The sequence below is a fragment of the Sphingomonas sp. Xoc002 genome, from assembly GCF_050408055.1.
In the GTDB taxonomy this organism is placed as follows: Bacteria; Pseudomonadota; Alphaproteobacteria; order Sphingomonadales; family Sphingomonadaceae; genus Sphingomonas; species Sphingomonas yabuuchiae.
Map to the genome: position 1 here is coordinate 1,537,501 of NZ_CP191175.1, position 57,671 is coordinate 1,595,171.

Genomic DNA, 57,671 nt, shown 5'->3' on the forward strand with positions numbered 1-57,671 from the left:
TAATGTCTAACCTCGTACCGTGAAACCGGTACAGGGACCCTCTGTGGCGGGTAGTTTGACTGGGGCGGTCGCCTCCTAAAGAGTAACGGAGGCGCGCGAAGGTTGGCTCAGGCCGGTTGGAAACCGGCTGTTAGAGTGCAATGGCATAAGCCAGCCTGACTGCGAGACTGACAAGTCGAGCAGAGACGAAAGTCGGTCATAGTGATCCGGTGGTCCCTCGTGGAAGGGCCATCGCTCAACGGATAAAAGGTACGCCGGGGATAACAGGCTGATAACCCCCAAGAGCTCATATCGACGGGGTTGTTTGGCACCTCGATGTCGGCTCATCACATCCTGGGGCTGGAGCAGGTCCCAAGGGTTTGGCTGTTCGCCAATTAAAGTGGTACGTGAGCTGGGTTCAGAACGTCGCGAGACAGTTTGGTCCCTATCTGCCGTGGGCGTCGAAATTTGAGAGGAGTTGACCCTAGTACGAGAGGACCGGGTTGAACGTACCTCTGGTGTACCTGTCGTCGTGCCAACGGCGCAGCAGGGTAGCTATGTACGGACGGGATAACCGCTGAAAGCATCTAAGCGGGAAGCCTCCCTCAAGATAAGATTTCTCAGGACGGTCGAAGACCACGACCTCGATAGATCGGATGTGGAAGTGCGGTAACGCATGGAGCTAACCGATACTAATTGTCCTATTCGCGCTTGAGAGCTCCACACCCCCACCATCAGCCCTGGGCTACGATGGCAGGGTGCGGTCATAATCCCCAAGCCAGGTGCATCGATTTTATACCCACACTCCCCGAAGCGAGGCCTCCTCTCCTCGGGGACCCCATCAAATACCACTTGATGGGGATTGTTATTCGCGGACTCTATTGCCTGGTGGCCATAGCGTCGGTGTCCCACCCGATCCCATCCCGAACTCGGCCGTGAAACCCGACTGCGCCAATGGTACTACTGCTCAAGCAGTGGAAGAGTAGGGCGTCGCCAGGCATTACAGCCCGCGAATACAAAAACCCATTCACTCGTCTCACCACCTTCCAAAGCGTCGCGGGGTGGAGCAGCCCGGTAGCTCGTCAGGCTCATAACCTGAAGGCCGCAGGTTCAAATCCTGCCCCCGCAACCATACAACCATCAACCAAACCGTCTCAGGATTTCCTGGGGCGGATTTTTTGTGTCTTTTTTCCGCAAGTTAGCCCTCGCTCAGCGGCTCTCATCGCGTCCCAGTCGAGGCCTCTGAATGCCAGGACGTCGATTTGCCTTTGGGGGTATTTTCGTGGGTATCATCCCGGCCTCGGCAGGAGATACCCCCATGGCCCTCAAGGAGCTCGAAGTCCGCTACGCCACCAAGCGGGCAAAAGACTATAAACTCACCGACGGCGAAGGCCTCTATCTTCTCGTCCGCCCCAACGGCTCCAAGCTATGGCGGATGAAGTACCGGTACGGCGGCAAGGAAAAGCTGCTCTCCTTTGGTGCTTATCCCGGCGTGTCGTTGGCAGAGGCGCGGCTGCGCCGCGCCAAGGCCAAAGTGGTGCTGGGCGAGGGGGGTGACCCAGGGGCTGGCAATAAACCCAGGGCGCAGATGACCTTCGAGGAAGCGGCGCGCAAATGGCATGGCCACCGCCTCGACGCGCTCGATGCCGGGCATGCCACCCGGCTGCTGACCCGGCTCGAGCGCGATGCCTTTCCGGTACTCGGCAAGCTTGGATTGTCCGTCATCACGCCGACGGATGTGCTGGCGATGGTGCGGCGGGTCGAGGCGCGCGGCGCGCTCGACGTCAGCCGGCGTTTGAAGCAGCATGTCAGCCAGATCTACCGCTTTGCCATCGCGCATGGCTGGGCCGAGCGTGATCCGGCCGAGCATCTCGGCCAACTGCTCAAGCCCAAACCGCGCACCCGGCATATGCCGCGTATTGGCCGCAGCGAACTACCGGCGCTAATCCGGGCGATTGACGGCTATGACGGCGAGGAGACGCCGCGGCGTCGCGCGGTGACCCGCGCGGCGTTGCTGTTCACGCTGCTCACCTGGGCGCGCACCAATGAGACGCGTCATGCCCGTTGGGCGGAGTTCGAGGATCTCGATGGGGCCTCCCCGGTCTGGCGAGTGCCCGCCGAGCGTATGAAGATGGCGCGTGAGCATGTCGTGCCGCTGGCACCCGCTGTTGTCGCGCTGCTCAACGAGGTGCGGGTCTATAGCTCGGCGCACTATGTTTTTGCCGGCGAGAAGCCCGACCAGCCGATCTCGCAGAATACGATGATCTATGCCTGCTACCGGATGGGCTATCGCGGCCGCCAGACGGTGCATGGTTTTCGTGGGCTGGCCTCGACCTGGGCCAATGAGGCGGAATGCTACCAGCCCGACTGGATCGAAATGGCGCTCGCCCATGTTGAGCGGGACGAGGTGAGGGGGGCGTATAACGCCGCGCTTTACCTTTCCCCGCGCCGGCGCATGCTCGCGGATTGGGCCAGGTTCATCCAGAGCCATCTGAACGCCGTGCCAGCGGTGGATGACGCCTTGGGTCTAGTGGAGAGTGATAGGCAGGGCTGTCTTGAAGCCAGCCCTGCCTGACCGGTTATTCGCCCGACAGATGCGCTGCCGCGGCGCTCTTCGCGGCCTTCACGCCCTTGGGCTTGGCTGCGCTCGCGACCTTGGTGCCCGGCTTGCGGCCGAGGCCGATCTTCTTGGCCATCGCTCGGCGGCTTTCCGAATAGGTCTCGGACACCATCGGATAGTCGGCCTTGAGGTTATAGCGTTCGCGATATTCCTCCGGCGTTAGGCCGTTGGTGGCGAGGTGACGGCGCAGCGTCTTGTAGGGCTTGCCGTCGATCATCGAGAGGATGTGATCCTTGGACGCCAGCGACTTCCGCACCGAGACGGCAGGCGTGTATTCGGTGGTGTCGACGGCGTCTGCTGCCGCCGTCTCGCCGCCGCCAACCAGCTTCAGGATGGCGCTGTGCATGCTGCCCAGAAAGGCCGGGACCTGCTCGGCGTCGATGCGCGTGTTGGGATTGCCCAGCCAGGCAATGGTCAGTTCGGTGGCAAGCTCGACCGCATGCGCGGTGTCGGTGATGGTTTCGTCAGCCATGGTTAATCCAGATGGGAGTGGCAGAAGTGTTCAAATGCTGCGCGGTTCCGAAGAACCGTAAACGGCCATGTCACAGCAACGGCCTTGCAGCAGCAATAAGGACACGGCGTCAAGCGACGATTTGTTCCGATATATGGCCGATGTGTTTCATCACGTCACCATGCAAAATGATGGTGCAGAAATAACGATGCCGCTCAGAGGTGTACATAGAAGAGGTGGGTGTCGACCTTTGCCACCTTGGTCATTGTGTCGCGCCAATACGGCACCATCCAGCCGGCATGATAGTGCGTGGCGCGGCCAACATCGGCGAAGACGTGACCGGCGAGTGCTTCGCTTGCAACATGGCGCGCCGCGGACCAGCCGAAATGTTTCGTGCGCCGCTTGATCGAGCCATCGCAGGTAAACGAGAATTGGCAGCCTGTGGTCCGATCGAAACCCTGGTAGACAACGCCGCAAATGGTGCGCGGAAAGCCAGGCGCTCGCACACGGTTGAGAATGACCTGAATGACGGCGCGCTGCCCCCGCGGGTCGTCACCCACTTCATAGAGGGCAGCGGTAGCCAGGCAGTCGACGGCTTGTGCGCGCTCGGCGGGGCCGCCAAGAAAGCGATAGGGTGCTGCGCGGACGCGCGCAGCAGCTACGATGGGCACGCTGGCGTTCGAGGCGCGGGCCTGCGCTATCGTCATCTTCCTGGGCGGCTTCGTCTCGGGGGCAAAGCTGACGGTATCCAAAAGGCCAGCGGCGATTGCGACGGCTGCCACGACGAAGAGCAGCAGCAACCAGCGCTCTGCGGCAACATCGCGTCGTGCGGGGCGGCGCTTGGCATATAGGGATCGTCGGGATGCCATCACCGACACGCTAGCGCAGCGCGCGGTGCAAGGCAGCGTCGATCACGCTGGTCTCACTCCATAACATACCGTGGCTCGGGCGGCAGCGAATGCTCTCGGAGAGTACGACTCATAGTCCTGTCACTGCAATATCGGCGAACGGTCACAGGCGGACATCCTCGCCTCCGTCGCGTCCAGATGACCAAAGGCGATCGACCGGCGACGGAGAGGCCGAAGGGCTTGCCGATCATAGCCATGTCAGCGGGTCAGCTTCGGCTGAAGCGGTTGGCCATGATCCGCGGCTATTCAAAGCATATCGAAGCTATCTGGCAGTGGCCTGGCCGTGACGGTCTGCTCAAGCTTTCCGATGGTTTAGCGATTGACGCTATTCGGTTGGGGGCGGTCGACGGCATAGCGTCCCGAGCATGGTTAATGCGCTGACAATTTTGGCATTTACGCCGTAAATCGATTGACTAAACTGTCACGCGTATACGAAAAAACGCGATGGAGATGACTCTTGCAAGTCGCCAACGATGGAGATCAGCTCGAAAAGGCCGATGCGCTTCTCAAGGAAGCTTTGACGCTGCTGGATGACCAGGGCTTGTTGGTTGCGGCCGCACATCTTTCCGGCGTTATCGAGATGGTCGAGCAAGCATCAATCGGACGCGGGGATCTCATAGCCTGATGCCAGCACGCGCTCCATCTTCTGCAGACCAAGCTGGGTGAATTGCACGTTTTCATCAATCGATGAGCATGTCTCCATCACGCCTTGGCTGATTAGGTAGCGTATCCACCGCTTCACTACCTGTAGAGAAAGCCCGGTTTCAACTGAGATATTGAGAATTTCAACGACTCTTCCCTCGGCCTCCGCCAGATAAACGCAATTCAATATGTCGCCCAGCGGGCTCATCGCTACATCGCTGCCGAATTCCTGCTGCCGGACTTGGCGCAGTCGTCGCGCCCTTAACGCCATCTCCCACAATCTGGCTGGTGGAAGCTCGCGTCCCTCCTCATTCCAAAAAAGGGTGCTGACGAGGCGGTCAGGATTGTCGAAGCGGGTGACGTAAACGTTGGCCGTAACCGTCGTGCCGTCAGGTCGCGCATATCGTTTTTGCAATCGGACGGGTGCCGCGCGCTTGATCAAGGAAGTAAGCATTGCTTCGCTACGTCCCAAATCGTCAGGGTAGGTGATATCCTTATAGGACATCCCAATCACTTCATCCTCGTCTCGGCGCAGCAGCTCTAGAAAGCCTGCGTCGGCCTCGAGAATGAAGCCATCTGTCGTGGAGACGCAATGCGCCGTTGGCATATCTGATGAGCCCCGCCTGAGAACGTTCCGCTTCTTAACAGAGTGGCACGCCAACTTTTCTTGCGTCAATAAACAATGTTGTATGGCCGGTGACCGTGACGCTAGTCGCGGAACACCAATCTCCATTCATTGCGAAGAGCAGTCGTCGACGTGGTAGAACATCGGGTTGCGTAGCCATTCCTCGACGGTTGAGGCGCGCCAGCCCACGCAGCGCGTGCTGAGCTGAACGTTCTTCGGAAAGGTGCCGTTGGCCATCTTACGGTAGAGCGTGGATCGGCAGAGGCCGGTCTGGTCGAGGACGGTCTTTAGACGCAGGATACGTTCGGCGTTGGTGGACATGGCATTGCTTCGCGGCTCTTGGAAGTGAAGGCGCCAAGATCCCGCTTTTGCATGATCGGTAGTAGGGTCTGAGCGAGGCCCCGGCTGGTCTGTCGAGGGACATTCAGACAGCAGAGTGCTGCCGTCTCCTGCGATGCCGCAGGACCGGGCTCTACGCCGCTGGCGCGGCGCGGCGCCGAGCCGTGTCGTCTCGGCCCATGCGGGTTGCGATCCCTGACGGGTGACGGTGCGGCCTTCGCACCGTCAGCGGACAGCGCGGGGTGCCCCCACGCTGGTGTACGCGCCGGGCGCGTCTGGCGAGGGTGGGCGTCACGGCCCTGTAATCCCGCCGCGGCGTGCTGCAACCGGCTGCGCCGGTCCTCCACGTACGTTTCGGCCCTTCGGGTGCAGCCCACCTCATTCGGCGGGACTGTCGGTCCGCTCCTGCCGCCCACCCCCGCCATACCGGCTGGGCTGCGGTGGTTTTGAAGGAGTGTGGATCATGTCCAGGACCATCGACCAACGTCAGAGCCTTTATGCCGAAGTGACGGCCCGTGTGATTGCCGAACTGGAGGAAGGGCGACTGCCCTGGGTGCAGCCCTGGGACAGCGCAGCCTGTGGCTGCACCATGCCGGCAAACGGGGTGACCGGGCGGCGCTATTCCGGGATTAACGTTCTGATCCTGTGGGCCAGGGTCATCGAGGGCGGGTACAGTTCACAACGCTGGCTGACCTACGCCCAAGCGCAGGCAGCGGGTGGCAATGTCCGCAAGGGCGAGCGCGGCACGACCGTCTGCTATGCCGATCGCTTCGCGCCGAAAGCCAAGGATGACAGCGCCCGCGACGACGAGCGAGAAGCGCGCACCATTGCTTTCCTCAAGCGCTTCACTGTCTTCAACGTTGACCAGTGTGAAGGCCTGCCCGAAGAGCTGACGCAAGCGCCGGAGGTTCGTCCTGAGATCGAAATTCTGCCCGAGGTCGCGGCCCTTATCGACGCCAGCGGCGCGGATGTGCGGATCGGCGGAGACCGGGCCTATTACCATCCGGCTGGCGACTATGTTGCGGTGCCGCCGGTCGCGGCCTTCCGCGAGCCGATCAACTGGTACCGTACCGCGCTGCACGAACTGGGGCATTGGACCGGGCACCCAACGCGCCTGGACCGCGACCAGACGGGCGCATTCGGCACTGCAAATTATGCGCGCGAAGAGCTGGTCGCCGAGATGGCGAGCGCCTTTGCCTGTGCATCGCTGTCGATCAAACCGACGGTGCGGCATGCCGACTACATCGGCTCATGGCTCGAGGTCTTGCGCCGCGACGACAAGGCCATCTTCCGGGCGGCGAGCGCGGCCAGCAAAGCGGCGGACTATCTGCTCGGCTTTGCGGGGCATGAGGGGCAGCCGTCGTGACGCGGGACCTGCAATTCCAGGCGCGCTTGCGCGCCTGGAACGCACTGCCGCCGGGTGACCGTGTGATCTTCGCTAGCGTGCGGATCGACGGGCTGGATTATGACGAAGCGGCGCGGCGTCATGGCTGCACCGCGCAGGACGTCGAGCAGGTCATCGTGCGCGTCCTCGTTGCCCTCATGGAAGCGGAGGATGATGCCCCGCCATGAGGCGAGCGTCGGCATCCCAGGAGTACAAAGGATGTACGCATCCGTAACGGTTCGCTAGGAATACCGTCATGCGCGACGACGTTGCTCATCTCCCGGACAAGAAGCGCCGCGATCTCGACCGGATCGTGGAAGTGCTGTTCGCCGAGTTCGAACAGGCGACGTCGCTGTCGACGCAGAAGTGGCGGCGGCAGGGCCGCATCCTCAAGGTCATCCTCTACGGATCCTACGCGCGCGGCGACTGGGTCGATGACCCCATCGGCGGCTACCAATCCGACTATGACATCCTCGTCGTCGTCAGCGACGAACGGCTGACCGAGCCGGGCGAGTTCTGGGCCAAGGCCGATGACCAGTTCGTCCGCGAAGTGACGATCTCGAAGCGCATCTCCGCGCCGGTCAGCTTCATCGTCCACAGCCTTGCCGACGTGAACAATCAGCTGACCCAAGGGCGGCCGTTCTTCATCGACGCGATCGAGCAGGGCATCGCGCTGTATGAGGTCGAGGACTACCCCTTCGTCACGCCCCAGCCGCTTGATCCGAAAGCGGCGCTGGCCGAGGCTCGGAAGCACTTCGAGCAGTGGTTTCCAAGCGCCACGAAGCGTTTTGAGGGTGCGCGCTTCTACATGGAGAAGGGCTACCTCAATGACGCGGCGTTCGACCTGCATCAAGCCACCGAACGCTTCTACCATTGCCTGTTGCTGACCCTAACGTTGTATAGTCCGAAGTCGCACAAACTGAACTTCCTGCGCAGCCAGGCCGAGCCGCTCGTGCATGAACTCATCGCCGTCTGGCCGCGCGACACCAAGTTTGCGCAGCGCTGTTTCGAGCTGCTGCGGCAGGCCTATGTCAACGCGCGCTACTCGCCGCATTACAAGGTGACGCCGGCCGAACTCGAGTGGCTCGCCGAACGGGTCGAGCTGCTCCAGCAGATCGTCAAAGAGACTTGCGAAAAGCGGCTCGCGCAGGCCTGACATCCATCAGCCTGCGCTCGCATCATCGGCAAAGGCGCGCCGTCCACGCCGCGTCCAGATCAACCGGTAGCGATCGCCATCTTCGTCCCGGAGTCTGCTCGCCACGTCGATAAGCGCGCCGTAGATCAGCGCGCGGTCATCGTCGGTCAGTTCGATGAGGCCGGCCTTGGCGACGAGGCCGCCCAACTCGATCAGCTGGCGGGTGCGTTCGCGGCGTTTCATCTGCCACTCGCGTACGTCATGCCGCGCCCGGCGCAGCTGGAGCCGGGCGCGGAGAACCGCTGTCCGTCGCTGGGCCGCTGTCGTCACGGCGAGCGCCTTGGCGCGAACTGGGTTTCGCGCGAAAGAACGCTGCCCCGCGCGTCCGCTGCGCCTCCTTCACGCTTGCATCTGTCGCCTCCACCGCCAGCAGCAGCGCGCCGGCCAGTTGCTCGATCGGCAGCGCATCGGCGCCGGTCGCAATGACCAGCTCGCCCAGCTGCTCGCGCTTGCGGGTTTTCAGCTGTCTGGCCTTGTCATCGAGCGCCTTGAGCTCGGCGTCATAGTCGCGGGGTTTGCGCATGGGATTATCCTTCCGTTGTGCGGCGAGGATGATCCAGTTATCGGGGCGTTCGATCAGCTACAATGTGCCGGGATAACTTGGGACGAACACGTCCCGAGACAGATGAAATCTTCGAAGGGCGCGCTTATACGTCGTGCCGACGTCGCGTGTTTGGTGTAAATGGATCGCCGCCATGGCGATCTACCATTTCTCCGCCAAGATCATTAGCCGAGCCAACGGCTCCTCGGCGCTGGCGGCCGCGGCCTATCGCTCCGCCTCGCGGCTGCACGATCAGCGCCTCGATCGCCATCACGACTTCTCCAACAAGGCCGGCGTCGTCCATTCCGAAGTGCTGTTGCCTGATGGTGCGCCCGACGCGTGGCGAGACCGGGCGACGCTGTGGAATGCGGTCGAGGCGGTGGAGGTACGCCAGGACGCGCAACTCGCTCGCGAGGTCGAGTTCGCCATCCCGCGCGAGCTCGACCAGGCCGAGGGCATTCGGCTGGCGCGCGACTTCGTCAGCCACGAGTTCGTCGCGCGCGGCATGGTCGCCGATCTCAACGTGCATTGGGACATCGGTGCCGATGGTGAGCCCAAGCCCCATGCCCATGTCATGCTGGCCCTGCGCGAAGTGAACGCGGAGGGCTTTGGCAAGAAGAACCGCGACTGGAACCGCACCGATCTGCTCGAGACCTGGCGCGAGCGCTGGGCGGAGCACGTCAACGCCAGGCTGGCCGAACTGGACATCGACGCACGAGTCGATCACCGCAGCCTCGACGCGCAAGGCATCGACCTCGAGCCCCAGCACAAGATCGGCCCCGCCGCCTCGCGCATGGTCGAGCAGGGGCTCACAAGCGAGCGGCTCGCCGAGCACCACGCCATTGCCCGCGCCAATGGCGAGAAGCTCCTCGCCAACCCGGCCATCGCCTTGGATGCGATCACGCGGACTCAGGCAACCTTCACCACCCGCGACCTGGCGATGTTCGTCCATCGCCACAGCGAGGGAAAGGAGCAGTTCGACCAGGTGATGGCTGCGGTCCGCGCATCCCCGGAACTGGTCAAGCTCGGCAAAGATGGACGGGGCCAGGAGCGCTTCACCAGCCGGGAGATGATCGACACCGAGGCACGGCTCGAACGCGCCACGGTGAAGCTCGAAACCAGTCGTCGCCATGGGCTGAGTGATCAGCATCGCAAGCTGGCGCTCGTGCGTGCCGAGATGCGTGGGCTGACCCTGTCGCCGGAGCAGCGCAGTGCCTTTGACCATGTCACCAGCGGTAGGAGTCTGGGTGTTGTCGTCGGCTACGCCGGGACCGGCAAGTCGGCGATGCTCGGCGTCGCGCGCGAAGCCTGGGAGAGTGCCGGTTATCACGTCCAGGGTCTGACACTCTCGGGTATTGCCGCCGAGAATCTCGAAACTGGCTCGGGCATCGCGTCACGCACCATCGCCAGCCTCGAGCATCAATGGGAGCAGGGGCGTGAACTGCTCAACGACAAGTCGATCCTCGTCATCGACGAGGCGGGCATGATCGGCACGCGTCAACTCGAGCGGGTGATAGCCGAAGCCGAGAAGCGCGGCGCCAAGGTGGTGCTGGTCGGCGACCCCGAACAGCTCCAGGCGATCGAAGCGGGCGCTGCTTTCCGCAGCGTGGCTGAGCGCCATGGCAGTATCGAGATCACCGACATTCGCCGCCAGCGTGAAGATTGGCAGCGCATGGCGACGCGTCAGCTTGCCACCGAGCGCACTGGCGAAGCACTTTCGGCATACCAACAGCATGACGCGATCCATGTCGCCGAGACCCGCGAGGCGGCACGGGTCGATCTGATTGACCGCTGGGATCGGCAGCGCCAAGCCGAGCCTGGTGCCAGCCGTATCATCCTCACCCACACCAATGACGAGGTGGCGCTGCTCAACCAGGCGGCGCGTAGTCGACTGCGGGCGCGCGCAGAACTTGGCGACGATGTCACCCTGCAGGTCGAGAAGGGCGAGCGGCGCTTTGCGGCCGGCGACCGGGTGATGTTCGGACGCAACGAGCGCAGCCTTGGCGTCAAGAACGGCTCGCTGGGGCGGATTGAAAGCGTCACCGCGACCCGCATGGCGGTGATGCTCGACAACGGTACGGCGGTGTCCTTCGACCTCAAGGACTATGCCGCTGTCGATCATGGCTATGCCGCCACCATCCACAAGGCGCAGGGCATGACCGTCGACCGGGTGCATGTGCTGGCGACGCCGGGGCTTGATCGCCATGCCGCCTATGTTGCGCTGTCGCGGCACCGTGACGGTGTCGATCTCCACTATGGCCAAGATGACTTTGCCGATCATGAGCGCCTTGCCGCGACGTTGTCGCGCGAGCGAGGCAAGGACATGGCCTCTGACTATGCGAGAGAGCCTACGGTCCAGGTGTCGCGCGCCTTTGCGGAGCGGCGCAACATCCGCGATCAGCACGACACACCGGCGGCGAAACGTAACATCTTCGATGGCCTGCAGTTGCGCAGGTCGCCTCCAACGCCGTCGCTCGATCCCGTCACGCCGCCCTCGCCGAGCAAGCCTGTCATCGCGGCACAAGCCCGCGCGTCCGAGCTTGGCGATGCCGTGGCCCGCCATGGCCGCATCGTCCAGGCCATGCGGCATGCGCAAAGCATCGGCGCCCCGTACACACCGGAGCAGCGACACGAGCTTCGAACCAGCAGGGCGTTGCTCGACAGTTTTGCCCCGCAAGCTTCGCAGAATCTCGAACGGGCCATGGCGTGTGATCTGCGTCTGATCGGGGAGACCGCACAGGGACGCACAACAGCAGCGATCCGAGCCATGCAGCTCGAAGCCGAGATGCGCGACAATCCCCCCTTGCGCGCCGATGTCTTTGTCCAGCGCTGGCAGGCGCTCGATCGACAGCGGCGTCTGCTAATGCGTGATCATGAGGAGACGCGTGCAAACCGGCTAGCAGACCGGATGATGGGCATGGCCAAGGGTCTGGAGCGCGATCCGCAGGTCGAGTCCATCTTGCGCAATCGCAAGGTGCAGCTGGGTCTTGGCAACAGCACCGGCGCCAGCATCGGCCGGGAGCTCGAGCAGATGATCGGGCGGACCCGCAGCCGTGGAATTGGTATAGGGATGTAGCGTAAGTGATGCGCAGCCCGTTCTGCCCGGAATGCCTGAGTGCGGACCGTCTGCATTTTGTCAAAACTGGTGGAGAGCGGCCTGGCCGCTTTCCGACGCCGAGGTGCGTAAGCTGCCGTTCGTTCAGACGCCGCCCGCAGTCAACTACGCGCCCCAATTTCGGCCATTCGAGAACGATTTAGGCGATCTTAAAAGCCGACCGTCGCTACGCATCACCCTGCGTGACGAGCGCCGTGAACATATAGCCCTCGTTACGAACAGTGCGAATTATTCCCTCCTCCACACCACTCGCCGACAGTTTTCGTCGGATTCTGCTGATCTGGACGTCGACCGAGCGGTCGAAATTGTCGCTGTCGGCCCCGCGGGCGAAATCGAGCAGCTGATCGCGGGTCAGGACCCGCCTGGGATGTTCCACCAGCGCCCGCAACAGACGAAATTCGCCGTCGGTCAGCGGAACGGGTCGGCGTGTTGCATCATAAAGTGTGAAGGCGTCCACATCGAGCGACCACGCCCCGAAGCGCAAGACGTTACGCGCAATCAGGCCGCCGGCCCGGGGGAGGGCCTCCTGGCCTGGAACCGTCCGTAATTCCCGCCGGCGCAACACGGTCCGAATGCGAGCGAGCAGCTCGCGCGGGTTGCATGGTTTCGCCAGATAATCTTCTGCGCCAATCTCAAGGCCGATGATCTTGTCGACATCCGTGCCCACCGCCGACAACATGATCACGGGTGGGGCATCATGATTCTGCAAGGTACGCAAGGCGCTCAGCCCGTCTTCCCCCGGCATCATCACGTCGAGTACGATAAGGTCGGGCCGACTTGCGGCGATCAGGCTTCGCATCTCTTTGGGATTGCGGGCGGTTTCGGTATGAAATCCGTTTTTTGACAGGAAAGACGAAATCAGGGCGCGGATGCCGTCATCGTCGTCGACGATCAGAATCCGGGTGGCGAAATCCATGGCGATGACATTGGCGTGCATCGGGCATCGATGCCATGGGGCTATTGTCGAAAAATGTCGTTTTATTTCACGATCGGGCGCGTATCGGCCTGCGGGCCAAGCGGTAGAAATTTATCGGCAACATGACGATGACACGAGGGCAGTCGGGAAGAGTGTCCAATGGGGGAACAGTCCGACGTCCGGGATATGGGATTGGGCGCAGTCGTTCCATTGCGACACCAGGCTAGACTTTGCGGTGGCAGGATCGAGGCGTGAGACAGCCGAGTAGCAAATGGGCTTGGAGCTTCCGCGCCCCTCCCATTCTGGTCCAGGTGTTCGGGCTGGCCTTCGGGACGCTGGTCGTGGCCCAGATCGTCGCGCTGCTTCTGTCGGTGATCTTCGCTCCCGTCCCACGCCGATATGCCATGGAGGATATTGCCGCGGCCTTGCGGCAGGCCGACGGACCGGGCGGAAGTACGATCTTCGATCGCAACATCCAGTCCGGACCACCCGATTTCTCGGCGCGCGGATGGTTCGTGTCGCCCGGCGCCCGCGCGCGGCTGGCACATATGGTCGGACGACCGATCAACGAAATTGCTTTGGGCTTCTATACGCAATTGCCGGTTGGTGGCACGGTAGAGCCCCTGCCACCCGCGCGCGAACTGCCCGCCGATGCTGCGCAGATTCCGACCGCCGCGCATGACGCAGGCATCGGTGTTCGGACAACACTGGCCGTGGTGGGATCTGGAGGGCCGGATCGAAGCGCACTGCATCCGGCGGCGCTGTTCGTCATGACCGATGACTTGCCCCGGCTGGGTGCTGGCGGGTTGATGACGATCCAGATGCAGGCCCCCGGGGGGATGCCACAAGGCCCCCCGGCCATGCCGGGAGGAGGCTTTCCCGGTGGAACCATGGGGGAGGGGGCAAGCGGTAGTGCCGTTTTCGGTCGAGACCGCGGCGGGTTCGGGCTGCCGCGCGACCGAGCGCCGCTGCCCCGGGGCCAGAGCGAACCGTCGGCCAGTGGTCCATCGACGACACGGTCGGATGGGATGCCGGGACGGCGACCCCATGGCGACGTCATCTGGGGAGAAGCCGTCTCCCGGTCGCCCGCTGCCGAACCACACGTCTATGGTCCGACTGATCGGGCTATGGGTCGGGGCGTGCCTGGGCAGGGCGGATCGCCGGACAATCGCGACGGCATGTTGAACGAAGCGGGCGCGGGCAGGCTGCCGGAGGGGAGGGGGGGCATAGCCGACCGCCAGCGTGCACCGAATACCATGGTTCCGTTCGATCCCTGGCCTAACCAATCCATTTCCCGTTGGCCCAAGGCGCCGGAGACGCCGTCCAAGGCCGTCCGTATTGCTCCGCTGGGCGAGGCGGCGGCGGGCCGATCGGAGGAGGCCATCGCCCCATCGCTCTCGTTACCCTTACGCGGCGGGACCAAGGTCGTTCCGCAGATCGAAGCGCCTATCGACACGACGCCCCTGGAGGCCACCACCCGTCGTCCCACCACCCCTGGGTCCGATATGCCGATCGGCACACCGGTGCCGATCGAGCGTCTTTCAAGGGGCGTGGAAAGCTGGTCGCCCACACCCTTTGTCGAGGGTGATTTCATTGCCGCGATACGCCAGGCCGATGGTCGCTGGATGACGGTGGCGCCGCGCGCGGAGGGCTTCCCGAACAGCTGGCAGCGTCGGCTGGCCCTGTGGTTCCTGCTGTCGTTGCTGATCGTCGCACCCATCGCCTGGGCTTTTGCCCGGCGCATCGTGGGTCCGCTCAACGCCTTTGCCCGCACGGCGGACATGCTGGGTCGCGATCCCGGGGCGGCGGTCTTGCCGCTCGACGGACCGGCGGAGATCGGACGCGCCGCGCACGCCTTCAATCAGATGCAAAGCCGTCTGCGCAGCTTCGTCGATGACCGTACCGCGATGATCGGCGCGATCAGTCACGACCTGCGAACGCCGCTGACCCGGCTGCGTTTCCGGATCGAGGATGTTCCCGACGATCAGCGTGACGATCTGCTGGACGAGGTGATCGAGATGGAGGAGATGATATCGTCGGTCCTGGCCTTCATGCGGGACGCCTCGATTCCCAATGCGCGCGAACGCCGTGATCTGGCCGAGCTGGTCGAAGACGTCGTCGAGGATGCCGCCCTGATCGGCGACGTCCGAACCGTGGGCGTCGAGCCGGCGATCGTCGACATCGACGCGCTGGGCATGCGACGGGTTCTCAACAATCTGATGACGAACGCGCTCAAATATGGCGGCGGCCGAGCCAGGGTCGCTTTGCACGTCGAAGACGATCAGGTGATGGCCGATATCATCGATCAGGGCCCAGGAATCCCGCCCGCCGAGGTGGAGCGCGCATTCGAGCCATTCTATCGAACTGCCTCGGCCCAGGCGTCGGGCCGCGAGGGTAGCGGACTGGGTCTGGCGGTCTGCCGATCGATCGCGCGCGCGCATGGCGGCGATGTCGAGCTGTTCCATTCGCCCAGCGGCTTCATCGCGCGTGTCCGCCTTCCGCTGGCTTACGGCTTGGAGACACGCGCCGCCTGACGCCGGATCGACTTCGTCGCATGCCGGAGACACACGGACATTTGGCAGACATGCCGAAGCGCCACGGATCATTCTCGACATGAAGAGGAGAAAGATCCGATGTTCCATCGCGCTTCGGCTTCCAAGGACGCCTTGGCGTTGCATCACGTGACGATCGCCACCAATCGACCGGATCATTTCGACACCATCTGCGGCGTGATATCGCGATACGGCATGGCTTGCCGGGTATCCGATTGCGACGAGAACCGGCCGATGCCAGCTATCCGCGATCGGCCCCGGGGCGAAGACCTCCTGTTGATCGACCAAGGCGCCTTCATCGATGACGGCCTGTCTTTCATGCTGGAGGCGCTGCGGCATGATCCGGATCGGCCTGTCGTACTGATCGGTCAGGACACGACCGCCGTCGACCGCGCGCTGATCCTTGAAATGGGGGCGGATGATTATGTCGACGTGAATTGCGACGAGCGAGAGATGATTGCCCGATTGCGGGCGATCATCCGTCGCAGGCGTCCTGCGGAGGAACATAATGGCCCGGTCGCAGAGCAAGCGGTTGGGTTTTGCGAGATCGCATTCTTTCTCGATTGGCGGTTAGACCTTCTCCGCCGGGTGCTGCATCGCAAGGGTAACGAAAGCGTCATTCTGCCGCCGGGTGAATTCGCGATTCTGCTACATCTTTTGGGCAGCGGACGACGCGTCGTGGACCGAGCCACGCTGGGCGGCAGCCATGCCCAGGATGGAGAGGACCGGCGCGTGGACGTCCTCATCAGTCGCCTCCGCCAAAAGCTGGAATCCACCGAGGAAGTCATCCGGACCGTGCGCGGACGCGGCTATCTCTTCCTTCCCGAGGTGCGTTGGCATAGGGCCGGATGATGCCGATGTGATGCTCGGCGGCCTGTATTCGGGCGGAACCGAACCCGCCCCGGCCCCAGGCCGGGCGCGGGTTCGCCCTCATCGCATCAGAATTTCAGCGACACGCTGCTGAAGAAGGTACGGCCATAGGGATCGTAGGTCGAGGGATAGGTATTCGCCTGTTCCTGATTGGTCCCCAGCACCGGTGGTTGACGGTTGAACAGGTTGTTCATGCCGACCGACCAGGTGAACCGCTTGGCCACGTCGAACGACGCGGTCAGGTCGAAATAATGATAGGCGCCGATCCGTTCCACCGCATAGTCGGTGGCGTCGTCATCGTCGCGCACCGGCGCCAGATAGCGGTGAAGGACGGAAAGCGTCATCGGTCCGCTGTTCCAGGTGATCCGCGACGAAATGCGCAGTTTCGAATAGGGATTGCCGCAGTTCAACCCGAACTTGCCGGCGCAGTTGAGTTGCAGGTCGGGGATCGCCGCGACCGGGTTGAAGTCGAACGCGATCAGCCGTGTGCCGCTGAACCGGAAGGACAGGGTGCTGTCGGATGCGCCGAACGCGCCGAAGCCGAGCGGCACCGAATAGCGTGCCTCGAAATCGATACCCCGGGTCTTCAGGCCGCCGGTATTGGCGAGAAGATTGGACACGCCCTCGATCGCATAGCTGTTGGCATTCCGGGGCAGCAGCGAGCAATAGCTGGCATCATAGGGCGTCCAGCCATTGGCCGCATCGCCGTAACAGGCGCGGATGATGTTGGTCGTCCCCGCCGTCGAGATATAGTCGTCGATCCGCATCTTGTAATAATCGACGGTCAGCGAGAAGCGGCGCAGGAAACTCGGCTGGAACACCGCGCCCAGTGTCAGGGTGTTCGACGTCTCCTCATGCAGGTTGGCATTGCCGCCGCTATAGGTCTGGATCTGGGTCGATCCGCCATTATAGGCGGTGCCGATCAGATCCGCCGGAACGCCCGTCGCGACGCAGTGCGCGTTCAGCGCCGCGTTGGTCACCGCCGCCGCCTGGGTGCAGGGATCGGTTGCGCTCGGATAACCCTCTGACTGGCCGCTATACAGGTTGGCGACCGTCGGTGCCCGCACCGCACCCGCGAACTGACCGCGCAGGCTGATATCGGCGATCGGCGACCATACCAGCCCGCCCGAGAAGGTGTTCACCGACTTGGTGGAAGTCGAATAATAGGAATAGCGATAGGCGCCGTTGACGCTCAGCCGGTGAAAGAAGGGCCGGTCGGCGAGCAGCGGCACGTCGAGTTCGGCATAGGTTTCCTTGACGTTGTAACCGCCCGACAGGCCCTGGCCCGCGTTGAAGCCGACCACGTCGCCCGACGACAAGGCGGTGTCGGGATTGTAGCTGCCATATTCCGAGCGATATTCGACGCCCAGGGCCAGCCCCGCCGGCCCCGCGCCCAGGTCGAACAGATTGGAATTGGTGATCGACGCGCTGGCGACCTGTTCCTCGATCGTGGAGACGTTGCGCACGGGAATGGTGATGAATGCCGCGGCGGCCGAACTGATATTGCCCGCGCCGAAGATGTTGAGCGGCACGCAGCCGTTGCTGCTATCCGAACAGACCAGATTGCCGGTGGAGTCATAGACGGTGTGAAGCGCCTGCAGCACACGCGAACGTGAGACATTGCCGATCTGCGTTTCGACCGAGCGGGTGCGGGCATAGCTGTAATAGGCGTCGTATTTCCAATCGCCCCCGATCCCGCCATTGACGCCCAGCACACCGCGATAGGCGGTGTTGTCGTTCTTGGAGATACGGACGCCCACCTCGCTCAGGCGGCGATAGATGCCGACCGACGCATAACCGTCGCCATCGGTGTCGCGGGCCGCGAGCAATGCCCGCGAACTGGCCGACAGGAAGGAGGAATCGACATCGATCAGCGCGGTGCCGGTGAAGGGTGTCGGTGCCAGTTGGTTGTCGACGCGATTGTTGATGAACTGGGCTTCGCCATAGAGATTGAAGTGTTCATCGAACTCGTAATGGGCCTGGGCGCTGAGGAGTGCGCGCTTCTGGGGGACCTGGAGATAATTATAGGGCGCATAATTATAGGCGTCGGTCGCCGAATTATAGGCGGAGTGGCTGCCATCGCTACCGAATTTCCGGTTCACGCCACCGATCGCGAACCGCGTCGACGGGATCGTGCCCGAACCCCCGGCAATCAGGCTGCCGTTGCCGTCATCGACATAGGCCTGGCGTGAATAGTCACGCTGCGACTGAAGGATGCCCTTGCGTTCGGAATAGTCGCCGTACAGCGTGATATTGCCGCGCCCGTCGCCAAAATCGGTGCCCAGCAGCACATTGGTGTTGAACGTGCCGCCGTCGCCTGCGCCGGTCACGCGATAGCCGGCATTGGCCTGCACGCCCGAGAAATCCTGCTTCATCAAGAAGTTGATGACGCCCGCCACCGCATCGGAGCCATAAACGGCCGAGCGGCCGCCGGTGACGATGTCCACCCGGTCGATCAGCCCCGCCGGGATGGTATTAAGGTCGACGATCTGGCTGGAGTCATAGGACACGTAACGGCGGCCATTGACCAGCACCAGGGTACGCGACGCGCCCAATCCGCGCAGATCGGCGGTCGCCACGCCACCGCCGGGATTGTTGGACGAGGCACCCAGGCTGGGCACCAGCTGCGGCAGATCCTTCAGGACGTTCTCGACATTGACCTGGCCGGACAGGGCGAAATCCTGGGCGGAGACGATCGCGACCGGCGAGGCCTGCTCCAAGTCGGGATGTGCGATACGCGATCCCGTCACGACGACTTCGCCGTCTTCCTTCTGCGCCGCCTCGTTCGACTGCGCGTGAGCGGATGTAGTCATGCACGCCAGATATGTGAAGACAAAAATGTAATAGGAATATCGCCTGCGCATGAATCACCTCAGATGCTGTTGTTCACGCCATTTCATCGGCGCGTAACAGTTCATGATAGGTGATTTTGCTGGTGGTCAATTCGATCAATGCTGCAATGTATATCGTATGAATGCATGTGTTCGCCGGGGCACTATTTATAAATGGCAGGAAATAATATTGGCGTTAATTGCGGTATATTTCCAGTGCTAGTGGTTCTCCCAAAATATCGCACCCGATCGCCTTGGCGATCGGGTGCGATACCCCCCATTATGACGACGGACCAGGATCAGCCTGTCTGCGATGTTGCGCCGTTCGTTGTCCGAGGGCTGCGCCACCAACGGTCATAGGATGTCATCCACGCGAAAGACCGTGCGTCGAAGGCCAGCATCAACGGGCGATGGGGACCAATGCAGCCGATACCCTGCCCCAAGGGCAGCGTATAGCGCAGCGCGATCCCGGTCTGCGGCGTTTGCAGGGGGGCGGTCATTGAAAGGTTGCTCCTTTGGCCATCTGCGTGACGCTGGCGCGCTGTTGCTGCGCGAGAAAGTCGTTCAACCCCGCTACCAGCTGATGCGCCGCGTCCGCCGTCATCGCTATGCGGCCGACCACGACACGCTCGACCACAGGTTGCGCGCCACCATGATCGCAACGCGCGCTTTCGAGGGTCAGCACGATGTTGCCGCCCATATTGGCAATGCCCGCGTAGCCCGTCGCGAACAGCTCGGGCGCGAAAGGATTGTCGATAAAGGCTGGCTCCTTGGGCCGTGGCAGGGTTGGCGTGCCGAAGGCGTTGTACAGCGGATTCATGAGAGGGGGTCCTTTCTGGAATGTCCAGGGCCCAGATTGCCGGCGTAACGTGTCCGGCAAATGTCCGCCGCATGTCGCCTAACTGCTGCTCTGTAACGAAAAGGGGGGGGCAATCGCTCTTTGCCATCGGGTATTCAAAAGCGTGCAGCAAGGCTGTCACATTTGTACATCCACCGGACACATGCCCACCCTAGCGCCGACCCATGTTTATGGAGTGGCGTGCATGATCCTCGGTCCGGACCTGACTCTTTTGGTTGCGACCATGGTCCAGGTGGCGTCGGCACCTGGCGTCGTCGCACCAGCCTTCGCACCGGCGCCGGTGCGGACGATCAAGACGCTGCGGGTCGAGGGCGCGCAGCGCATCGAGCCCGAGACGGTGCTCTCCTACACCAAGCTGCGCGTGGGCATTCCCTATTCGGCCGAAACGCTCGACCAGGCGCTGAAGGACCTTCAGGCGTCGGAGCTGTTCGCGGACTTTTCGATTTCGGGCGTGGAGACCGGCGACATCGTGCTGCGGGTGCGCGAGAACCCGATCATCAACCGGGTCATTCTGGAGGGCAACAAGCGCCTGAAGGAAGACAAGATCAAGAAGGAGATCAAGCTCGCGCCGCGACAGATCTTCACCCGGACGGCGGTTCGCCAGGACGTGGCGCGTATCGTCGAGCTGTACCGCCGCCAGGGCCGGTTCGGCGCGGTGGTCGAGCCCAAGATGGTCAATCTCGACCAGAACCGCGTCGATGTGGTGTTCGAGATCAGCGAGGGGCCCAAGTCCAAGGTCCGCCAGATCAACATCATCGGCAACGAGAAGTTTTCCGACGACGAGCTGCGCGGTGCGATGTACACTAAGCAGTCGCGCTGGTTCCGCTTCCTGTCCTCGGCCACCAGCTATGACCAGGATCGCCTGGCCGCCGATCAGCAGAAGCTGCGCCTGTTCTACCTGACCAACGGCTATGCCGATTTCCGCGTGACGAGCGCGGTGGCCGAGCTGACCCCGGACAAGAAGGACTTCATCATCACCTATGTGGTGGAGGAAGGTCCGCGCTACAAATTCGGCGACGTGAAGGTCGACAGCCAGATCCGCGACTTCGACAATGAGAAGCTCGCCCAGTCGCTGCCCATGAAGAAGGGCGACTGGTACAATGCCAAGCTGGTCGAGGATTCGATCGACAGCCTCAGCCAGACGGCGGGGCTGTTCGGCTATGCCTTCACCGACGTGAACCCCGACTTCCAGCGTGACAAGGACACGCTGACCATGTCGATCACGTTCAACATCGCCGAGGCCAAGCGCACCTATGTCGAGCGGATCGACATCAACGGCAACACGCAGACCCAGGACAAGGTCGTCCGCCGCGAAATCCGCGTGGCAGAGGGCGACGCCTTCAACAGCTTCCAGGTCCGCCGCAGCCAGGATCGCATCAATTCGCTCGGCTATTTCCAGGAAAAGCTGGAGATCAAGCAGAACCCCGGCTCCGCCCCCGACCGGATCGTCCTGGAAACCAATGTCGAGGAACAGTCGACTGGCTCGCTACAGCTGTCGGCGGGCTATTCCAGCCTGGAAAAACTCATTTTCAGCGCCGGCCTGACGCAGCGCAATTTCCGCGGCAAGGGCCAGGAACTGCGGGCGACGATCAGCACCAGCTATTATTCCAAATCCGTCGAGCTGGGCTTCACCGAACCCTATCTGTTCGATCAAAACGTCGCGCTGGGCGTCGACGTATTCCGTCGCGACTATAATAGCTATAGCACCACGACATCGACAACGACGTCGGTCTACGATCAGGTCACGACCGGGTTTCAAATCCGAGCGGGTGTGCCGTTGACCGAATATTGGTCGGCATCAGGGCGTTACGGGCTCAGCTACGATCAGTTGTCGATCAGCAAGGATACCTATTACACCAATGGCAGCTGTGACCCCGCGCTGGCGGGCTATTATCTCTGCGACGCGATCGGTGATCGCTGGACCTCATCGGCGGGTTATTCGCTCATTTTCGACAGTCTCAACAGCCGGCTGCATCCCACGGGGGGAACGCGCTTTGCCTTCAACCAGGATTTCGCCGGACTGGGCGGTGACACCCGCTATCTGCGCACCACCGCGACCTTCTCGCGCTACCATGCGCTGGGCAAGGGGTTCGTCCTCAATACCACGGTCGATGGTGGCTATATCGACGGATTGGGCCAGGATATCCGGCTGACCGATCGCTTTTACCTGGGCGATCCGCAGATGCGGGGCTTCGATATTCGCGGGGTCGGTCCACGCGTCACGCGCACCTATTATGATACGAGCACCATTCCTGCGACGCTGCTGACGACGTCGAGCAGCAACACGCAGACGGCGCTGGGCGGCACCGCTTATTATCACGGCCGTCTGGACATTGAACTGCCGCTGGGATCGGGCGCGCGCGAAATGGGGTTGCGCCCTTCTCTGTACATGGATGTCGGTGCGGTGTTCGGCGGCAAGAAGCCGACGCTGATCGACACCTGCGCTGCCGCCGATGCGGCCGGGACGGCATGTACCGCCGCCACCCGCCAATATCGCGACAGCAGCGGCAATCTCCTCTATCTGACGAGTGCCGGTGTGGTGACCACAACCGATACCGGCACGCCTTATACCTATTCCCTGGGCACCTATTCCGAAAGCTATCAAGGCAATTCGGCCAGTCCGCGTCTGTCTGTCGGTATTGGCATCAACTGGAACTCGCCCTTCGGTCCATTGCGCCTCGACCTTGCCAAGGCCCTGATCAAGGAACCGGGGGACGACACCAAACTCGTCACGTTCAATGTCGGCACACAGTTTTGAACCCGCTATCTTGGGGTCGAGACGGGCGTGAAAGATCGGCTATGCGCCTTCGGACCAAGAGGGCGGGGTCTTCATGCGCCGCTTGGCGGGCTCGTCGGACATCATATGGCGTCATGGTACGGCATGGAAGACGATGTGGCCCTTCGGCAACACCTGCATCCCGTTTTATCGATGTTGCACCCCTGCAATGCGAGCGATACACGGGGAGGGCATCCCGGCGTCATGCAGACCGCCGCCCTTTCCGACCCGATCGAAACCGTGGACCTTGAAACCCGCCTTCTTATCGTAGACGACGATCCCGGCATCCGCGAGCTGACGGCGGCGTTTCTTGTCAGCCACGGCTATGTCGTCGACGTCGCCGAAGACGCGGCGGCGATGCGTACGGCCCTGGTGCGCCACACCTACGCGCTGGTCGTTCTCGACGTGATGATGCCGGGCGAGGACGGGCTGTCGGTCCTTCGCAGCTTGGAACGCACGACCGCACCGCCGGTGATCATCATGTCCGTGATCGGTGAAGAGGTCGACCGTATCGTCGGGCTGGAAATGGGCGCCGATGATTACATCGCAAAGCCTGCCAACCCACGCGAACTGCTCGCCCGTATCCGTTCGGTCCTGCGTCGTAACCAGCCCCGGCTGGATATGATCGCTGCGGCAGCCGTGGCATCGTCGGCGCGCCTGTATCTGCGCTTTGCCGATTGGCGGCTCGATCCGCTGGGGCGGCAGCTGTTCGATCCGGACGATGTCCTCATCAACCTGTCCGACGGCGAGTTTCGCTTGCTGATCGCCCTGGTCGAGCATCCCCGCCGCGTCCTGACCCGGGACTTCCTGCTGGACCTGTCGCGAGGGGCCAATGCCGAGCATTTCGACCGCGCGATCGACGTTCAGATCAGCCGGCTGCGTCGGAAGCTGCAACGATCCGACGGGCGTGGCGGCGACGATCTCGTCCGCACCGTGCGCAACGAGGGCTATATGTTCACGGCCGATGTCGAGCGCCGCTGACCGGCGAGGCAACGGGCGGGGCAACCGGCGGGGCGCGTCGATCGCACGGCCGATCTTCCTGCTGGTCATCGTCTCCGTCCTGCTGGCCACGGCGATTTCGTTCGTCGTCACCTTTTCCGGCCCGCCGCCCTTTGATTTCCCCCATAGCCTGCGGTCGATCGCGACGACGTTGAAAGGTGAGGGACCCCCACCCTTCGATCATGGTCGCCCGCCATCCGGCGACAAGGTCCCGTTTATCGGCCCCGGACCAGGCCCGCTCCAGCGTCGACACGAACAGGCTGCTCCGACCGCGCGCAGCGGGGAGGTCGCCGATCCCGCCGCGCGTCGCCGTCTCGCCGCCGAATTGGGCGCATCCTCCGCCGATGTTCTCGCCTTTACCGAAACGGCGGACAAAATGGAGCGCGATGCCTTTGTCGGCAGCTACACCTTCGCCTGGCGCGACGGAACTGGCTGGTGGGTCGTGCGCAGCCAAGTGGCACCATATCTGACGCGCTGGCACGTCCGCACGCTGTTGGCGATGCTGGCCGCGATCCTGCTGCTGTCCTTCCCCGCGTGGCGCATTGCCCGAGCGCTGACCCGTCCCCTGCGCCTCCTTGCCGCCGCCGCCGATCAGGCCGGCACCGGGGCGGCGTTGCCCGTGTTGCCGGGCGGAAGTCGTGAAGTGCGCGATCTGGCCCGTGCGGTAACGACGATGCATGCGCGGCTTGCCCATCATGCCGAGGCACGCACGGCCATGCTGGCGGGGATTGCGCACGACCTCGGCACACCCCTTTCGCGTCTCGCGTTTCGGGTCGAGCAATTGCCCGAAGACGCGCGTGCGCGGGCCGCCGCCGATATCGAGGAAATGCGTGCGATGATTGCCGCCACGCTCGCCTTTACCCGTGACGATGCGGTCCAGACCGAGGCGAGCCGCCTCGATCTTGCCAGCCTGCTCGACAGTCTGGTTCAGGACATGGCCGATGCCGGTCAGCCTGTGACGCTGATACCCGGTCCGCGTGCGGTCGTGCGGGGCGATTCGGCGGCCTTGCGACGGCTTTTTTCCAATCTGATCGACAATGCCGTGCGCTATGGCGAGCGCGCCACGATCGGCTGGGGAATGGACGACGGAAACGTCAATGTGTGGATAGCGGACGACGGCCCCGGTATCGATCCGGCGCAGGCGGAACGGCTATTCCAGCCCTTTGTGCGCGGCGATCCCTCGCGCAACCGCGCGACCGGCGGCACCGGGCTGGGACTCGCTATCGCCCGGTCGATCGCGACGCGGCACGGCGGTGCGGCAACGTTGGAAAATGGCGCCGCCGGGGCGGTAGCGCGCGTCGTGCTCCCGCTGGCGGGCTGACACACGCTGCAACATTATCGCGGCGACCCGACATAAGCGCGCAACCCGACACGCCGACATGCTCTCTTCGTTCAAAGGAGTATGAGTGCATGTCCGGCCGCCCTCACGACCACGCCCACAGTCTCGCCGACGATCTGAAGGTCATGGAGACGATGATGGCGCGTCGCCGCGCCCTGAAGTGGTTTGCCGGCGTGGGTACCACCGCCCTGGTTGCGGGGTGTGGTGGCAGCGACGCGGCGTCAAGCAGCGTCGCGGTCGTCAGCGGCGCCACTACCAGCGCCACGCCGACCCCCACACCGACCGCGACCGCAACACCCACGCCGACCGCCAGCAGCACGACCACGGCGTGCGTCGCCGACCCGGCGGAAACCGCCGGTCCCTATCCCGGCGACGGCACCAACACCGCCTCGGGGGCGACGTCCAATGTACTCAACGTGAGCGGTATCCTGCGCAGCGACATCCGGCCGAGCTTCATCTCGACCACCACGGTCGCGACCGGCGTACTGCTCAAGATCACGCTGACGCTGGTCGACGTCAACGCCACCTGCGCACCGCTCGCCGGATATGCGGTCTATCTGTGGCATTGCGACCGGCAAGGTCTCTACTCGCTCTACACGGCGGCGGCGGAGAGCTATCTGCGCGGTGTCCAGGTGACCGACGCCAACGGCCAGGTCACTTTCACCACCATCTTCCCCGGCTGCTACGATGGCCGCTGGCCGCATATGCATTTCGAGGTCTTCTCCAGCCTATCCAATGCGCTGAGCGGCCGTTACGCGGTCCTGACGTCGCAGTTGGCAATGCCGAGCGCCGTTTGCTCGACCGTCTATGCCGACGCCACCACCTATCCGTCGAGCGCCGGCAAGTTTGCGCGTATATCCTTGTCTAGCGACGGCATCTTCGGTGACAACACCGCTGCACAGGTCGCCCAGCAGACGCCGACGTTCAGCGGGAACGTTGCGGCAGGCTACACCGCGACCGCGCTGATCGGTATCGCTCGCTAGGGTACCGTCAAACCTTCAGAATTTGGTTCGCCTGACCTTTTCAGCTCTGGAGGCATCCCCAGCATCATTGGTGTGAACGAAAACGCAGAGGCGTCATCCGAGGCATAGACTAAGACCAAATTCGCTGCATCCTAGAAGATAACCAAGCCGGTTTCCATGCGCCTCGTAGGTTTGACAGTGCTGTCCTTTACAACGTGAACGAACGGCAGAAATTGCAAAACGGCAAGACCGCATTAAACAACTGGAACTGCGTCTTCGTTGCGGCCGCGTATGTAAGCCGTTTTCGGTTCGTTGATCGCACGATTAAGGTCGATTTTTGCAGCCAATTCCGCTTCGCTCGTGATTGATCCAGCTTGGTCAGAGCAACTGCCTATCGATACGATCCCCGGCATGATTGCGGATGGCCTGAAACTTCGTTCCGTCCGAGCGTTCAATGAGCAACAATTCGAAAGGGAATGGCATTGGCTCGGCTTTTTCGGCTGGCGATCGCGTGGTGGGTGGCCATCCTCGGCGGCTTCTTCGCGGTCGCCGGCGGCGTGCTCGCCTCGCTTGGCGGGTCGCTTTATTATCTGATCGCCGGAATCGCGATGATCATCAGTGGCGCACTGCTCGGCCGCGCACCTCGGCTGGGACGGTGGCTGTTCGTCGCGATCTGGCTCAGCACGCTGATCTGGGCACTGTGGGAGGTGGGGCTGGATGGCCTGCAACTCGTCCCGCGGCTGGTCGCGCCGACCGTGTTGCTGCTGCTGGTGCTGCTGACCGGAGGGCGGGCGCGATCGTGGCGATCGGGCGCGCGCGCGGTTCCTACGGCAGCGGCGGTGCTGGTCGCGCTCGGGATCGGCGGCGTACTGCTGCACGGTCAGGGGGTGGACGCCGAGGGCGCTACCGCCAGCGCGACATTGCCCGCCGCCCCGACCGGCGAGGCCGACGGCGATTGGCGCGATTACGGCGGCACCCTGTCGGGCAGGCGCTATTCGGCACTCGCTGATATCACGCCGCAGAACGTCGGCCGGCTCCAGCTCGCCTGGACACAGCGCACCGGCGACCTGCCCGTGGCGGCCGAGACGCAGGAGCATAAGCGAGAGTACCATTCCGAGGCGACGCCGATCCACATCGGCGACACGCTCTACACCTGCACGCCGCACTCCTTCGTCCAGGCGATCGACGCGACCACTGGCAAGACGAAGTGGAGCTGGCACGAGGACGCGCCCATCGCCGGCAACAATTATCTGGTCTGCCGCGGCGTCACCTATTTCGAGGCACCGGTGGGCACGCCATGCCCGCGCCGCATCTTCGCACCGACCTTCAACGCACGGCTGGTGGCGCTCGATGCCGATACCGGACGGCCTTGCCCGAGCTTCGCGAACGGCGGCGCGATCGACCTGCGCACCAACATGGGAACGTCGAAGCCCTCGGATCAGATCGGCACCACGCCGCCCGTCGTCGTCAACAACCGGCTGATCATCGGCGAGCGGATCATCGACAACGTGAACCGCGACATTCCGTCGGGGGTGGTGCGCGCCTATGACCCCGTGTCGGGCGCGCCGGTCTGGGCCTGGGATGTCGGCCGTTCGCAGGACGCGATCGCGCCGCTGCCGGAGGGGCAGACCTATACGCGCGGCACGCCGAACGTCTGGGGTGCGATCACGGCCGACGCCGCCAACGGCCTCGTCTATCTGGGGACGGGCAATGCCTCGCCCGACTATTGGATCGGCTATCGCCGGCCGTTCGACGATCGCTTCGGCTCGTCGATCGTCGCGCTCGACATCGCGACCGGCAAGCTGCGCTGGGTGCGGCAGCTGGTTCACCGCGACATGTGGGACATGGACCTGCCGATCGGACCGTCGCTGTTCGACTATCGCGCGCCCAGCGGTCAGGTCATCCCGGCGCTGATCCAGACGACCAAGATGGGGCAAGTGTTCTTCTTGAACCGCCTGACTGGCGCGCCGATCGCCGCGATCACCGAGCAGCCGGTGCGCACCGACGGTGCGACGCCGGGCGTGCGCGTTTCGCCGACCCAGCCCTTCTCGACCGGAATGCCCAGCTTCACCCCGCCGGCGCCGAGCGAGGTGGCGACCTGGGGCGCGACGCCGATCGACCAGCTCTTCTGCCGCATCGACATCCGCCGCTCGCAGGGCACCGGCATCTACCAGCCGATGGGGTTGAAGCCGATCATCGGCCATCCCGCCTTCGACGGCGTCACCGACTGGGGCGGCGCGGCGGTCGATCCGGTGCGCCGGGTGATGACGGTCAACACGATGGAGATGCCGTTCAAGCTGTGGCTGATGCGCCGCGACGATCCGCGCGTTGCGCCGATGATGAAGCAGAAGCAGGGCGGTGAGAACGCCATGCAGGCGCAGCTCCAGACGCAGTACAACACGCCCTATGTCGCGGTGGTGAAGGCATGGGTCGGCATCTTCGGCGCGCCATGCGTCGCGCCGCCTTGGGGGCATCTCACCGCGGTCGACCTCGGCACCCGCAAGGTGCTGTGGCGCAAGGTGCTAGGAACGGCGCGCGATACCGGACTGTTCGGATCGCATCTGGGCGTGCCGGTGAAGACCGGCGTGCCCAATCTCGGCGGCTCGATCATCACCGCGGGCGGCCTTGCCTTCATCGGGGCGACGACCGACCAGTATCTGCGCGCCTACGATCTAAGCTCGGGCGAGGTGGTGTGGAAGGCGCGGCTACCCGCTGGCGCGCAGGCGACGCCGATGACCTATCGCGGGCGCGACGGGCGGCAATATGTCGTGATCACCGCCGGCGGTCACGGCGCGCTGGGCACCCGCTACGGAGACTACACGCTCGCCTACGCGCTGCCGAGAAGCTGACGAGACGCCAATGTTTGCCACCATGAATGATGTGGGTAGCTCATGCGCCTGATCGCCATCGAAGAACATGTCCTGCCCCCGTTTGTCCGGGACGCCTGGGCTTCGGCTCCTCCGCCACATGATCCCGTATCCGCCATCGCCGATGGCGGGGTCACTGGCGAACGTCTGGCCGACTTTGGTGAAGGTCGTCTCGCCTTGATGGATGAGCAGGGCGTCGACGTCCAAGTGCTTTCATTGACCACGCCCGGTCTCCACAATCTGGAGGCAGGACCGGCTGTCGAGACGGCGCAGCGCGTGAACGACCGAATTGCCGATGCGTGCGCTCGCCATTCCACCCGCTTCCAGGGTTTTGCAGCCCTGCCGACGGCTGATCCCGATGCCGCTCCGCGCGAGCTCGAGCGCGCGGTGAATGACCTCGGCCTCAAGGGTGCTCTGCTGTGTGGGCGCACCCGGGACCGTCACCTCGACCATCCGGCGCTGCGGCCCTAGCTCGCCAAGGCCGCGGAACTCAGCGTGCCGCTTTTCATCCACCCCCAGACGCCGGCACCGTCGGTGCGTGCGGCCCAGTATGCGGGGATCGGCGAGCGGGCCGATCTCGCGCTCGCCGCCTTTGGCCTTGGTTGGCATTATGAAGCGGGGCTGGAATGGATCCGCCTTGCGGCGGCCGGCGTCTTCGACGCACTGCAGGAGCTGCAGATCATCCTCGGCCATTGGGGCGAGGTGGTGCTGTTCTACCTCGAGCGGACATCCGCCGTCATGGATCGCGCCCTCGATCTCGATCGGTCGCTGATCGAATATGCACGCTGCAACCTCTATGTCACCGGCAGCGGTATGTGGAGTGCTACCTATCTTCAGCAATGTCTCGATATTGTCGGTCCTGAGCGTCGCTGTTCTCGACCGACTTCCCATATCAGTATCGCGAGGGTGGTGAACCGCGACGTTTTCTGGAAACATTGGCTAGCGATGAGGCGACGCGCCGTGGGCTCGCATTCGCAAACTGGGAACGCCTGACAACGGCAGCAGGGAGTAGATTACAACGGGATGCGCTGATCGAGATGCGAGTCCGTTGTTCTCGGATGAACGAACGGCAGATTCCGGCTGGTCGTCCAAGGAACGTGGATGACCGGAATTGGGTCCAATCCGATAAGGCTGTCGGCGCCATGTGAGAGCCTCAGCCGGTATGCGGCTCAATCCGCCTCAAAGCGCTAACGTCATCTATCGACTGCCTAGCGGCAGCCCTGCGTCCACCCTAGATGATCGTCAGCCAATCTAGGGACGAAGATGCCCTGGACGTCGGCCTCGCGTCCGCGCCTCCTCCCGGCAACGCCCATGACAGCGTGGATAGGTCAAGCACTGAACGGCGTCATTTCCCTTGCCGGTATCAAAGTTTAACTCCTATTGAATCGGTAGGAAATATCGTCCTCCTTCGCCGCAGCGCTCGAAAGCGGGCAAGTGGTTGACGAAAAGGGGAAAGATGAGGTCCGTCGCACGTTTTACGCTGCCGGTATTTGCCGGCTTGCTGGTACCGTTCCCGCTTCTTGCACAGGAGAAATCAGAGCCGATCGACAGTCCGGCTGCCACGGACGAAGCCGATGGCGAGATCGTCGTCACGGCTCTGAGACGAAGTTCGACGGTACAGACGACACCGATCTCCATCTCCGCGCTTGGCGGCGAGCGATTGCAGAATCTCGGGGCAACCGGGATCGCCGACATCATACGGCAGGTTCCGGGTTTGCAGCTTACGGAGAGCGACTCCGGTCGGACGCGGGTATCCATTCGTGGGGTGCAAGCCTCAGGCGAGGCGACAGTTGGTCTCTACTATGGAGAGACGCCGCTCAGTGGTCCCTCCGGCACAAGTTCGGATCCAGCGGGCAACACGCCCAACCTCAATCTATTCGACGTCGAGCGGGTAGAGGTGCTTCGGGGGCCGCAGGGGACACTCTACGGCTCTGGATCGATGGGGGGCACGCTAAGAGTGTTGTTCAACCAGCCGAACGCCAGCCGGTATGAAGGCGCGGCTGAAGTTCAGATGAGCGACACGCAGGGCGGCGGCATCGGCTTCTTTGCCAAAGGCGCGCTGAACGTGCCGATCATCGCCGACAGGCTGGCGCTGCGCGTGGTCGGATATGGTGAGCGGCAGGGCGGCTACGTCGACTATACCGTGCTCGATGGCAGGAACATCAATCGAGCGACGCAGAAGGGCGGGCGCGTCATGCTCGGCTTCACCCCAAATGACGACATATCGATCGTCGCGACTGCGATTCTGCAGAAGCAGGACATCGATGGAACGTCACAATACAGCTCGGCGCTCGGACCGTTCCTGGCAGACTTTCAGATCCGGCAGCCGTGGCATGACAAGCTTCAGCTCTATAACGGCGTTGGCAAGTTCAACCTTGGTTTCGCGACATTGACAACGAGCGCATCCTGGTATCGCTGGGATGTCGAGAGCACGAACGACAACAATGCCGCCTTTGCCAGCGTCGTGTCGAGCGCCCGGTGGTGCCCACTCTATACAAGCATTGCGCTCGGGGTGCCGACCACGACTTGCACGGCGGCGCAGCGTACCGCCTATCAGACATACGCCCGCTCGAAGGCGCCTTTTGGCGCCTACCAACCGCGTTATGTTCGCAACTTCATCCAGGAGGTGCGATTGGCTTCGAACAGCGAGGGGCCTCTGCGCTACTCGGTAGGAGTGTTTCACGAAGGCCGATTTGATCGAACGGATACGTTGCCTTTCGCGGGTGATCCGCAAACCGGTGGGCAGCGTGACCCAGTCGACAATCTGGGCGGCCGCAACATCCTGACCAGCGTCAAGCAGACCGCGTTCTTCGGTGAACTGGGATACCGGCTGTTCTCACCACTTACCCTCACGGTCGGCCTGCGGCGCTTCGACTATACGAAGACCGTTGGTGGGGAGTACCAAGGATACAACTTCACCAACGGACAGCAGCCGCGGCCCTATGAAGAGACGCAGGCGAACGCCAAGGGTTGGGTTAAAAAGTTCAACGCAGAGTTGCGCGCCAATCGCAACGTCCTGGTCTATGCCAATGCCGCACAGGGCTTCCGTCCGGGCGGCGCCAACAACATACCGAATTTGCCGGCGCACTACCTCGTCTATCGACCGGACTCGCTATGGAATTACGAGCTTGGTGCCAAGACGTCGTGGTTCGACCGCAAGGCAACCCTCAACCTTGCGATCTATCAGACGGATTGGAGCGAAGTGCAGACCTCGGTGTCCACGCTTCAGCAGGGCGGTGGAAACTTCAACTTCATCTACAATCTGGCCGCTGTGCGTGTACGGGGGGTCGAGCTGGAGGCGTTCTCACGGCCGGTGCAGCATGTCAGCCTGAATGCCAGCTTCAACTATAACAAGGCGGAGCTGACATCCGACCAGGTCGACTCCACCGGCTTCGTGACAGCGCCGGGCCGTACTGGTGATGTGCTGACCTACATCCCGCGGACGACGGCAGCAGCCGGCGTGGAGTACACCCCGCCGATCAGGACCGGGTTGGACGGATTTGTACGGTTCGATTGGACCTATACGGGGCAGATGAACACGGAACTTCGTCAGACGAACGCCTTCTACCGTGAGATCGGTAACTTCAGCATCTTCAACGCGCGCCTCGGCGTGCAGGGAGCCTCGAGCTTTGGGATATTCCTCTTCGCGAATAATCTCTTCAACAAATACGGTCTGAACCGCGTCGCTTCGGCGACTGGTTCCCCCGACTATTACGTCACCAGCCGCCCTCGGACGATCGGCATCAACATGCGCAAGGGCTTTTGATGACGAAGCGCGCGTAAGGCCTCGCCGTAAAGCTTCAGTCGAACAGGATCTCACACATGACACGCATATCCTTTGCATTCTTGGCAACGGTAGCCACTATCGTTCAGCCCTTGGCAGCCACCGCACAGACAGCTGTCACGCGACCCGACCAGGCTGCTTTTCGTGAGCTCTACAAGGAACTGGTGGAAACCAACACGACCTCGTCGGTCGGTGACTGCACGAAGGCTGCGAGGCTCGTTGCCGATCGGTTGCGTAAGGTCGGCTTCGCTAATCGGGAACTGACGCTCTATACGCCTCCCGAACGACCCCGGGACGGTGGTCTCGTCGTGAACTGGGCCGGGACCAACACCAGTCTGCCGGCAATGCTGTTGATTGCCCATATCGACGTGGTCGAGGCGAACCGTGAGGATTGGGTGCGTGACCCATTCAAGCTGATCGAAGAAGATGGCTACTTCTACGCCCGCGGCGCCAGTGACGACAAGGCGCAGGCTGCTATTTTCGCAGATACGCTCATTCGCTGGAAGGAGAGCGGCGTAAAGCCGCAACGAACTGTCAAGCTGGCCCTTACCTGTGGGGAAGAGGGGACCAACGAGCACGTGCTCAACGGCGCCGGTTGGCTCGTAGATAATCGTCCTGAACTGATGAAGGCGGGGTTTGCCTTTAACGAGGGCGGCGGTGGCCGCACGGCGCCTGGCGGCGGTCCTGAGACGCTTGGCGTTCAGGTTTCGCAGAAAAGCCCACGCAACTTCGTCCTCGAGGTGACGAACCGGGGCGGCCACAGTTCGCAACCGATGCCAGACAATGCCATCTATCGACTGGCCGCAGCACTCACCAGGCTGAGCACGCTGCAGTTCCCAGTCCATCTGAATCCCGTCTCCCAGGCTTACCTCGTCCAGGCAGGTGCCATGCGGAAGGACGCAATCGGCGCGGCGATGGTTCGCCTCGGCAAGCAGCCTGCCGATGCAGCAGCGGCGACTGTGGTGGCAGCCGATCCGAGCTTGAACCCCCTGTTGCGCACTACCTGCGTTGCGACCTTGCTGTCGGCCGGACATGCCGCCAACTCCCTCCCGCAGCGTGCAACCGCGGGCGTGAATTGTCGGATCGCGCCCGGAGATACGGCGGAGCAGACTAAGGCTGCCATCGAAAAGATTGTGGCAGACCCTGAGGTCAAGGTTCTACGCAGTGCGATCCAGGAACGGCCGGTCGCCATGACGCCGGATCTCGACCCTGCCATCTTGAAACCGATTGCCAAGATCGGCGCGAAGCACTTCCCGGGTGTCCCGGTTATACCGACTCAATCGGCGGGTGCGACCGATGCGACGTATCTGAGCAAGATAGGGATACCCACCTATGGCATTCCGGGATTGTGGAACGATCCCGCAACGTCGGGCACGCATGGACTCAACGAGCGCATCTCCGTCGATGCGCTGTATCGCGGACGCGACTACATCTACGAACTTGTAACGCACTTCGCGATAAATTGATATCCAAGTTCTTGGCCAGCCGCTCAAGCTGGCCAACGCCTTCCTAGCCTTAGCAAACCCTACGGTTGGCGAGGCCATACCTCCAGTGCCGAGCCATATACTAAAATAGTGTTTGTTGATCCCGTGAAAATTTGCCGGGCAACCTGTGTATGGTCGTCAACGCACACAATGGTCTTCGCACCTATGCTGGAGATAGGGAGCTATGAACGTGAACGAACGACCAAAGTCGGAAGGCAGGCAGGGAGCCTTGCATGACCGCTTGTGGGTCTCGGCCACCTCAGCGGCCTGCTGGTGAGCATCCGCACGGACGATACCCCACTTACACCGGAAGAGGTGATCCCTGGCACCTAGCGGTCGTTCGATATAGTGTTGACCGCCCCGCAAAGTTACGGCGCGCTCCCTCACTCCGCATCCGTCCACGCGATGAATACAAGCGGAGCGAGAGAGCCCTGGTGGTGAGCGATCAGCAGCGTGGTGTAGACTTGGCCAGATCCATTTCCTTGAGAATACGCCCGGCCTCATGCGGCTCGGACCGCAGATATTGTGGTGGTGCATCCACCGATGCGCCGAGAGCAGCAGCCGCATGCCAAGGCCAGCGCGGGTCCCACAGCACGCCGCGCGCAATCGCGATCGCGTCCGCATCGCCATCCTGAAGGATAGCCTCAGCCTGATGCGGGTCGGTGATGAGACCGACCGCTATGACCGGCATCGACACGGCCTGCTTCACCACCTTCGCGAGCGGCACCTGGTAGGATGGACCGACCGGAATTTTCTGGCGAGGGTCAAGTCCCCCGCTGGACACATGGATCGCGGCACATCCGCGGGCTTCGAGTTCTGCCGCAAAGATCGCGGTCTCGTCCACCGTCCAGCCGCCTTCGACCCAGTCCGTGCCCGAGACGCGAACCGTCACCGGCTTGTCGGCCGGGAAGGCCGCGCGCACGGCATCGAATACTTCGAGCGGGAAGCGCATCCGATTGGCAAGATCGCCGCCATATTCATCCTCGCGCGTGTTGGAGAGGGGCGAGAGGAATTCGTGCAGGAGATAGCCGTGTGCGGCATGGATCTGGATCGAGTCCAGACCGATCCGGGCGGCGCGCCGTGCCGCATCGGCAAAGGCATCGCGGATACGCGCAAGGCCATCGCGATCGAGCGCGCGCGGTGGATGCTCGTCTGGTTCGAACGGCAGGGCGCTCGGCGCAAGGGTCTGCCAGCCATGCTCGGCATCGGGCGCGATCTGAGCGCCTCCATGCCAGGGCTTTGCCGTACTCGCCTTGCGTCCGGCATGGGCGAGCTGGATCATCAACGGCATGTCGGACCAACGGCGCACGCCATCGACGACGCGCTGCATCGCCGCTTCGGTGGCATCATCCCACAATCCGACATCGCCATAGGTGATGCGCCCCTCGGTCGTAACCGCCGTCGCCTCGATCGTCAGAGCGGCCGCGCCCGACATGGCCAGCTGACCAAGATGGATCAGATGCCAGTCGGTCATCGCACCGTCTTCGGCCGAATACTGGCACATGGGCGCAATCACGATGCGGTTGCTCAGCGACAGGCCGCCCACGTCCAGGGGTTCGAAAAGCTTGGCCATTACCATTCTCCTACGTTGGGCATCGAAGCCCATGGTTCGGCAGGAGCCTTGTGTTCGCCCTGCTGGAGTAGTTCGATCGAGATACCTTCGGGCGAGCGGACGAACGCCATATGTCCGTCACGCGGCGGGCGATTGATCGTCACCCCGCCGGCCTGCAGCCTTGCGCAGGTCTCGTAAATGTCCTCGACGCGGTAGGCGAGGTGGCCGAAGTTGCGGCCACCCGTGTAGGTCTCGGCCGGGCTGCCATCCTCGGGCGGCCAGTTATAGGTCAATTCGACCTCCGCCTGGCCGGGCTTGCCCTCGCCGCGATGATCCTCGTCAGCCGCGAGGAAGATAAGGGTGAAGCGCCCCTGCTCGTTTTCGATCCGCCGGGTTTCCTTGAGGCCCAGCAGTTCGAAGAAGCGAATCGTCGCCTGCGGGTCGGCAACCCGCAGCATGGTGTGGAGATAGCGCATGATCAGGCCCGCTTTACCGTGAGGGCTTCCATGACCAGCTCCGCGGTGCGCGTAGCCGAAGCGGGGTTCTGTCCGGTCACCAGATTGCCGTCGCGCAGAGCGAAGGGCTGGAAATCGGGGCCGCCCTCATGATGCGCGCCCAGCTCCTTCATGCGGGTTTCGAGCAGGAACGGCACGGCCTGATCGAGGCCCACGGCGCGTTCCTCGCTGTCGGTGAAGGCGGAAACCCGGCGCCCCGCCACGAACGGCGTGCCATCGGGCTTCTTCGCGGAAACAAGTCCGGCGGGACCGTGGCAAACGGCGGCCACGATCTTGCCTTCGCGGTCGAACCGCTCGACCAGTCGCGCAAGGTCTTCGTTGCCGGGATAGTCGAACATCGTACCGTGCCCGCCGGGCAGGAACACCGCGTCGTAACCCGAAATGTCGATGCCGGTGAAAACGGGCGTGTCGGCGACCTCCGCCTTCAGCGCCTCATCCTTCAGATAGCGCTCGACCGATGCATCATTCTCGCCATCGGCGTTGACGCTGCGCTGGTCGACCGGGATCGCGCCGCCCTTGATCGAGGCCAAGGTCACGTCGGCGCCCGCATCGCGGAAGGCGTAGTAGGGTGTGGTCAGTTCTTCGAGCCAGACGCCGGTCGGCTCGGTGCCGGGCGTCATGCGGTCGGCTGACGTGGCGATCATGAGAATGCGTGTCATCGGCTTGGCTCCTTTGCGTGCCGGATCGTGGAAGCGGGCGAGTGACGATGCCGTCGCGGCGATGGCCGGCACCAAAGCCCGTCAGGATCGAGCATCGATCATGCGTCTGTTCGATCCGTCGATACTGGATCAGATAGGCCTCACCGCTCATCATGAAACCCAACGGGAATGGCCGTCATCCATAAATCAGTTTATGGAAACATAATGTCTCTTCCACAGATGCGCACCTTCATCGAAGTCTATCGCCGTCGGTCATTGAGCGACGCAGCGCGCGCGCTCGGCATCACGCAGCCTGCGGCGTCCCAGCACATCGCCTCGCTCGAGGCGCAACTCGGCCATCCGCTTTTCGATCGCCATTCGCGCGGCGTCCGTCCCACGGCGATCGCGGACGATTTCGCCGCTTCAATTGGTGGCAGCCTCGACCGGGCCGAAGCCGCATTGGCATCGGCACGGGCGCGGTCGGTTCAAATGTCCGGGACGGTGCATATTGCCGCGCCATCCGACCTTCTCGGCGAAATGATCACGCCAAGACTGGGGCCGCTTCTCGACGCCGGGCTTGATCTGCGCCTGCATATCGGTGGGCGCGAAGCCCTTTATGCCATGCTGCTTGATGACAAGGTGCACCTCTGCATCACGGCATCCCGGCCCGCGGATGCACGGCTTGCCTATCAGGAGATCGGCTCGGAAGACCTGCGAGCTGTGGCCGCGCCCGTCGTAGCCGAGCAAATGGCGCGCATGCCGCTCAGTGAAGCGCTTAATACGGTGCCTTATCTTGCCTATGACCTCGACCGGCCATTGGTACGCAACTGGCTGGAGGCGAACCAGATCGAGGTAGCGCGGCTTCCGGCCCTGACCGCACCGGATTTGCGTGTCCTGCGCTCTGGCCTATGCGCGGGATTGGGCTGGACGGTTCTACCCGGCTATCTCACCAGGGCCGAACGTACGGCCTGCACCCTTGTCGAAATTGCTGCGCCTATCCGCGTGCCGACCAACGCATACTATCTTGTCTGGGCCAAATCCTCCTTGCGCCACCCCCGCGTTGCCTTGGCGCGCGATGCGCTGATCGGAGCATTGAGGGCGTGAGCGGTCTGGCTGACTGATCCCGGTGCGCTCGGTACACAGAGACGAACGATTGGCCAGCCCCTGGAAGCGGAAAGAGGGACGCGAACGGCCGACTTCGGGCCAGGCTGATCCAGAAGCGATGGGTGCGATGCTTGTCGAGTCAGGCCCAATGAACTGCCAGTCAATCGCGCTCACGCCCCCAGCCGTCACGCTCAGCGAATAGCTTCTGCATTACGACCATATTGTCGGTGCCCCACTGGCATAACGGCTCGAGCGCGCGGGCGAGACTCTGGCCGAGTTCGGTCAGTGTGTAGTCGACCCGCGGAGGCACTTCCTTGTAGTCGTTCCTGCGCAGGACGCCGTCCGCCTCAAGTTCCTTGAGTTGCTGGATCAGCACCTTGTCACTGACGTCGCGGATGGCGCGCTTCAATTCCCCATAGCGGGTGGGCCCACGTAGCAAAAAGTACAGGATCAGCGGCTTCCACTTTCCCGATATGACCTTGAGCGTGGCGTCGAGCCCGCAGGTGAAGGCAGGCGCGATGGGCGCGATAACGGGATCGTCGACCAGTGGCATTTCAGACATTATAGGTACTTACCAAAAGGTGCATACTTGTCCTTAGGTAGGCTACAAGCCAACTGCGTGCAACCAATGAATGGAGGCACTTATGGCCAGACTGGATGGGAAGATCGCTGTTATTACCGGGGGTGGCACGGGGATTGGCTTGGCGTCAGCGAAGCGGTTCATCAGCGAAGGGGCGTTCGTGTACCTGTTCGGACGTAGGGCGGAGAAGCTGGAAGTTGCTGTGGCGACGCTCGGCGGCAATGCGCGGGCGGTTCCGGGATCGGTTGCCGATGCTGGCGATCTTGACCGGCTGTACGACACGGTGAAGCAGGAGCACGGCAAGCTCGACATCTTGTTCGCCAATGCCGGCACGGGGGCATTGGCGCCCTTGTCCGAGATCACGTCCGCCCATGTCGATGCGACGTTCGACGTCAATGTGAAGGGCACGATCTTCACGGTTCAAAAAGGCGTGAAGCTGATGGAGGCCGGCGGTTCGGTCATCCTCACCGGCTCGACCACAGGCGTCATGGGGACGCCGGCATTTAGCGTCTACAGTGCCTCAAAGGCGGCGGTCCGCAACTTGGCGCGTAGCTGGGCTCAGGATCTGCGGGGTACGGGTATCCGGGTCAACGTCCTGTCGCCGGGCCCCACTTTGACCGAGCTTGCCGCCGAGGTCGTTGGCCGTGATGCCATGATCGAGATGGGGGCGACGACGCCGATCGGACATGTTGGCGAGCCGTCAGAAGTCGCGGCTGCTGCTGCCTTCCTGGCATCATCGGACAGCAGCTTCATGACGGGCAGCGAGCTGTTTACCGACGGTGGCCTGGCGCAGATTTGACGAAGTGCTCCAGCCGGCTTGAGGTCGGCTGGCACCATCAAATCACCTCGTGCCGCACCGATCGCAGCCGCGACTTTCCGATCACCGCGCTATGCGATGACGATGCTCGAAGGTCGACATGAACGAATGGCAAAAGTTCGGAAGCGGGGAATGGATCGTAGATGTCTGCTTCTGGGTCGTAGTAACGGCAGGGCAGGGTGACTGCTTCCGCCTAAAAGAGGACGCTGCTCCCCGCACACCACTGCGCCGCAACCGTATCGGCAAGCGCACAATATCGCGCGAGCTGAAAGCCGGTCAGGTGATCACGCCTATCAAACACATATGTTTTGATATATGTGGAAAGTGTTATGTCCAGATCGGGTCGATATGCCTCGAATCCTTCGCGCCCTTATGACTGCTTTAGCCAACGACGTAGAGTCCCACGCCACAAACGCGGAGACAATCGCCTCTCAGACAAATCTCTTGGCCCTCAATGCTGCCATTGAAGCCGCGCGCGCAGGCGAGGCGGGGCGCGGCTTCGCGGTGGTGGCAAATGAAATTAAGAATCTGGCCACAACTGCGCGCCAAGCCTCAAAATCGTTTCGAGCGCATGTTATTGATCGGTTGCAGTCCGGCGCAGACATGGCCGATGACATGCTGACTGAGCTTGAAGGCGGGCGCCTGCGTGAATTAGCCCAAGCGATCGCTGATAGCTTGTCGCGAACTCTCTATGATCGATCGATCGACGTCAGGCTGTTGGCCTCGGATCGTACAATTTGCGATGCTCTGTCGCTCGACAATGGACTCGATCACTACCGTGCAGCGGCTCTCGGACGCATGCGCAAATTACTGCGGATATCCCCGTATTTCCTGAATGCCTTTATCGTCGATGCAGACGGTAACGTAGCAGTATGCGCCCATGAGAACGCATCTGTCCAATCAGTGAACTTTTCAGGTATGCCCCAATTTGAGCGTGCAAGAAGGTCTATTGATGAAGACGGATGGTTTACCGATGAGGTTTGGGACAATCCATGGTCGAATCACCGTAAGGTTTTGGTTTTTGTCGCGCCCATACTTTCATCGGGGGTGAATATCGGGGTATGCTATCTAGAGTATGATTTTCAGGGTCAGGCTGCGCAGATCATGAATGCGGTCGGCGGTCGTAGATCACGATCCGTCACGTCAATTATTGATGACGCCGGCCGCGTTGTAGCAACTGACGGGATCTATAAATTTCACGACAAGCATCCGTATGAGATCCCGTCATCCGTGGCGCAATTGTTAAATCGGGATGGTCTAGTCATCGCTCAGGCAATTGTGCCATCAGATCACGGCCTCTCTGGCCTTAAATTTCGCTGCCTGATTGAAGATCAACATGCAACGGAGGTGGATATCACGCTGGCAATCCCGCCCGCGAGCGGGTCGATTACGCACCCATAACGAAAACTCCGCCTTGTGATTAGTCTCGCTTGGGGCGAAGGCCCTTCAGTCACGGCAATCGTCGTGCCGCATCGTTAGGCGGCTATTGGGGAGGGATACGTTCGATACCCGCGTCCCCTTACCTCCCAATCTCCGCTTTTCCGAGTGGCCGAGCGGGCTCGCTCGAGCAGCCGATCTGCTTATATGAACGAGCGGCAGCTTTCGGGAAGCAAGAAGGCACGCGCGAACGGCTGGAATTGGGTCTTCGTTGTTTCAGGACGCTCGTTTGCTTCCGCCCGTGATGCTCAGCTTCTGTCCCTTTACGTCGCGTGAGGGCTGGCCGAACAGCCAGGAATGGCATCCGGTGAATTAGCGATCTGCTTGATGCGACCTGATGGCAGCTCACAGATGTCGATGACGGCACGCGAAACGTCGCAGCCGACGACGGCTTGTGGCATGGGTTCAGCTCCTGTCTATGTCATGCGGGATTGGTAGTCCCAAGCAACTGTTCGGGGTTGTGTCCAACGCGGAAGGGACCCTTGCTCCCTATCGGGCTCCAGACCCTCCGGGGGGGCTCCCTTACGCAACCTCTCCATACCAGCATCACATCAGACAAGGGGGGGTAAGAGCTCCCGTCCGCACACCTTCATACCAGCACGACATCAGACGGGAGGGGCGCGGCTATCAGGCCGCGCCCATTGTCTTTTTAAAAACCGACCCGCACCGACAGCGAGGTCGTCCGGGCATTGATCGTGCGGGCCCGCACGATGCCGTTGGTCGGGATCACCCCATCCTCGGCCTCGGTAAAGCCTAGGGCATTGAACAGATTGTTGCTGTTCAGCGATACCAGAATGCGATCGGTGGCGCGGAACTGCACGAAGGCATTGACCGTCGTGTATCCGGGCAGCTTTAGCTGGTTGGTATCCTGCGCATAGCTACTGGTCGTGCCGATTACGTTCGCGCCGATCGTGACGCGGTCCAAATCGACCTGCGGTGTCGCCTGGAAGATCAGTCGGGCCTGGCGGCGCGGGGTGTTGCCGACCACGCCTGGGTTGAGCGCATCGCTGACGATCTTGGCATCGGTCCAAGTCGCCCCGCCGGTCATGTTGAACGGGCCGACGCTATACGCCCCGTCCAGCTCCAGGCCATAGGCGCGATATTCGCGGTCAATGAAGACCTGACGCGTCGCCTCGTAATTCTGCTCCTCGGTGCGCGCCCAAAAGCCGGTCAGGTTCACATACATGCCGTTCTTGCGGTATTTCAGGCCCAGTTCCGCTTGGCGCACATAGTCGACGGCGGCATCCCGGTTGATCAGATGGCCGTCGGTCGTGCTGACTGCCGGACCGAATAACAGCCGGTCGGCATTGGCGCGTGCACCCCGGCTGTAGCGGACGAACATCGCGAACGGCTCCGACACGCGGAAGTTGATGCCCGACGAATAGGACAGATAGTGCCAGCTGTAATCGACCGGCGCCGGGCTGGTCAGCGGGATCACCGCCACGCGCTGCTCGGCGGCTGAAATCACGCCGTCGCCGTTCATGTCGCGGGCAACGGTGCCCACGCGACCGCCGCCCAGGTCCGCTCCGAAGATCGAGCCCTGCGCACTCCCGAAGTCGTAGCGGACGCTGGCGCCCAGTGCGAACCGCCCGATCTTGTAGTTCAGCGAACCGAACGGGGCGTTGACGTCATAGTCGACGCGGTAGCTGCGGCGACAGCAATTGCCGAAATAGGCCGCGCCAAAGCCGTAATAGCCGTTCTGCGTCTGAGGCACGCCCGTCGCATTGACCACATCGACCAGCGCCGCGCGTCCATCGCCGCGCACGTCCATCAGCGTCGAGGTCCACAGCCAGTCGGTGTCGATCGTCTGGCGCGACTTGTAAAAGCCGGCGGTGGTGGTCAGCTCGCCCTTGCCGATGTCATAGACGCGGCTGGCTCGCAGGTCGTTGGTGACATTGTCCAGGCTGTTCAGCTTGGTGTCGAACACCACCACCTGCGCCAGCAGGCCGTTGCCGTTCAGCCCCGACGGGTTCGCGATCGCCTGGCCGCTATTCGGCCCGCTTGCATAGCGCAGGGTCGACCCGGCACCGCCCAGCGCGGTCGCGATGCTCGCGGCGCTGTCGACATTGGACGGAAAGTTCGAGATGAACCGACCCGAGACATCGGCATAGCGGAAGCGGTCGGTCACGGTCCAACCCGACACGTCGAAGCGCGTCTCAACCCCGAAGGCGTTGACCACCGGATGCTGGCCGTCGCGAATATCGTCGACCACCGGGTTGTTCTGCCCGTCCAGCGTCACGTTGCTGGTGTCGTAGCGCGACAGTAGCGCGTCGCGGGCGATGTTGAATCCCGGCACGTTCTCGTACCGCGGATCGGCGTTGGTGCCGGTCACACGCACCGGATTGGGCAAATAGGCCGCCGACCGGTCGTTGAGGAACTTGCCGTAGAAGCGGATATAGCCGCCGCTGAACTCCTTGGTGACGTTCAGCTTGATCTGGCCACCCTCGGTGCCGTCATAGCCGACCCGACGCGGTCCCTCGCCCTGATGATAGAAGCCGCCGATATGGAAGCGCAGCGTGTCGGACAGCTTGGCCCCGTAATCGAAGTCGAGCCGATATTCGCCATAGTCCAGGCCCGCCGTCGCCATGATCGCACCACCCGGCACCTCGCCGGTCTTCGAGATCATGTTGATGACCCCGCCGGGCGAGTTGGACGAAAAGGTCGAGGCCGAACCGCCGCGAATGGCGTCGACCGACGACACGTTCATGTCGGCGCGCAGGAAGATGTCGGCATTGCCGAAGGTGATGTCGCCGAATTCGAGCACCGGCAGGCCGTCTTCCTGCAACTGCAGGAACTTGGCCCCGCCCGAGGCAATCGGGAGGCCTCGGATCGAGATATTGGCGTTGCCGTCGCCGCCAGAGCTTTCAGAGCGGATGCCTGGGATGTTACGGAAGATTTCGGCGGTCGAGCGCGGTGCGACCTTTAGGATTTCGGCCGCGCCGAGCGAGCTTGTCGAGATGGCGCTGTCGAGTCGGTCGCGCCCCCGTGCAACGGCAGTGACGACCACATCCTTATTGGCTGCGCTCTTTTCGGTGGGTTTGTCAGTCTGTACGGTTTGAGCATGGACGTACGCCGGAACCACCAGCGCGAATGGCATGGCCGAGATCAACAGCTTTTGACGAAGCACTTTATCCCCCCTTTTTTGATAGGGGGGTGCTTACCATACTGGCCTTTGCAAACGATTAAAACGCCTTCTCAGTAGCGACTAACCGGCATTGATGGCCGCCCACCTACCCTTGTTGATCAATAGAATGCCACATCGACCATGAACGGATGGTCGAAGTTAAGGGAATGGGCGGCATAGTTCGGATGAACGCTACTAGATCCCAGCTGACCGCGTGACACCCCAACGCGGAAATTGAGCAGAACATAGAAAACCTTCACGCTTTTGATGCCGAGCTGCGCATCAGGTTGAGCCTGATGTCCGCGACGAAGGCGCGATGCAGTTTGACCCGGCCTTGGCGATCGAACAAGGCCGTCGCGATGATCGACGGACGCTAGCGGGGTGTCGGACCATCAACTGCTGGCCATAAGGCGACTTCCATCGCCCAAAACGCCCTCCGGACGTGATGTCGTAGCTGTTGGCCTCGCGACAATCGCCATTGGGTACCAGCCCCCAGGACCAGGCCAGCCAGCCGATCTGTGCCTTTTGCAGCGCGGTCATCGCCCATCGATAGGGAGAAGGCTTGCAATCCCAGCCGGTACCGGTCGGCCCCTCGCCGAGCAGAAAGGGGATATGGTCTCGCATGACCTTTGCGATGATGGCGCGATACGGGGCCTTTCGCTCTTCCTCGGTTCCAACCCAATAACTATGCGCCGAGACCATGATCGCATGGCGTGGATCGGCACGCTGTAAGGCGGGCCAACTGTCGAGCAGCATCGTATATTCCTTGCCCCAGTCGGCTCCGTCGATAATCAACGGCGTGTCGATACCTGCCGCACGGATCCGCGCGATCGCGTCGAGATATCCCGCAACAAAACGATCGCGGGGTACGGTCTCGCCCGCCTCGTTGGCGATGTTAGCCAGTGCCCAGCGGCGGTGCTTGCGAAAAACGGCAACGATATCGGGTCGGGTCCAATAATCGACGCAGACGCCCAGTCTGTCCCATTTGCCCGTTGCCGCATGACATTCCACGATCGGGATAAGCCCGTTCGCCACCGCATGGGCCAGGATCGCGTCGAGCCTATCCGCCGAATAGTCGGGCAGGGTGAAAATGCGGACGGCATTGGCTCCGGTCCGGGCGATCTCGGGCATCGTGCGCACGCCGGTGGGGTCGCTTGAAACCGAGAACATCTCGTTGACCCCACGCAAGACCACTCGTTCCCCCGCCGCCGTGTAGAGGAAGCGACCACGGATCGTCATCGTCCCGTCGTCTGGCGGTAGCGGGGCGGCGGCGACCAGCATGGTAGTCAACACGGCGTGAACGAGGCGGCGCGTCATCTTAGGGAAAGCGGGCATTGGCACAAACGAAAGGTTTGCGGATCGTCGCTGTCGTTCCGCTTTTGCCGAAAGACAGGCCTGCCAGCTTGCCGTCCCATCGCGGCCAGGCGGAGAGCCCGACCCCGTTCGGATCGCCCGTCTGCGCGAACCGGACCCAATAGGCCTGTAGCGCCGGGGCGTCGGGCGGCACGCCATTCTCGCCTAGCCGATTGAAGATGTATCGAAGCTCCGAACTGTGGGTGGCCGCTGCGCCGCCCGGCGGGGCATAATCGAAGTCGTAGCGCCAGACCGGAACCCCCGCCCGCCGCCGAAGATCGGCGACCAGCGTCGCGGGGCAGGTGAAGACCAGATCGGTCGCCAGTGTCAGCCTTTCTCCGGCGGTGGCGAAGTCTTCGCTGGACGGAGCATGGCGGCCCAACGCTTCGGCAAGCCCCCGTCGCGCGTCCCCCGGATCGTGAAAGAAGTCGATTTCCTGCGTGTTGGACCCGATGATCAGCGGGACGCGCTGCCCGCCGCCACGCGCCAGCGTCTGGACCGGTGGCTCGGTGATGACCTGCCCGTCGACCGTCGTCTGGAGCCATACCGTCCCCGCATCGGGAAGCCCGGCGGGTGTCGCGATGCCGCGCGCGGCTTGCAGCAGCCGATCGACCGCGATGGTCCGAAGCGTCACGGCCGTGACACGCGAAAGCCCGGCGCCTCGCGCGATCTCCTCACCGATCGCCTCGCTTTGCCGCAGATCGCGTGGGGCCCAGCCGAACCCGGCGGTGCCGCTTTGTTCGATCGCCTTGTCGAAAAGTCCCCTCGCGCCGGGCGATAGCTGTTGCAGCCCGACATCCTGCCCACCCGCCGAGCCGCCGAAGATCGTGACATTGGCCGGGTCGCCGCCGAAGCGGCCGATGTTGCGCCGGACCCAGCGCAACGCTGCCTGCTGATCCATCAGCCCGTAATTGCCCGAGGCACGGGTAGGCGATTCGGCGGTCAGTGCGGGATGCGCCATGAAGCCGAGCGGACCGAGCCGGTATTGGATCGAGACCAGCACGATGCCTCGGCTGACGAGCGAGGAGGTGATCGTGCCCTGCGCCCCGCCCGAGCGGTTGCTCCCCCCGTGTGTCCACACCATGACGGGCAGCGGCCGGGCCGGAGACAGGTTTGGCGTCCCCACCTCGAGATACAGACAATCCTCACGCGCGCCCACCGCATTGGCGTGGTTCCAACCCTCGTCGAGCTGCGGGCAGGAGGGGGCGGAGGCTCGGGCATCGCGAATGCCCTGCCACGGCGTCGTGGGCGCGGGTTGACGCCAGCGACGTGGCCCGGTCGGCGGCGCGGCAAAGGGGATGCCGCGGAACAGCACCCGGCCGTCGGACTCTTGCGTCCCGCGAAGCATGCCGTCGGCAACGGTAACGATCGGTGCCGGGCGGGGGGCTTGCGGCGTAGAGGCGCTTAGCAGCGCGGCGACCAGGATGCTCACTTCGCAGCCTTTGCCTGCCCCTTGGCCCAGTCCAGCGCCTGTTGCAGTGTGGTCACCCACAACTCGCGACGATGGGTCTTCAACCAGGCGATGAACGCACGGTGCTGTGCGTCGGTCACGGCCAGATGATCGCCGCCGACGCCGTGGTACAGCAGCACCGCCATCCCGCCGCCTGCTTCGGCCTGCTCGACAAAGGCGATCATCCGGGCGGCGTCGTCGCCGTCGCCAAAGCCGCGAGCGGGTATGTGCATGGGGTCGATCGTGCCGACATCGGCGGACAGCTTGGCTGGCGTGGCGCTCACCCCGCGTGCATAGATCACCAGACCCGCCATGCGCAGCGGCTCGAGATAGTCGACACCGCCGACCTTCGTCTCGCCACACGGCGTGGCGAAGCCGTGGCGGGTCTTGCCGTCCAGCGCGGTCAGCAGGACATTCTGCTGTGCGATCTCCTTCAGCATACTCGCCGGGGTATAGGCCTCGGTCGTGTAGCGCGGATCGGCGGGGAACGCAGCGGCACGGCAGGGATGGAAGATGGTGTGATTGCCCAGCTCATGCCCGTCCCGCGCGACCGCCCGCCAGCGCGCCACGTCCTGCGCGCGAACATTGGCGAGGAAGAATGTGCCCTTGAGCCCGGCGGCGTCGAGCGCGGGGATCGCATGATCGAGCTGAGAGGGCAGGGCGTCGTCATAGGTCAGCACCACGGCAGCTTTGGCGCGACCGGGCCAACGGGTTGCCGCTTCGATCGGCGTGGCGAACACGCCAGCCATGAGCAGCGCGGCGAGGATCGGGCGGAGCCAGCGCATCAACGGGCGCCCCAGATGTCGGGCTGCGCATCGATGGCGCGTTCGATCGCTGCGGCGATCCGCTGGTCATCGGCGACGCTGGGGTGCGAATCGCACCCGGTGAAGGACAGGCCGTTGACGGGGACGAAGGCCACCCGTCGTTCCCCGCCCGCCCGCAGCGTCTCGGTGACCTTACCCACCTCGCGCGCGATTTCGCCATCGGCAAGGTCGGTCGCCCAGAGGACAAAGAAAGCGTTGGGATAGGCCATTCGCAGCCATCCGACGAAGGCGACATAACGATGCTCGTAATCGGTATGCAGCGCGTCGCGGTCAGCCCAGCGCTCACCAGGTTTGAGCGGGGTGGAGAAGTCGTTGGTGCCGAGCGCAATGACGACGACCTGCGGATGCCAGCCCGGCGTTGCGGCGGGCGTGCGGCCGTCGAACAGCGCGAAGGGATAGGCCTCGGGCAGGGTCGGTGCAGCGAATCCGCCGTAGTTGCGTACCACCCCCCGACCGGAGATCGCATTGACCTGATAGTCGGCATCGTATTTCGCTGCCGTCACCCCCGCTACCCCCTGCGTCGTATCGGTCGTACGCCAGATCGCATCCTGGCTGCACTGGCGGACGGGCGAGGTGTTGCCATAGCCGACCGTGTGCGAGTCGCCGATGAATTCGATCTGGCGCGGGCGGGCGGCGGGCGCTGGGAGCGGAGTTACACCTCTGGGCGCATAAAGGCCGCGCAGCACGCTCGGTTCGGTCTGGCTCTCGCTCGCCACGTCAATGCGGACGCGGTGGGCGCCTGGGCCCTTGGCGGCGATGCGGTAGAGGCCGGGCGCTGGCCGGACCAGCGATACGGGAGGGCCGCCGTCGACCCGGATGCGCAGCGACACTGCGCCGGGGCCGACCGCCAGATCAACGGCGGAACCCCGGAATGCGGTCTCCCAATATGTGCCCGGCCATTGCCTTTGATAGCCGTCCCGCGAGACCACCCGTCCGCCGATATGCAGCGCCAATGGCGTCCCGGCCGGAGCCGTCTTGTCCAGTAGTCGAATGGCGTCGGTCTGCCCTGCATGAGCGGGCAAGCCGTTAAACGCCAGGCCAGCGGCGACGCCTACCTCCGAGAGGATATAGGATAGGGGGCGGGGCATCGGCTCTCCTGAATGCGGGGGCGATCGAAACCCTTCTGCCCCTCGCAACGATTGCTAATCACGGCTCAAGGCGATGCAACGAAAATCATTTCCTTTTTTATGTATTCGCTGACACGGTTGGATCGTGATGACACAGGACACCGGAACGACGATGGCTCACGATTGGCTGGCACAAGCCGATCGGGTGGCGGAGGTGGCGACGCCGACCACGTTGGAAGACTTCCTGGCCCTTGTCGAAGCAGCGCGGCCCGTGATCCTGCGTGGGCTGGTCGCCCGCTGGCCGGTGGTCGCGGCTGGGCGTCAGGGTGTCGCCCCGCTGGCGGATTATCTGCGGCGATATGACGGTGGGCGACCGCTGGGCTTGATGGCGGGCGATCCTTCGATCGGCGGGCGCTTTTTCTATCGTGATGACTTCTCCGGCTTCAACTTCGAACGCGCGCAGATCCCGCTGCCGCTGTTGCTCGAAGCGCTGGTCGATGCGCAGGGTCAGGACAAGCCCGCAGCGCTTTATGCGGGCGCGAGCACGGCGGCGGATCATTTTCCTGGTTGGACGCGCGACCACCCGCTTCCTCTGCCCGTCGGCGATGCGCAGGCTCGGTTGTGGATCGGCAACGGCAGCCGGGTCTCGGCTCATTACGACATGGCAAGCAATGTCGCGGTGGTCGCCGCCGGGCGTCGCCGGGTCGTCCTGTTCCCGCCCGAACAGGCCGCCAATCTCTATGTCGGTCCGCTCGACATGACGATGGCGGGCCAGCCGACCAGCATGGTCGATCTCGAGCATCCGGACCTCACCCGCTTCCCGCGTTTCGCGACGGCGCAGGCGTCGGCGCAAGTCGCGCTGCTGGGGCCGGGCGATGCCATCTACATCCCCGCCATGTGGTGGCACGAGATCCGGGCGGAGGGGCCACTCAACCTGCTGGTGAATTACTGGTGGACGCGCGGCACACCCGACGCACCCTTCTCCGCGTTGATCCATGCCATCCTGGCGGTACGTGATCGCCCGGCGGCGGAGCGGGCGGCGCTGCGCGAATGGTTCGACCTCTATGTCTTCGATGAGGGGGCGGCACGCGTGGCGGACCATCTGCCCCCTGCGGCGCGGGGCATATTGGGGCCGCCGGGGCCCGATCGCGACGAACGGATACGCGGCTTCCTCCGCCGGATGCTCGCCTCCGCCTGAGCGGGTCAGCCGATCATCTGCGCCAGCGCGACGTGATGCGGTGGCAGACCCGCAACGGCGGTGGCGGTGGCCTGGCGCATCTGGCGGAGCGCGGTGAGCACGCGCTCGTCGTCCAGCGCGTCGATGACCGGGTCGTAACCATCAGGCGTCACGCCCTGTCCCAGCAGCACCGCAACCCAGCTCGGTGTCGCGAACAGCTCGTCCTCATAGCGGAAAATGCGGCCCTTTTCGCGGAACAGCGCGATCTTGCGGGATAGCGTGTCGGGGAGCGGCATCGTCCGGACATGATCCCAGAAGGGGGAGTCGTCGCGCACCGTTGCATGATAGTGGAGGATGATGAAATCACGGATCGAGCGATAATTGTCGCCCATCTGTCGGTTATATTCGTCGCGTTCGACCGACGCCATGCGCTTGTCGGGGAATAGCGCGAACAGCTTCGAGATGCCTTGCTGGATCAAATGGATGCTGGTCGATTCCAACGGTTCCAGAAACCCGCCCGCCAGCCCCACCGCCACGACATTACGCTCCCATAATCGCGTGCGGCATCCGGCTGTGAACGACAGGCGTCGGGGTGCCGCGGTGGGTGGCGCGTCGAGCTGCGACAACAACAACTGTTCGGCCGCGTCGTCGTCCATGAACCGGCTCGCATAGACGACGCCGTTGCCGGTGCGATGCTGGAGCGGGATCCGCCATTGCCACCCCGCCTGATGCGCGGTGGCGCGGGTGTAGGGGAGCAGTGGCTCGGTCCGCTCGGTCGGTACGGCGATCGCGCGGTCGCAGGGCAGCCAGTGCGACCAGCTGTCAAACCCGACGCCCAGCGTCTCGCCCAGCAAGAGGCTGCGAAAGCCAGAACAATCGACGAAAAGGTCGCCCGCGATCCGCTGGCCGTCCTCCAGCCGCACTGCTGCGACGTCGCCGTTCGGGGCGCGCTCAACCGCAACGATCCGGCCCTCGACCCGTGTGACGCCATCGGCTTCGGCCCGGCGTCGCAGGAAGGCGGCATAAAGCCCTGCGTCGAAATGATAGGCATAGGCCATGCTCGACAAGGGCGATCTGGGATCGCTTCGCGGCATCCCGAACGCGGCCCGCTCCATCGCGACGGTGGAGGCGGAGTAATCGCCCATCGGCCCAACGCCTGCCTGGTTCCGCATCTTCAGCCAGAGCTGATGGAAGTTCAGCCCCTGAATGTCGCGGCCGTAATGACCGAAGGGGTGGACATAGCGGCTGTCGGGGCGATGCCAGCCGACGAACTCGATCCCCAGCTTGAAGCTGCCCTGCGTGGCGCGGAGAAATTCCGCCTCATCTATGCCGAGCAGCGCGTTGAAGTTCAGGATCGATGGAATCGTCGCCTCGCCCACGCCGACGGTTCCGATCGCATCGGATTCGATCAGTGTGATGCGCCGTGTGCCATTATAGAGATAGCGTCCGGCGGCAGCCGCCATCATCCAGCCGGCGGTGCCGCCGCCTACGATGACGACGTGATCTATGGGAGCATGGGTCATGCGCCGCGCTTTCCCGTGGCGGCGAGCGCCTGTCCAGAGCAATCGGCGAGCAGGCGCCGCGCCGCGTCCCGCGACACGCCGAGCGCGATCGGATCGGCCCTCCGGGGTCGAAGTCCCTGGCCGATCAGCACCGCAATCCAGGCCTCGCGCTCGACCGAATCCTCGTCGACTGGAGGCAGGGTACCGCGGCGTTTGAACTGGGCCAGCGTCGCTGCAAGCGACGGCGGTATTGCGCTTGCCAAGGGTTGCAAGCCGATTTGGTGCGCGGCAAGAAAGTCGCGCATCCGGTCGGCACGCTGGTTGACGCGGCGATTATATTCGGCCGCAAGCAGCGTCATGCCATCACCGATCGGCAGCAGCTCCAGTGCCAGCGACAGCCCCGCCAGAGCCAACGTGAAACCGGTCAGGCCCAAGGGCCCCGGCTGCACGGCGGCTTCCCCAAGGGCCAGGACATTCTCCCGCAACGGCATGGCCAGGCGGCCGGGAGCGAGCGCGACGCCATCGCCATGCGTCAACGCGGTGGCCTTCGCGCCCGGCCAGTGCGCACTCCAACCATCGTCGATGGCTCGGTACGTGTCGATCAGCGATGGAGCTGCGGTCACGGCTTCGACGGACAGAATGCGATAGGGCAATGCGTCGTCCCATCGCTCGAACCCGTCCGAGGTGGCGACCAACCGATCGGGTCCGGTCGCATCGATGACGAAGTCCGTCGCGATCCGGCGGCCATCGGCCAATTGGAGCCCATTCACGCCGTGCGGACCGCGCCGCACTTCGGCCAAAGGGCTTCGCGCGGTGACGACTCTACTTTGGCGGGCAAGCGATGCCAGCCCCTGGGTCAAAGCGCTCGCGTCGCAATGAAGCGCCGGCTGCATGTCTGCGTCGAGCTCCCCGGCTTCACCGGCGACACAGACGGGATTCAGTGCATGATAGGGCAGGTCCGTCTCGGCCCTCAGCCATAGCTGGTGGAGAGCGATCCCCGGCGGACTGGAGGCGGGTTCGTCACCGACCATCCACGGCGCACCGTCGGGGCTCCAATCGAGGAAGCGAGTCGCAAGACGCGGGGTTGCCACGCCGTGGCGGAGAAGCAGCTCGGGGGGGCAATCCAGTCGGGCAAGCATCGCCTGGGCCGACGGCAGGACCAGCGGCCAGCGGTCCGCCAGGGCTGCGTCCGAAACCGTCGTGGGCACCCATTCGATCGATGCCTCGGGCAGCGCCTTGGCGAAACCAATCGCCGCGGCCAGGGCGACTGGACCGCCACCGACCACGGCGATGCGGCGGGGGAGGCTGCGGCTGTTCATGCCGCGGCTCCCGAGCCTGACGCCGAAAGTGCCCGGTCGTGTGGCGGCATGCGTTTGACCCGGTCGGTGATAGCGCGCGACAGGCCCGACAAAGCACGGTCCAGCCCGGCGGCATCGGGTCGGTCGGCGCGCGGGTCCCACCCATGTGGCACGATCCCCTGTCCCAGGTAGACCGCGATCCAGCTCGGCTCCAGAAACAGGCCGTGGCGGTAATGCGCCACTTGTGCGGATGCGCGCCACAATGCCATCTTTTCGGCCAAGCTGTCGGGGACCGTCATCGTGCGGACATGGTTCCAGAACGGCGAATCGTCACGGGTCGTGGCGTGATAATGCAGGATCAGAAAGTCGCGGATTCGATCATATTCCGCATCGATCGCGGCGTTAAAGCCGTCGCGATCGACCGCCTCGACCCGCGCGTCCGGAAAATGCTCGACCAGTGCGGTGATCGCAGCCTGCACTAGATAGATGCTGGTCGACTCGAGCGGTTCGAGAAAACCCGAGGCCAGACCGATCGCCAAGACATTGCCGACGAAACTTCGCCGCCGACGTCCGGCCTGAAAGCGCAGGAAACGTGGTTCGGCGAGAGGTGCGCCATCCAACCCGGCCATCAAAGCCTCGGTTGCCTGATCGTCGTCGCAAAAAGCGCTGGCATAGACATGGCCGTTGCCGACCCGGTGGCGCAGCGGGATACGCCAGCGCCAGCCCGCCTTGGTCGCAGTGGCGCGGGTAAAAGGTTCGGTCGGGGCGTCGGGACTGACGCTCGGCACGGCCACCGCGCGGTCGCATGGTAGCCAGTGCGACCAGTCCTCCCAGGCCTCGGCCAGTTCCTGACCAAGCAAGAGACTGCGAAAGCCCGAACAGTCGATGAAGAGATCGCCCTCGACACGCGTGTTGTCGGACAGCGTTACCGAACGGACCGTACCGTCGCCGTCGTCACGGGCGACCGAAATGACGCGCCCTTCCGTTCGCTGTGCACCGCGTTGCTCGGACCAGGCGCGCAAGAAGGGCGCGAAACGAGTTGCATCGAACTGGTAGGCGTAGCCGAAGCTGGTGGTGGGATCGTCGGGATCAGCACCCGGCCGCTCGAACCGACGCGCCTCCGCTGTCACGACCCCAGCTGAATAGGCCCCTATGGGCGGCAGGCCCGCGCCCTCTGCCTGGCGTCGCAACCAGTAGTGATGGAAGCCCACCCCCCCTAAGGCACGGCCATAAGTCCCGAACGGATGGATGTAGCGGTCGCCGATCCGACCGAAGTCGCGAAATTCGATGCCCAGTTTAAACGTCGCGTCGGTGGCCCTCATGAATGCGGCCTCATCGATGCCCAACCGTTCAAGGTAAAGACGCAGGTGCGGCAGGGTCGCCTCGCCGACACCAACGACGCCGATCTCTTCGGACTCAATCAGGTGCACCGTGCACGCTCTGGGGAGCAGGCCGACCAATCCGGCGGCCGTCATCCATCCGGCTGTGCCGCCACCGACTATCACCACACGAATAGGCCGATCGGCCGCGGGATTGCCTGTCATTTGCCTCCCCAACGCTAGCTGGTGTCACCCGCCAGCAACACTAAAATGCAAATCTGAAATAATTAAATCAAGTTACTATAATTCAGTTGTGTCCGAACCGGGACCGTCTTAGCCCGAGTATGGGCCGTACAAGGTTACATGCGGATTTGGTCCGTCAAAATAGGTTTGGGAGAGGATTGAGGGGATGATGCATCGGCATTCCATGCATGGCGGCGCGCGTCGCAATCGTTTGACTGCAACGGCGTCATTGCTGGCCCTATGCGCGGCCACACAGTTCGTCCCGTCAGTCGCTTACGCGCAGACCGTGCCTGCACCGGCGTCGCGCGACGACGAAAGCAGACCGCAGACTGATGCCGCGACGAGCGCTGTTCCGGCAGGGGCCGCCGCGGGCAAGAAGCCCCTTTCCAACAGCGTCTCGATCGCGAACCAGACGGCTGCGGATCAGTCCAACGTGACGCCTGCCGATGTGCAGACTCCTGCTGCGCAGGGCGCGTCTGACGGCGACATCGTGGTCACAGGCCTTCGTCAATCGCTGGCAAACGCCCAATCCATCAAGCGCAATGCCGACACGGTTGTCGACGCGATCACGGCCGAGGATATCGGCGCGCTTCCTGACCGTTCGGTCAACGAAGCGCTGCAACGCGTGCCGGGCGTTGCGATCACCCGCTTCGCAGCCGCCAGTGACACCGCTCACTTCTCGGTCGAAGGCTCGGGGGTGACCATTCGCGGTCTCAGCTATGTGCGCGGTGAATTCAACGGTCGTGACAGCTTCGGCGTATCGGGTGGTCGTGAAATCGGCTTCAACGACGTGCCGACCGAACTCGTCGGCTCGGTCGAGGTGTTCAAGAACCTGACCTCCGACCTCATCGAAGGCGGCATCTCGGGTACAGTCAACATCAACACCCGCAAGCCGTTCGATACTAAGGACACCTTGGTCTATCTGTCGGGCAGCGTGAACTATGGCGACTTCGCAAAGCGCAGCGCACCTGCGGCGGTCGGCCTTTTGTCCAAGCAGTGGCAGTTGGGTAACGGCGGACGCTTCGGCCTGCTCGCCAGCGCCAGCTACAACGAGCAGTTCAGCCGCTCGGACTCGGTGTTCTATTCCGCATTCATCCCGCGCTATAACGACGACACCAACGGCAACGGCCAGCAGGATGCGGGCGAGGGCCGGACGATCAACGCGGGCACGCCCTACGCCGCGACAGCCTATGATCACTACCCTGTCCCGTCGGGTCGCAATGTGGCCTATGTCCCGCTGGGCGCCGGTTCGCGTATGCAGGACTTTGACCGCACGCGCATCGGCTATTCGGGGGCGGCACAGTATGAGAATGCGCGCGGCAATCTGCTCGTAACGGCGCAGTTCCTTCGCGCCGAATCGAAGCAGACCTGGCTCGACCACACCGTCGAACCGAACGTCTATTACGCCGACGCCAACCAGATTTTCCCCCAGGGCTATAATCCCAATGCGCCGATTGCCGGGCAGACCTTCACGCAGCCCACTTATGACGCCAACGGCCTATTCACCTCGGGCACGCTGATCCGCAACGGCGGTGGTCAGTACACTACGCTCGGCAATCGTTACTTCCAGACCGACGGGTTTACGCAGGACCAGTCGCTGAATGTGAAGTGGGACCCGACCGATCGCCTGCACCTCAATTTCGACGGGCAGTATGTCTATTCGAAGGGACGGGATTCGGACGACGTCGTCGAGCTCGCCATCTTCTCGGGCGTGTCGATCGACGGCCGCAACGGCGTGCCCAAGGTCGGGGTGATTCCGCCCAACGGTCAGTCGGCGGCGGCCTATTTCAGCGACCCGACCAAGATCTACATCCGTGACGCGATGAATAATCGCACCAACAGCGACGGCCATGAATGGGCGTTCAAGGCGGATGCGCAATATGACCTGTCTGAGGACTCGTTCCTGCGCAAGGTCCGCGTCGGTGGCCGCTATTCCGATCGCGACCAGACGGTGAAGACCAACGACTATAACAATTGGGGTGCCGTCTCGGACACCTGGACCTCGGGTGGCCCCGCCACGGCAGCCCAGTATCCTGGCGCGGTAAACGGCTTGAATTTCACTGATTTTTATCGTGGCCAGGCAAACACCCCGCCTTCGACCATTTCGCTGCGTGACTCGCTCCTGACCGATCACGACGCGCTTACCGCGCTGCTCCGCCAGGCGACCAAGGCCTCGGGCGGCGGCTACACGCCGCTGGAGGATCGCGGTACGAACCTAGTGGACGGCTATTTTCTGCCGAACGAAGTCTATAATGTGCGTGAGCGGACCTATGCCGCCTATGCGCGTGTCGATTTCGGTGCCGACAATATCGGCGGCGGCCAGACCAGCCTGTCGGGTAACATCGGCCTGCGCTTCGTCCGCACCCAAGACGAGTCGGTCGGCGGCGTCACCTTCCCGCAGATCAGTACGACGCTGGGCGGCTTCTCGACCGTCGCGGCCTTCTGCGCTTCGCCCAATACCAATAACACCGTGCGTCCGATCTGTACGCTGTCCGCAGCCCAGCAGGCGGCGGTCGTCGCCTTCTCGAACGGTGCCTCGACCGCCGACGTAGCGCGGCAGAGCTTCAACAAGTGGCTCCCCAGCCTCAACTTGAAGTATCAGGTCACGCCGACCCTGCTGTTCCGCTTCGCAGCGTCCAAGGCGATCTCCCGCCCGGCCTTCAACGACCTGCGCAACTTCGTCGGGCTGACCCCGTCGGGCGGCAACACCACGGGATCGTACGGCTTCCAGTCGAGCGCGCGTAACCCGTATCTTCGTCCGGTCGACGCCAAGCAGCTCGACCTGACGGCCGAGTGGTACTTCGCCAAGGTCGGTTCGCTGACCGGCGCTGTGTTCTACAAGGAATTGTCTAACATCATCCTGGACAATTATGGCTTTGTGCGGAACTTCACCAACAACGGTCAGACCTTCGCCGTGTCGGTGAATGGCCCGGCCAACGCACCGGGTACCGCGAACATCAAGGGTGCGGAGCTGTCCTACCAGCAGACCTACGACTTCCTGCCGGGCGTGCTGCGCGGTCTGGGGACGCAGGCGACGTTCACCTATATTGATCCGGGCAAGATCCCGAACGCGACGCCCAACAACGGCCCTGCCGATGGCAGCCGTCCGCCGGTCGACGTGGCCGGGCTCTACAACACGCTGCCGCTGGCCCAGCTGTCGAAGTACAATTTCAATGTCTCGGCCTTCTACGACTTTAACGGCATTTATGCACGTATCGCGTATAGCTGGCGGTCGAAGTATCTGCTGACCAACCGCGACTGCTGCTTCCCGTTCCTGCCGGTCTATGCGCTGGCGACGGGCCAAGCGGATGCTTCGCTGTTCTACACGGTCAACAAGCAGTTCAAGATCGGCTTGCAGGTGCAGAACCTGCTTGATGCGACGACACGGACGACGTTCGTGCTCAACCAGACCGGGCTGGAAGCGCCACGCACCTGGTTCAAGAGCGATCGTCAGTTCCAGCTGAGCGTTCGCCTGACCTACTGAAGACTTCCCCCCCCGGGGAGCACCTGGGCCGCGGCGATCAGCCGCGGCCTTTTTTGTGCCTATCGCCCCGCTTGAATCAGCGTGGCATCGGAGGGCACCAACCGGTCGAGAAAGGGCAGGATTGCTGCGCCGACGGCCGATGCATCCAT

The 57,671-nt window shown here is 63.1% G+C and carries 46 protein-coding genes, 1 tRNA gene and 2 rRNA genes (2 of these 49 only partly in view); 26 read left to right on the forward strand and 23 right to left on the reverse strand.

The window, feature by feature from the left end; all coding sequences use genetic code 11:
* The 4 genes from ACQR50_RS06955 to ACQR50_RS06970 all read left to right on the forward strand — a co-directional run.
* Positions 1 to 695 (forward strand): 23S ribosomal RNA (locus ACQR50_RS06955); it begins 2,128 nt to the left of the window's first position.
* A gap of 168 nt (positions 696 to 863) precedes the next feature.
* Positions 864 to 978 (forward strand): 5S ribosomal RNA (gene rrf, locus ACQR50_RS06960).
* A 56-nt stretch (positions 979 to 1,034) separates the two neighbouring features.
* A tRNA-Met gene (locus ACQR50_RS06965) sits at positions 1,035 to 1,111 on the forward strand.
* A gap of 186 nt (positions 1,112 to 1,297) precedes the next feature.
* Positions 1,298 to 2,554 carry a tyrosine-type recombinase/integrase gene (locus ACQR50_RS06970; RefSeq protein WP_428970338.1) on the forward strand — a complete coding sequence of 419 codons (1,257 nt, stop codon included), beginning with the start codon at positions 1,298 to 1,300 and terminating at the stop codon, positions 2,552 to 2,554.
* 4 nt (positions 2,555 to 2,558) lie between these two features.
* Here ACQR50_RS06970 and ACQR50_RS06975 read toward each other — a convergent pair whose 3' ends face one another.
* The gene (locus tag ACQR50_RS06975; protein WP_428970339.1) at positions 2,559 to 3,071 is read right to left on the reverse strand and encodes a MucR family transcriptional regulator; all 513 of its coding nucleotides are present in this window, start codon (positions 3,069 to 3,071) and stop codon (positions 2,559 to 2,561) included.
* 194 nt (positions 3,072 to 3,265) lie between these two features.
* Positions 3,266 to 3,850, reverse strand: coding sequence for a cell wall hydrolase (locus tag ACQR50_RS06980; RefSeq protein WP_428970340.1), 585 nt, complete (start codon positions 3,848 to 3,850; stop codon positions 3,266 to 3,268).
* A 565-nt stretch (positions 3,851 to 4,415) separates the two neighbouring features.
* Here ACQR50_RS06980 and ACQR50_RS06985 point away from each other — a divergent pair.
* Positions 4,416 to 4,583: a hypothetical protein gene (locus ACQR50_RS06985; protein ID WP_428970341.1), complete on the forward strand. Its 168-nt coding sequence runs from the start codon at positions 4,416 to 4,418 to the stop codon at positions 4,581 to 4,583.
* Here ACQR50_RS06985 and ACQR50_RS06990 read toward each other — a convergent pair.
* Both ACQR50_RS06990 and ACQR50_RS06995 read right to left on the reverse strand, forming a co-directional pair.
* Positions 4,554 to 5,207: a PAS domain-containing protein gene (locus ACQR50_RS06990; RefSeq protein WP_428970342.1), complete on the reverse strand. Its 654-nt coding sequence runs from the start codon at positions 5,205 to 5,207 to the stop codon at positions 4,554 to 4,556. The genes ACQR50_RS06985 and ACQR50_RS06990 overlap by 30 nt on opposite strands.
* 126 nt (positions 5,208 to 5,333) lie before the next feature.
* The gene (locus ACQR50_RS06995; RefSeq protein ID WP_428970343.1) at positions 5,334 to 5,546 is read right to left on the reverse strand and encodes a helix-turn-helix transcriptional regulator; all 213 of its coding nucleotides are present in this window, start codon (positions 5,544 to 5,546) and stop codon (positions 5,334 to 5,336) included.
* A gap of 481 nt (positions 5,547 to 6,027) precedes the next feature.
* Here ACQR50_RS06995 and ACQR50_RS07000 point away from each other — a divergent pair, with 481 nt between their 5' ends.
* The 3 genes from ACQR50_RS07000 to ACQR50_RS07010 all read left to right on the forward strand — a co-directional run bounded on the left by ACQR50_RS07000 (position 6,028) and on the right by ACQR50_RS07010 (position 8,104).
* Complete coding sequence (locus ACQR50_RS07000; RefSeq protein WP_428970344.1) at positions 6,028 to 6,930, forward strand: ArdC family protein; 903 nt, start codon at positions 6,028 to 6,030, stop codon at positions 6,928 to 6,930.
* The gene (locus ACQR50_RS07005; protein WP_428970345.1) at positions 6,927 to 7,136 is read left to right on the forward strand and encodes a sigma factor-like helix-turn-helix DNA-binding protein; all 210 of its coding nucleotides are present in this window, start codon (positions 6,927 to 6,929) and stop codon (positions 7,134 to 7,136) included. Before ACQR50_RS07000 ends, ACQR50_RS07005 begins: the two co-directional genes overlap by 4 nt.
* A gap of 68 nt (positions 7,137 to 7,204) precedes the next feature.
* Positions 7,205 to 8,104: a HEPN domain-containing protein gene (locus ACQR50_RS07010; RefSeq protein ID WP_428970346.1), complete on the forward strand. Its 900-nt coding sequence runs from the start codon at positions 7,205 to 7,207 to the stop codon at positions 8,102 to 8,104.
* A 6-nt stretch (positions 8,105 to 8,110) separates the two neighbouring features.
* Here ACQR50_RS07010 and ACQR50_RS07015 read toward each other — a convergent pair whose 3' ends face one another.
* Together ACQR50_RS07015 and ACQR50_RS07020 are read right to left on the reverse strand one after the other, a co-directional pair.
* Positions 8,111 to 8,326 (reverse strand): conjugal transfer protein TraD, encoded by a 216-nt coding sequence (locus ACQR50_RS07015; protein WP_428970347.1) that lies wholly within the window; start codon positions 8,324 to 8,326, stop codon positions 8,111 to 8,113.
* 16 nt (positions 8,327 to 8,342) lie between these two features.
* A complete protein-coding gene (locus ACQR50_RS07020) occupies positions 8,343 to 8,666 on the reverse strand; it encodes a conjugal transfer protein TraD (RefSeq protein ID WP_428970348.1) in 324 nt (107 codons plus the stop codon).
* A 172-nt stretch (positions 8,667 to 8,838) separates the two neighbouring features.
* Here ACQR50_RS07020 and traA point away from each other — a divergent pair, with 172 nt between their 5' ends.
* On the forward strand, positions 8,839 to 11,760 hold the full coding sequence (traA, locus tag ACQR50_RS07025) for a Ti-type conjugative transfer relaxase TraA (RefSeq protein WP_428970349.1): 2,922 nt from the start codon (positions 8,839 to 8,841) through the stop codon (positions 11,758 to 11,760).
* Positions 11,761 to 11,965: 205 nt separating this feature from the next.
* On the opposite strand, the gene ACQR50_RS07030 is transcribed toward traA, so the two are convergent.
* Positions 11,966 to 12,736, reverse strand: a complete 771-nt coding sequence (locus ACQR50_RS07030) for a response regulator (RefSeq protein ID WP_428970350.1) — start codon at positions 12,734 to 12,736, stop codon at positions 11,966 to 11,968.
* A gap of 230 nt (positions 12,737 to 12,966) precedes the next feature.
* Here ACQR50_RS07030 and ACQR50_RS07035 point away from each other — a divergent pair, with 230 nt between their 5' ends.
* A complete protein-coding gene (locus ACQR50_RS07035) occupies positions 12,967 to 15,249 on the forward strand; it encodes an ATP-binding protein (RefSeq protein WP_428970351.1) in 2,283 nt (760 codons plus the stop codon).
* 99 nt (positions 15,250 to 15,348) lie between these two features.
* Positions 15,349 to 16,119 carry a winged helix-turn-helix domain-containing protein gene (locus ACQR50_RS07040; protein ID WP_428970352.1) on the forward strand — a complete coding sequence of 257 codons (771 nt, stop codon included), beginning with the start codon at positions 15,349 to 15,351 and terminating at the stop codon, positions 16,117 to 16,119.
* Positions 16,120 to 16,205: 86 nt separating this feature from the next.
* On the opposite strand, the gene ACQR50_RS07045 is transcribed toward ACQR50_RS07040, so the two are convergent.
* From ACQR50_RS07045 to ACQR50_RS07055, 3 genes are all read right to left on the reverse strand, one after another.
* The gene (locus tag ACQR50_RS07045) at positions 16,206 to 18,950 is read right to left on the reverse strand and encodes a TonB-dependent receptor (RefSeq protein ID WP_428970353.1); all 2,745 of its coding nucleotides are present in this window, start codon (positions 18,948 to 18,950) and stop codon (positions 16,206 to 16,208) included.
* Positions 18,951 to 19,267: 317 nt separating this feature from the next.
* Positions 19,268 to 19,468, reverse strand: coding sequence for a hypothetical protein (locus ACQR50_RS07050; protein WP_428970354.1), 201 nt, complete (start codon positions 19,466 to 19,468; stop codon positions 19,268 to 19,270).
* Positions 19,465 to 19,788 (reverse strand): hypothetical protein, encoded by a 324-nt coding sequence (locus tag ACQR50_RS07055; protein WP_428970355.1) that lies wholly within the window; start codon positions 19,786 to 19,788, stop codon positions 19,465 to 19,467. The genes ACQR50_RS07050 and ACQR50_RS07055 overlap by 4 nt, the downstream gene beginning before the upstream one ends.
* Before the next feature lie 223 nt (positions 19,789 to 20,011).
* Between ACQR50_RS07055 and bamA the strand changes: the two genes are divergently transcribed.
* The 9 genes from bamA to ACQR50_RS07100 all read left to right on the forward strand — a co-directional run bounded on the left by bamA (position 20,012) and on the right by ACQR50_RS07100 (position 34,020).
* Entirely contained in the window at positions 20,012 to 22,585 is a 2,574-nt protein-coding gene (bamA, locus tag ACQR50_RS07060) for an outer membrane protein assembly factor BamA (protein WP_428970356.1), read from the forward strand.
* A 222-nt stretch (positions 22,586 to 22,807) separates the two neighbouring features.
* Positions 22,808 to 23,584, forward strand: coding sequence for a response regulator (locus ACQR50_RS07065; RefSeq protein WP_428970357.1), 777 nt, complete (start codon positions 22,808 to 22,810; stop codon positions 23,582 to 23,584).
* Positions 23,568 to 24,923 carry an ATP-binding protein gene (locus tag ACQR50_RS07070; protein ID WP_428970358.1) on the forward strand — a complete coding sequence of 452 codons (1,356 nt, stop codon included), beginning with the start codon at positions 23,568 to 23,570 and terminating at the stop codon, positions 24,921 to 24,923. Before ACQR50_RS07065 ends, ACQR50_RS07070 begins: the two co-directional genes overlap by 17 nt.
* Before the next feature lie 89 nt (positions 24,924 to 25,012).
* On the forward strand, positions 25,013 to 25,924 hold the full coding sequence (locus ACQR50_RS07075; RefSeq protein WP_428970359.1) for an intradiol ring-cleavage dioxygenase: 912 nt from the start codon (positions 25,013 to 25,015) through the stop codon (positions 25,922 to 25,924).
* A gap of 455 nt (positions 25,925 to 26,379) precedes the next feature.
* Complete coding sequence (locus ACQR50_RS07080; protein ID WP_428970360.1) at positions 26,380 to 28,752, forward strand: membrane-bound PQQ-dependent dehydrogenase, glucose/quinate/shikimate family; 2,373 nt, start codon at positions 26,380 to 26,382, stop codon at positions 28,750 to 28,752.
* Between the two features lie 42 nt (positions 28,753 to 28,794).
* Positions 28,795 to 29,241 carry an amidohydrolase family protein gene (locus ACQR50_RS07085; protein ID WP_428970361.1) on the forward strand — a complete coding sequence of 149 codons (447 nt, stop codon included), beginning with the start codon at positions 28,795 to 28,797 and terminating at the stop codon, positions 29,239 to 29,241.
* 24 nt (positions 29,242 to 29,265) lie between these two features.
* Positions 29,266 to 29,763, forward strand: coding sequence for a hypothetical protein (locus ACQR50_RS07090; protein WP_428970362.1), 498 nt, complete (start codon positions 29,266 to 29,268; stop codon positions 29,761 to 29,763).
* Positions 29,764 to 30,226: 463 nt separating this feature from the next.
* Positions 30,227 to 32,536, forward strand: coding sequence for a TonB-dependent receptor (locus tag ACQR50_RS07095; RefSeq protein ID WP_428970363.1), 2,310 nt, complete (start codon positions 30,227 to 30,229; stop codon positions 32,534 to 32,536).
* A 110-nt stretch (positions 32,537 to 32,646) separates the two neighbouring features.
* Entirely contained in the window at positions 32,647 to 34,020 is a 1,374-nt protein-coding gene (locus ACQR50_RS07100; protein ID WP_428970364.1) for a M20/M25/M40 family metallo-hydrolase, read from the forward strand.
* 463 nt (positions 34,021 to 34,483) lie between these two features.
* Here ACQR50_RS07100 and ACQR50_RS07105 read toward each other — a convergent pair whose 3' ends face one another.
* The 3 genes from ACQR50_RS07105 to ACQR50_RS07115 are packed head-to-tail and all read right to left on the reverse strand — an operon-like array spanning position 34,484 to position 36,764.
* The gene (locus ACQR50_RS07105) at positions 34,484 to 35,611 is read right to left on the reverse strand and encodes an NADH:flavin oxidoreductase/NADH oxidase (protein WP_415414364.1); all 1,128 of its coding nucleotides are present in this window, start codon (positions 35,609 to 35,611) and stop codon (positions 34,484 to 34,486) included.
* The gene (locus ACQR50_RS07110; RefSeq protein WP_037488301.1) at positions 35,611 to 36,066 is read right to left on the reverse strand and encodes a VOC family protein; all 456 of its coding nucleotides are present in this window, start codon (positions 36,064 to 36,066) and stop codon (positions 35,611 to 35,613) included. The genes ACQR50_RS07105 and ACQR50_RS07110 overlap by 1 nt, the downstream gene beginning before the upstream one ends.
* 2 nt (positions 36,067 to 36,068) lie before the next feature.
* On the reverse strand, positions 36,069 to 36,764 hold the full coding sequence (locus ACQR50_RS07115; protein ID WP_076715699.1) for a type 1 glutamine amidotransferase domain-containing protein: 696 nt from the start codon (positions 36,762 to 36,764) through the stop codon (positions 36,069 to 36,071).
* On the opposite strand from ACQR50_RS07115, the gene ACQR50_RS07120 reads away from it, so the two are divergent.
* On the forward strand, positions 36,754 to 36,969 hold the full coding sequence (locus tag ACQR50_RS07120) for a hypothetical protein (RefSeq protein ID WP_428970365.1): 216 nt from the start codon (positions 36,754 to 36,756) through the stop codon (positions 36,967 to 36,969). The two genes, ACQR50_RS07115 and ACQR50_RS07120, sit on opposite strands and share 11 nt — an antisense overlap.
* 14 nt (positions 36,970 to 36,983) lie before the next feature.
* Positions 36,984 to 37,847 (forward strand): LysR family transcriptional regulator, encoded by an 864-nt coding sequence (locus ACQR50_RS07125; protein ID WP_428970366.1) that lies wholly within the window; start codon positions 36,984 to 36,986, stop codon positions 37,845 to 37,847.
* Between the two features lie 160 nt (positions 37,848 to 38,007).
* On the opposite strand, the gene ACQR50_RS07130 is transcribed toward ACQR50_RS07125, so the two are convergent.
* Positions 38,008 to 38,400, reverse strand: a complete 393-nt coding sequence (locus ACQR50_RS07130; protein WP_428970367.1) for a winged helix-turn-helix transcriptional regulator — start codon at positions 38,398 to 38,400, stop codon at positions 38,008 to 38,010.
* Between the two features lie 91 nt (positions 38,401 to 38,491).
* Here ACQR50_RS07130 and ACQR50_RS07135 point away from each other — a divergent pair, with 91 nt between their 5' ends.
* Both ACQR50_RS07135 and ACQR50_RS07140 read left to right on the forward strand, forming a co-directional pair.
* Positions 38,492 to 39,226, forward strand: coding sequence for an SDR family NAD(P)-dependent oxidoreductase (locus tag ACQR50_RS07135; protein WP_428970368.1), 735 nt, complete (start codon positions 38,492 to 38,494; stop codon positions 39,224 to 39,226).
* A gap of 390 nt (positions 39,227 to 39,616) precedes the next feature.
* Positions 39,617 to 40,645, forward strand: coding sequence for a methyl-accepting chemotaxis protein (locus ACQR50_RS07140; protein ID WP_428970369.1), 1,029 nt, complete (start codon positions 39,617 to 39,619; stop codon positions 40,643 to 40,645).
* A gap of 685 nt (positions 40,646 to 41,330) precedes the next feature.
* Here the strand turns inward: ACQR50_RS07140 and ACQR50_RS07145 are convergent.
* From ACQR50_RS07145 to ACQR50_RS07165, 5 genes are all read right to left on the reverse strand, one after another.
* Positions 41,331 to 43,778, reverse strand: a complete 2,448-nt coding sequence (locus tag ACQR50_RS07145) for a TonB-dependent receptor domain-containing protein (protein WP_428970659.1) — start codon at positions 43,776 to 43,778, stop codon at positions 41,331 to 41,333.
* Between the two features lie 309 nt (positions 43,779 to 44,087).
* Complete coding sequence (locus tag ACQR50_RS07150; protein ID WP_428970370.1) at positions 44,088 to 45,122, reverse strand: cellulase family glycosylhydrolase; 1,035 nt, start codon at positions 45,120 to 45,122, stop codon at positions 44,088 to 44,090.
* A 1-nt stretch (position 45,123) separates the two neighbouring features.
* The gene (locus tag ACQR50_RS07155) at positions 45,124 to 46,590 is read right to left on the reverse strand and encodes a carboxylesterase/lipase family protein (RefSeq protein WP_428970371.1); all 1,467 of its coding nucleotides are present in this window, start codon (positions 46,588 to 46,590) and stop codon (positions 45,124 to 45,126) included.
* Positions 46,587 to 47,393, reverse strand: a complete 807-nt coding sequence (locus ACQR50_RS07160) for a polysaccharide deacetylase family protein (RefSeq protein ID WP_428970372.1) — start codon at positions 47,391 to 47,393, stop codon at positions 46,587 to 46,589. Before ACQR50_RS07160 ends, ACQR50_RS07155 begins: the two co-directional genes overlap by 4 nt.
* Positions 47,393 to 48,520 (reverse strand): GDSL-type esterase/lipase family protein, encoded by a 1,128-nt coding sequence (locus tag ACQR50_RS07165; RefSeq protein WP_428970373.1) that lies wholly within the window; start codon positions 48,518 to 48,520, stop codon positions 47,393 to 47,395. Before ACQR50_RS07165 ends, ACQR50_RS07160 begins: the two co-directional genes overlap by 1 nt.
* Positions 48,521 to 48,671: 151 nt before the next feature.
* Between ACQR50_RS07165 and ACQR50_RS07170 the strand changes: the two genes are divergently transcribed.
* Complete coding sequence (locus ACQR50_RS07170) at positions 48,672 to 49,697, forward strand: cupin-like domain-containing protein (RefSeq protein WP_428970374.1); 1,026 nt, start codon at positions 48,672 to 48,674, stop codon at positions 49,695 to 49,697.
* 5 nt (positions 49,698 to 49,702) lie between these two features.
* Here the strand turns inward: ACQR50_RS07170 and ACQR50_RS07175 are convergent, their stop codons facing one another.
* Genes ACQR50_RS07175 through ACQR50_RS07185 form a run of 3 tightly spaced genes read right to left on the reverse strand, consistent with a single transcriptional unit; the run spans position 49,703 to position 54,020 of the window.
* Positions 49,703 to 51,199: a tryptophan halogenase family protein gene (locus ACQR50_RS07175; RefSeq protein WP_428970375.1), complete on the reverse strand. Its 1,497-nt coding sequence runs from the start codon at positions 51,197 to 51,199 to the stop codon at positions 49,703 to 49,705.
* Positions 51,196 to 52,497 carry a tryptophan 7-halogenase gene (locus ACQR50_RS07180; protein WP_428970376.1) on the reverse strand — a complete coding sequence of 434 codons (1,302 nt, stop codon included), beginning with the start codon at positions 52,495 to 52,497 and terminating at the stop codon, positions 51,196 to 51,198. The genes ACQR50_RS07175 and ACQR50_RS07180 overlap by 4 nt, the downstream gene beginning before the upstream one ends.
* The gene (locus ACQR50_RS07185) at positions 52,494 to 54,020 is read right to left on the reverse strand and encodes a tryptophan halogenase family protein (RefSeq protein WP_428970377.1); all 1,527 of its coding nucleotides are present in this window, start codon (positions 54,018 to 54,020) and stop codon (positions 52,494 to 52,496) included. The genes ACQR50_RS07180 and ACQR50_RS07185 overlap by 4 nt, the downstream gene beginning before the upstream one ends.
* A 304-nt stretch (positions 54,021 to 54,324) precedes the next feature.
* Between ACQR50_RS07185 and ACQR50_RS07190 the strand changes: the two genes are divergently transcribed.
* Positions 54,325 to 57,522 carry a TonB-dependent receptor gene (locus tag ACQR50_RS07190; protein WP_428970378.1) on the forward strand — a complete coding sequence of 1,066 codons (3,198 nt, stop codon included), beginning with the start codon at positions 54,325 to 54,327 and terminating at the stop codon, positions 57,520 to 57,522.
* Positions 57,523 to 57,581: 59 nt separating this feature from the next.
* On the opposite strand, the gene ACQR50_RS07195 is transcribed toward ACQR50_RS07190, so the two are convergent.
* On the reverse strand, positions 57,582 to 57,671 hold the 3' end of the coding sequence (locus tag ACQR50_RS07195; RefSeq protein WP_428970379.1) for an ROK family transcriptional regulator. The gene runs 1,206 nt beyond the window's last position; the window shows 90 of its 1,296 coding nt (coding positions 1,207-1,296); its start codon lies off the right edge, out of view — the gene reads right to left on this strand; it ends in the stop codon at positions 57,582 to 57,584.

What these genes read in the sequence shown, in the direction of transcription:
- ACQR50_RS07030 (WP_428970350.1), bottom strand. Translation starts at nt 12,736, where the DNA reads ATGCACGCCAATGTCATCGCCATGGATTTCGCCACCCGGATTCTGATC.
- ACQR50_RS07095 (WP_428970363.1), top strand. Translation starts at nt 30,227, where the DNA reads ATGAGGTCCGTCGCACGTTTTACGCTGCCGGTATTTGCCGGCTTGCTG.
- ACQR50_RS07020 (WP_428970348.1), bottom strand. Translation starts at nt 8,666, where the DNA reads ATGCGCAAACCCCGCGACTATGACGCCGAGCTCAAGGCGCTCGATGAC.
- ACQR50_RS07015 (WP_428970347.1), bottom strand. Translation starts at nt 8,326, where the DNA reads ATGAAACGCCGCGAACGCACCCGCCAGCTGATCGAGTTGGGCGGCCTC.
- ACQR50_RS07085 (WP_428970361.1), top strand. Translation starts at nt 28,795, where the DNA reads ATGCGCCTGATCGCCATCGAAGAACATGTCCTGCCCCCGTTTGTCCGG.
- ACQR50_RS07055 (WP_428970355.1), bottom strand. Translation starts at nt 19,788, where the DNA reads ATGAATCCGCTGTACAACGCCTTCGGCACGCCAACCCTGCCACGGCCC.
- ACQR50_RS06990 (WP_428970342.1), bottom strand. Translation starts at nt 5,207, where the DNA reads ATGCCAACGGCGCATTGCGTCTCCACGACAGATGGCTTCATTCTCGAG.
- ACQR50_RS07050 (WP_428970354.1), bottom strand. Translation starts at nt 19,468, where the DNA reads ATGACCGCCCCCCTGCAAACGCCGCAGACCGGGATCGCGCTGCGCTAT.
- ACQR50_RS07040 (WP_428970352.1), top strand. Translation starts at nt 15,349, where the DNA reads ATGTTCCATCGCGCTTCGGCTTCCAAGGACGCCTTGGCGTTGCATCAC.
- ACQR50_RS06970 (WP_428970338.1), top strand. Translation starts at nt 1,298, where the DNA reads ATGGCCCTCAAGGAGCTCGAAGTCCGCTACGCCACCAAGCGGGCAAAA.
- ACQR50_RS07115 (WP_076715699.1), bottom strand. Translation starts at nt 36,764, where the DNA reads ATGACACGCATTCTCATGATCGCCACGTCAGCCGACCGCATGACGCCC.
- ACQR50_RS06975 (WP_428970339.1), bottom strand. Translation starts at nt 3,071, where the DNA reads ATGGCTGACGAAACCATCACCGACACCGCGCATGCGGTCGAGCTTGCC.
- ACQR50_RS07130 (WP_428970367.1), bottom strand. Translation starts at nt 38,400, where the DNA reads ATGCCACTGGTCGACGATCCCGTTATCGCGCCCATCGCGCCTGCCTTC.
- ACQR50_RS07140 (WP_428970369.1), top strand. Translation starts at nt 39,617, where the DNA reads ATGACTGCTTTAGCCAACGACGTAGAGTCCCACGCCACAAACGCGGAG.
- ACQR50_RS06995 (WP_428970343.1), bottom strand. Translation starts at nt 5,546, where the DNA reads ATGTCCACCAACGCCGAACGTATCCTGCGTCTAAAGACCGTCCTCGAC.
- traA (WP_428970349.1), top strand. Translation starts at nt 8,839, where the DNA reads ATGGCGATCTACCATTTCTCCGCCAAGATCATTAGCCGAGCCAACGGC.
- ACQR50_RS07080 (WP_428970360.1), top strand. Translation starts at nt 26,380, where the DNA reads ATGGCATTGGCTCGGCTTTTTCGGCTGGCGATCGCGTGGTGGGTGGCC.
- ACQR50_RS07120 (WP_428970365.1), top strand. Translation starts at nt 36,754, where the DNA reads ATGCGTGTCATCGGCTTGGCTCCTTTGCGTGCCGGATCGTGGAAGCGG.
- ACQR50_RS07180 (WP_428970376.1), bottom strand. Translation starts at nt 52,497, where the DNA reads ATGAACAGCCGCAGCCTCCCCCGCCGCATCGCCGTGGTCGGTGGCGGT.
- ACQR50_RS07070 (WP_428970358.1), top strand. Translation starts at nt 23,568, where the DNA reads ATGTCGAGCGCCGCTGACCGGCGAGGCAACGGGCGGGGCAACCGGCGG.
- ACQR50_RS07075 (WP_428970359.1), top strand. Translation starts at nt 25,013, where the DNA reads ATGTCCGGCCGCCCTCACGACCACGCCCACAGTCTCGCCGACGATCTG.
- ACQR50_RS07175 (WP_428970375.1), bottom strand. Translation starts at nt 51,199, where the DNA reads ATGACCCATGCTCCCATAGATCACGTCGTCATCGTAGGCGGCGGCACC.
- ACQR50_RS07150 (WP_428970370.1), bottom strand. Translation starts at nt 45,122, where the DNA reads ATGACGCGCCGCCTCGTTCACGCCGTGTTGACTACCATGCTGGTCGCC.
- ACQR50_RS07185 (WP_428970377.1), bottom strand. Translation starts at nt 54,020, where the DNA reads ATGACAGGCAATCCCGCGGCCGATCGGCCTATTCGTGTGGTGATAGTC.
- ACQR50_RS07135 (WP_428970368.1), top strand. Translation starts at nt 38,492, where the DNA reads ATGGCCAGACTGGATGGGAAGATCGCTGTTATTACCGGGGGTGGCACG.
- ACQR50_RS07110 (WP_037488301.1), bottom strand. Translation starts at nt 36,066, where the DNA reads ATGCGCTATCTCCACACCATGCTGCGGGTTGCCGACCCGCAGGCGACG.
- ACQR50_RS07105 (WP_415414364.1), bottom strand. Translation starts at nt 35,611, where the DNA reads ATGGCCAAGCTTTTCGAACCCCTGGACGTGGGCGGCCTGTCGCTGAGC.
- bamA (WP_428970356.1), top strand. Translation starts at nt 20,012, where the DNA reads ATGATCCTCGGTCCGGACCTGACTCTTTTGGTTGCGACCATGGTCCAG.
- ACQR50_RS07145 (WP_428970659.1), bottom strand. Translation starts at nt 43,778, where the DNA reads ATGCCATTCGCGCTGGTGGTTCCGGCGTACGTCCATGCTCAAACCGTA.
- ACQR50_RS07045 (WP_428970353.1), bottom strand. Translation starts at nt 18,950, where the DNA reads ATGACTACATCCGCTCACGCGCAGTCGAACGAGGCGGCGCAGAAGGAA.
- ACQR50_RS07165 (WP_428970373.1), bottom strand. Translation starts at nt 48,520, where the DNA reads ATGCCCCGCCCCCTATCCTATATCCTCTCGGAGGTAGGCGTCGCCGCT.
- ACQR50_RS07170 (WP_428970374.1), top strand. Translation starts at nt 48,672, where the DNA reads ATGGCTCACGATTGGCTGGCACAAGCCGATCGGGTGGCGGAGGTGGCG.
- ACQR50_RS07010 (WP_428970346.1), top strand. Translation starts at nt 7,205, where the DNA reads ATGCGCGACGACGTTGCTCATCTCCCGGACAAGAAGCGCCGCGATCTC.
- ACQR50_RS07160 (WP_428970372.1), bottom strand. Translation starts at nt 47,393, where the DNA reads ATGCGCTGGCTCCGCCCGATCCTCGCCGCGCTGCTCATGGCTGGCGTG.
- ACQR50_RS07125 (WP_428970366.1), top strand. Translation starts at nt 36,984, where the DNA reads ATGCGCACCTTCATCGAAGTCTATCGCCGTCGGTCATTGAGCGACGCA.
- ACQR50_RS07065 (WP_428970357.1), top strand. Translation starts at nt 22,808, where the DNA reads ATGCAGACCGCCGCCCTTTCCGACCCGATCGAAACCGTGGACCTTGAA.
- ACQR50_RS07000 (WP_428970344.1), top strand. Translation starts at nt 6,028, where the DNA reads ATGTCCAGGACCATCGACCAACGTCAGAGCCTTTATGCCGAAGTGACG.